The sequence below is a fragment of the Klebsiella sp. 28 genome, from assembly GCF_018223905.1.
GTDB lineage: Bacteria > Pseudomonadota > Gammaproteobacteria > Enterobacterales > Enterobacteriaceae > Klebsiella > Klebsiella pneumoniae.
Genome location: NZ_JAGRQY010000108.1, coordinates 1 through 42,695 on the forward strand (window position 1 = coordinate 1; position 42,695 = coordinate 42,695).

Sequence of the window (42,695 nt, forward strand, 5' to 3'; positions counted from 1 at the left end):
CGCTTTAGCGCTCTGTCGCGAGGTCCCGTATAATACGTTTTCCTCATTCAGAGTCAAGCGCTTATTTTGCTTTTCTCTGTCGGCTTTCAACGTCGATTTCCGTCGTTGAATCCTCCTGGCTCGGCGGCTTGTTTGCCGTTGTTCCGTGTCAGTGGAGGCGCATTATAGGGGGTAATTCTGAAGTGACAAGGATAAATTCAAAAAAAGAATTTAACCGCTCACTTTTCAACCAAATCAGGTGTTGAGCTTTAATTCTTGCCTGGTTTTTAAACAAAAACGAGCCCGCTGGGCCCGTTTTTGTCGTTTTGTGATTTACTGCACTGCCACAATGCGGTCGTCTTTTACTACCAGCTCGATGGTTTTACCCGGAACCAGCTCACCGGAAAGGATCTGCTGGGCTAACGGGTTCTCAATCTGCTGCTGAATAGCACGTTTCAATGGCCGCGCGCCGTATACCGGATCGTAACCATTGGCGCTCAGCAGCTTCAGCGCCTCATCGGACATATGCACTTCATATCCGCGCTCTTCCAGACGTTTATACAGACGCTGCAGCTGGATCTGGGCAATAGAGGCAATATGTTTCTCGCCCAGCGGATGGAAGACCACCACTTCGTCGATACGGTTGATGAACTCCGGACGGAAGTTCTGGCTGACTACCCCCAGCACCAGGTCCTTCATATGTCCGTAGTCCAGCTCGCCGAACCGTTCCTGAATCAGATCGGAACCGAGGTTCGAGGTCATGATGACTACCGTATTACGGAAGTCGACCGTTCTCCCCTGCCCGTCGGTGAGACGCCCGTCGTCGAGTACCTGCAGCAGAATGTTGAACACATCCGGGTGCGCTTTTTCCACTTCATCCAGCAGGATGACGGAATAAGGACGACGGCGCACCGCCTCGGTCAGGTAACCGCCCTCTTCATAGCCGACGTATCCCGGAGGCGCACCGACCAGACGCGAGACGGAATGTTTCTCCATAAACTCGGACATATCGATACGCACCATCGCGTCGTCGCTATCGAACATAAAGTTAGCCAGCGTTTTACACAGCTCGGTTTTACCGACCCCGGTTGGACCGAGGAACAGGAACGAACCAATCGGCCGGTTCGGATCGGACAGCCCGGCGCGGCTGCGGCGAATGGCGTTGGATACCGCTTCAACCGCCTCATCCTGGCCAATCACCCGATGATGCAGCTCCTGTTCCATACGCAGCAGTTTGTCACGCTCGCTTTCCATCATGCGGGAGACCGGGATACCGGTCCAGCGAGCCAGCACTTCGGCGATTTCAGCATCCGTCACTTTATTACGCAGCAGACGCATGGTTTTCCCTTCGGACTGAGTGGCCGCCGCCAGCTGTTTCTCCAGTTCCGGAATTTTGCCGTACTGCAGCTCGGACATCCGCGCCAGATCGCCGACGCGGCGCGCCTGTTCGATGGCGATTTTCGCATGCTCCAGCTCAGCTTTGATGGTCTGGGTGCCGGAGAGCGACGCTTTTTCCGCTTTCCACTCTTCTTCCAGCACCGAGTACTGCCGTTCTTTATCCGCCAGCTCCTCGTTGAGCATATCGAGACGCTTCAGGCTCGCCTCATCAGACTCTTTCTTCAGCGCCTGCTGTTCCAGTTTCAGCTGGATAATACGCCGATCGAGACGGTCCAGCTCTTCCGGTTTGGAGTCAATCTGCATACGGATGCTGGATGCCGCCTCATCGATGAGGTCGATGGCTTTATCCGGCAGCTGACGGTCGGCAATATAGCGATGCGATAAGGTCGCCGCCGCCACGATAGCCGGGTCAGTGATCTGCACGTGGTGGTGCAGCTCATAACGTTCTTTCAGACCGCGCAGAATCGCGATGGTATCTTCTACCGAAGGCTCGGCAACGAACACTTTCTGGAAGCGACGTTCCAGCGCGGCGTCTTTTTCGATGTACTGACGGTATTCATCAAGCGTCGTCGCCCCGACGCAGTGCAGTTCACCACGCGCCAGCGCCGGCTTCAGCATGTTACCCGCATCCATCGCGCCGTCGGCTTTACCAGCGCCAACCATGGTATGCAGTTCGTCGATAAATAGAATGACGTTGCCTTCCTGTTTGGACAGGTCGGTCAGCACGCCTTTCAGACGCTCTTCAAACTCACCGCGGTATTTCGCCCCGGCCACCAGCGCCCCCATATCCAGCGCCAATACCCGACGGCCTTTCAGCCCTTCTGGTACTTCGCCGTTGACGATACGCTGCGCCAGGCCTTCGACGATTGCCGTTTTACCCACCCCGGGTTCACCGATCAGCACCGGGTTGTTTTTGGTACGACGCTGCAGTACCTGAATGGTACGGCGAATCTCTTCATCACGGCCGATCACCGGATCCAGCTTGCCCTGCTCGGCACGCTCGGTGAGATCGACGGTAAATTTCTTCAATGCCTGACGTTGGTCTTCGGCACCCTGATCGTTCACGCTTTCCCCTCCGCGCATTTGTTCAATCGCCTGAGTCATGTTGGCGGTTGTTGCTCCGGCGGATTTTAAAAGGTCGGTCAGCGTACCGCGTGATTCAAGCGCCGCCAGAACGAACAGTTCCGACGAAATAAAGTTGTCCTTTTTCTTTTGCGCCAGCTTGTCGCAAAGGTTGAGGATCCGCACTAAATCCTGAGAAGGTTGCACATCGCCGCCGGTGCCTTCCACCTGCGGTAAACGGCTCAAGGCCTGTTCGATGTCAGTGCGCAGTTTCCCGGCATTCACGCCCGCCGAGGTTAATAAAGGACGTACCGATCCCCCTTCCTGATTCAGCAAGGCGCTCATTAAATGAAGAGGTTCGATGAATTGGTTGTCGTGCCCGAGTGCGAGCGACTGGGCATCGGCAAGAGCAAGCTGGAATTTATTGGTAAGACGATCCAGACGCATAACTCCTCCCATAAACAGGTCAAATTTGCTACTGGAGATTAAATGAGGTCATCCCTCAATTATTCAAGGTTAAAGACCCGAACTATGTGAAAAATAAGTTTGCCTTCTGGATCGTCTTGATTCTCTAGGTTATATCAGCCAAATGAAACTTGCCATACGACCGGTGGTCTTGTCGCGCCGGTAAGAGAAAAAATCATCCTTTTCGCTTAGCGTGCAGCGATCGCCGCCGAAAATCTGCTCAACGCCGACGTTTGCCAGACGCTGCCGCGCCNNATCCCGGACTTCCGGTCCCACCTCAAACGCCTGCGGACCGATGGCGGGCCCCAGCCACGCCATAATATTTTCGGCTTTATCGGCGAAACGAGCAACCGTCGCTTCCAGAACCCCTTCGCATAAGCCGCGCCATCCCGCGTGCGCCGCGGCGACTTCGGTGCCGTCGCGGTTACAGAACAGCACCGGCAGGCAGTCAGCGGTCATCACCGCGCAGACGGTCCCTGGCGTACGACTATAAGAGGCATCCGCGCGTTTCGACGGATAGGGTCCGCCGTCCAGCGTCAGAACCTCGGTGCCATGGACCTGCTCCAGCCAAACCGGGTAAGACGGCAAGCCGCCGGCGGCAAACATCCGCCGCCGGTTTTCTTCGACATCCTGCAGATTGTCGCCGCAATGGGCGCCCAGGTTGAGCGAGTCATAGGGCGGCAGACTCACGCCGCCGATGCGGGTAGAACTACAGGCCGCCACGCTGCCGGGCATTGGCCACTGCGGTACAATCAGTTTCGTCATAACCAGTCAATATCGTCCTTATGGGCTTCAAAATCGGCGCGCATCGCCTCGATGAGCTCGACCATATCCTGCGGGATGGGCGCGTGCCACTCCATTTCAATGCCGGAGATCGGGTGATACAGGCGCAGCATGGTGGCATGCAGCGCCTGGCGGTCGAATTTACGCAGCGCGGTAATGAATTCCTCCGACGCGCCCTTCGGCGGACGCGGCCGACCGCCATAGACCTGGTCACCCACCAGCGGATGGGTGATATGCGACATATGCACGCGGATCTGATGTGTACGACCGGTTTCCAGACGCAGACGCAGGCGGGTATGGATGCGGAAATGTTCCATAATGCGGTAGTGGGTCACCGCCGGTTTGCCCATCGGATGCACCGCCATATGGGTACGCTTGGTCGGGTGACGGCTGATCGGCTCTTCCACTGTGCCACCGGCGGTCATATGACCGATCGCCACCGCTTCGTATTCACGGGTGATCTCGCGCAGCTGCAGCGACTCCACCAGCCGGGTTTGCGCCGGAATGGTTTTCGCCACCACCATCAGACCGGTGGTGTCTTTATCCAGACGATGAACAATACCCGCGCGCGGCACATCGGCAATAGGCGGATAGTAGTGCAGCAGCGCATTCAGCACAGTACCGTCAGGGTTGCCCGCGCCAGGATGTACAACCAGATCGCGCGGTTTATTGATCACGATGATGTCATCATCTTCGTAAACGATATTGAGCGGAATATCCTGCGGCTGGAAGCGCGCCTCTTCTTCGATTTCCACATCGATAGCGATGCGTTCTCCCCCCAGCACTTTTTCTTTCGGTTTATCGCCAATGGTGCCATTGACTAATACGCGTTGGTCGAGGATCCATTCTTTTATCCGCGATCGCGAATAATCAGGGAACAATTCGGCCAAAGCCTGATCTAAGCGTTGACCGAGTTGATTTTCGGTCACCGTTGCGGTGAGTTGTACTCGTTGTGCCATATACAGCTTCTTCGTTTAACGTTGGGTTTTACGGCTTTGCCGTTTAATATAGTGTGCTATTGTAGCTGGTCTTAATCGGGAGCAGGAACAGAGATTCTCCCGCATAAACATTTTGAGGAAGTCAAAACGTCATGACGCGCATGAAATACCTGGTGGCAGCCGCCACACTGAGCCTGGCTTTGGTGGGTTGCTCCGGCTCTAAGGAAGAGGTGCCTGATAATCCGCCGAATGAAATCTACGCGACCGCCCAGCAAAAACTGCAGGACGGTAACTGGAAACAGGCGATAACGCAACTGGAAGCGTTGGATAATCGTTATCCATTCGGCCCTTATTCCCAACAGGTACAGCTGGATCTGATTTATGCGTATTATAAAAACGCCGATCTTCCTCTGGCTCAGGCGGCTATCGATCGCTTCATGCGTTTGAACCCCACCCATCCGAACATCGACTATGTCATCTATATGCGCGGCCTGACCAACATGGCCCTGGATGACAGCGCCCTGCAGGGCTTCTTCGGCGTTGATCGCTCCGACCGCGATCCGCAGCACGCGCGCGATGCCTTCAATGACTTCTCCAAACTGGTGCGTGGTTATCCGAACAGCCAGTACGCCACTGACGCCTATAAACGCATGGTGTTCCTGAAAGATCGTCTGGCCAAATATGAGCTGTCGGTCGTGGATTACTACACCGATCGTGGCGCATGGGTTGCCGTGGTTAACCGTGTGGAAGGGATGATGCGTAATTATCCGGATACCCAGGCCACCCGCGATGCCCTGCCGAAGATGGAAAACGCCTATCGTCAGATGCAAATGAACGCTCAGGCGGACAAAGTCGCGAAGATTATCGCCGCGAACAGCAAGAACACCTGAGCCTGACTCATCGATCGCAAACGGCAGCCACTGGCTGCCGTTTTTTTATACGTTTCCCGACGAGCTGAAGCGGTTTAGCGCCGGGTTAACTCATCAAATATGGCCTGCTTTATCGGGTTCGACAAGTAAAATCTCACTTCTTCCTGCCCTGTCTCACAAAATGAATTTGTTGACAAAAAGTGACAATAAAATGTGATTTAGATCACACATTTTGACATTGGGAAAGGTATGCTGGATTCACCAAGACGGGAAAGACAAGAGGTAAAATTTATGACAATGAACATTACCAGTAAACAAATGGAAATTACTCCGGCAATCCGCCAGCATGTCGCAGACCGTCTCGCCAAACTGGATAAGTGGCAAACTCATTTAATCAACCCGCACATCATTCTGTCTAAGGAGCCGCAGGGTTTTATCGCTGATGCAACCATCAACACGCCAAACGGCCATCTGGTTGCCAGTGCGCGTCATGAAGATATGTACGCCGCCATTAACGAATTGATCAACAAGCTGGAACGGCAGCTCAATAAAGTGCAACACAAAGGGGAAGCCCGCCGCGCCGCGACGTCGGTGAAAGAGGCAGGCTTTGTGGAAGAAGAAGAGTAATCCTTAACTTAAGTTGTGTCATGCCACGCGCCTTCGGGCGCGTTTTTTATTGACAGAGTGAAAACAGTACAGGTACTGTAATCCCCACTACCTAAAGGAATTTACCATGAAACTTGTCCCGTTCTTCTTCGCATTCTTTTTTACCTTCCCCTGACCGGGAGGCAATTCGTCGTATAAGAAAGAATGCGAAGACGAACAATAAGGCCTCCCACCCGGGAGGCCTTTTTTATTTGATAACAACAAAGGCAACATCTATGACCGAGGAAAACCCATTACTGGCGCTGCGCGATAAGATAAGCGCCCTGGACGAGAAGCTGCTTGCTCTGCTGGCGGAGCGCCGCGGACTGGCTGTTGAGGTTGGAAAAGCCAAACTGGCCTCCCATCGTCCGGTGCGTGATATTGACCGCGAACGCGATCTGCTGGAGCGCCTGATGACTATCGGCAAGCGCCATAATCTGGATGCGCACTATATCACCCGCCTGTTCCAGCTGATTATCGAAGACTCTGTTCTTACCCAGCAAACCCTGCTGCAGCAGCATCTGAATAAAATTAACCCGCATTCGGCCCGCGTGGCGTTCCTCGGTCCCAAGGGCTCTTACTCGCATCTGGCGGCGCGTCAGTACGCCGCTCGCCACTTTGAGCAGTTTATTGAGAGCGGCTGCGCGAAGTTCGCCGATATTTTTAATCAGGTAGAAACCGGCCAGGCCGATTACGCGGTGGTGCCGATTGAAAACACCAGCTCCGGCGGGATCAACGACGTCTACGATCTGCTGCAGCACACCAGCCTGTCGATCGTTGGCGAGCTGACGATCCCTATCGATCATTGCGTACTGGTGAGCACCTCGACGGATGCCGATAAAATTCAGACCGTTTACAGCCATCCGCAGCCGTTCCAGCAGTGCAGCCAGTACCTGAGCCGCTACCCGCACTGGAAGATTGAGTATACCGAGAGCACCTCGGCGGCAATGGAAAAAGTGGCGCAGGCGAACTCCCCGGCCGTCGCGGCCCTGGGTAGCGAAGCGGGCGGCGCTCTGTATGGTCTGCAGGTGCTGGAGCACTGCCAGGCCAACCAGACGCAGAACATCACGCGCTTCCTCGTCCTGGCGCGCAAAGCGGTGAACGTCTCCGATCAGGTGCCGGCCAAGACCACGCTGTTAATGGCGACCGGTCAGCAGGCGGGCGCCCTGGTGGAAGCCCTGCTGGTGTTGCGCAACCACAATCTGATCATGACCAAACTGGAATCCCGCCCGATCCACGGCAATCCCTGGGAAGAGATGTTTTATCTCGATATTCAGGCCAACCTGGATTCGCTGCCCATGCGCAAGGCGCTGAAGGAGCTGGCGGATATCACCCGCTCCATGAAGGTCCTCGGCTGCTACCCTAGCGAAAACGTGGTCCCGGTGGATCCGGTTTAACATTCGCGGAACGGGAATTTCTTCATCCCTGCCACCGCTACCGGCAGGGTGAAGATGGCGCCTGACAGCGGATACTGCGCCAGCTCATCGTCCTCCATGTTTTCCCGGGTGGTGGTGATATAGAGCGTTTTCATATCCGCCCCGCCGAAGCAGACCATCGTCGGGCAACGTACCGGCATCGGGTAGGATTCCAGCTCCTCGCCCTGCGGCGAGAAACGGGCGATCCGCCAGCCGTCAAACATTGCGCTCCAGTAACATCCCTCCACGTCGATCGCCGCCCCGTCAGGGATCCCTTCGCCAGGCTGAAAACGGCGAAAGACTTCGCGTCGGCCAGGCTCACCCTGCTCATCCAGCGGCGTACGGTAGATCACGGCGTTCGGCGTATCAGAGGTATACATCCAGCGCCGGTCGGCGCTAAAGGCCAGGCCATTGGCGCCATGGATGTCACACTGGATCACTTTCGGCTGCAGGTCGTTATCCACTCGCATCAGCAGCGCGCCGTTGTAATCCCCTGGCCCCCAGAAGGTACCGGCATAAAAGCGCCCATCGCGATCGGTCCCGCCGTCGTTAAACCGCGCCAGCTCCGGGTTGCTCGGGTTATCGCAGACTTTCCGCCGCAGCAGGCCGTGGGTGTCGGTCAGCCAGATGCCGCTGCGCAATGCCACGATAAACCCGCCCTTCTCGCGCAGGGCAAAACAGCCGACCTCCTCCGGAAACTGCAGCACCTGGTGTTCTCCGCTGCGGATATCGTAGCGGTGAATTTCACATTCCATGATATCAGCCCAGTAGAGGGCCTGTTCTGCCTCGCTCCAGGTCGGGCATTCCGGCAGGTATCCGGTGTAGTCAAACAGCGGTTGTGGTTCAGCCATCGTTGTCATCCCTATAAAAAAAGCCAGCGGTCGCTGGCTTTATTGTATACATCTTTTTCGCTTTACTGCCGATTATCGTTCGCCTGACGCAGCAGCGTGCGGCTCTCGCTCTGGAAACGCTGAGCGTAATCGCCAAACCAGTGTTCGACTTTACGGAAGCTGTCGATAAACGCCTGCTTATCGCCCTGCTCCAGCAGGCCGATCGCTTCGCCGAAACGCTGGTAGTAGCGCTTAATCAGCGCCAGGTTGTTTTCCGATGACATAATAATATCGGCGTACAGCTGCGGATCCTGGGCAAACAGACGGCCTACCATCGCCAGCTCCAGTCGGTAAATGGGTGACGAGAGCGCCAGCAGTTGCTCAAGACGTACATTCTCTTCCGCCAGGTGCAGGCCATAGGCGAAGGTGGCAAAGTGGCGCAGCGCCTGAATAAAGGCCATGTTCTGATCGTGCTCAACGGCGCTGATGCGGTGCAGCCGCGCGCCCCAAACCTGAATTTGTTCGAGGAACCACTGATAGGCCTCCGGCTGGCGACCATCACAATAGACCACCACCTGCTTCGCCAGGCTGCCGCTGTCCGGACCGAACATCGGGTGCAGGCCGAGAACCGGGCCCTGATGCGCCGCCAGCATCGCCTGCAGCGGCTCCGCTTTCACCGAGGCAAGGTCAACCAGAATGCAATCCGCCGGAAGGGGCGGCAGCCTGCCGATCGTCTCCACGGTGGTGTGAATCGGTACGCTGACGATAACCATGCCGGCATCGGCGACGATATCCGCCGCCCGGGCCCAATCGTTTTTTTCCAGAATACGCACCTGGTAGCCGGACAGCGTTAACATCTTCTCAAACAGACGGCCCATCTGCCCACCGCCGCCGACGATCACCACCGGCCGCAGATTCGGCTGCAGGGTTTTGAAGCCTTTGTCGTTTTCGCTGGAATAGGATTCCCGCATCACGCGACGCAGAACGTCCTCGATCAGATCCGGTGGTACGCCGAGCGCAGCCGCCTCTTTACGTCGGGAGGCGAGCATCGCCGACTCGCGCTCCGGGACGTAAATCGGCAGGCCATACTGGCTCTTCACCTCGCCGACTTCGGCCACCAGCTCCAGACGCTTAGCCAGCAGGCTAAGCAACGCTTTATCCACTTCATCAATTTGATCGCGTAACGCGGTCAGTTCAGCAACCATACTTTCCTCTTAAACCAAACGGGCCGCCAGGTGGCCACGGAGATCCTTATCCAGTTCACGCAGCAGCGCCTCGGTAGTCTCCCAGCTGATGCAGGCATCCGTCACCGAGACGCCGTATTTCATCGCCTCACGCGGCTGTTCAGAGGACTGATTGCCTTCGTGGATATTACTTTCGATCATCAGGCCGATAATGGAGCGGTTGCCATCTTTGATCTGCGCGACCACGGATTCAGCCACGGCCGGCTGGCGGCGGAAATCTTTATTGGAGTTCCCATGACTGCAATCTACCATCAGCGACGGCTTCAGTCCCGCCTGCGCCATCTCTTTTTCGCATTTCGCCACATCTTCCGGACCGTAGTTCGGCGCCTTGCCGCCGCGGAGGATCACATGGCCGTTCGGATTACCCTGCGTTTGCAGCAGGCAGACCTGCCCGGCCTGATTGATGCCGACGAAACGGTGCGGCATCGCCGCGGCGCGCATGGCGTTGATGGCCGTGGCCAGGCTACCATCGGTACCGTTTTTAAAGCCGACCGGCATCGACAGGCCAGAGGCCATTTCGCGGTGCGTTTGTGATTCCGTGGTACGCGCGCCGATAGCGGACCAGCTGAACAGATCCCCAAGGTACTGCGGGCTGTTGGGATCCAGCGCTTCCGTCGCCAGCGGCAGTCCCATATTGACGAGCTCAACCAGCAGACGACGCGCAATCTTCAGGCCGCCTTCAACATCAAACGAACCATCCATGTGCGGATCGTTAATCAGCCCCTTCCAGCCGACGGTGGTACGGGGTTTTTCAAAATAGACGCGCATCACCAGGTAGAGGCTATCGCTGACCTCTGCGGCAAGGGCTTTAAACCGACGAGCATATTCAATCGCAGCTTCCGGATCGTGAATGGAGCAAGGACCACATACCACCAGCAGGCGCGGATCGCGACCGGCGATGATATCCGAAATGGTCTGACGGGCGTGCGCGATCTGCGCTTCCTGCTCGACGCTCAGCGGGAATTCCGCCTTCAGTTGCTCCGGGGTCATTAATACATGTTCGTCGGTAATATGTACGTTGTTCAGCGCGTCTTTTTGCATGATTGCGATCCTGTGTAGCTCGTTTGCGATAAGGGTTGCCTCAGAGGGCATGACGTAACGATACCACACAAAGTAAAGAATTCAATCCATATTCCGTAAATTTTAATTTACACCAACGAATTAATTGCCACTTACAATGGCGCGATGCGTATAACAATATTTACACATAGGAAAAACAAGCCAAACTTGCGCACCCACGGTATCGGTACTACGAAAAATCCTGGTGAGAATTGTCCCAAAGCAAAGGGCGCATCTAATGACGGGTTTTATTAACAGTGGTATTCTTCGCCGGGCATCGGCAGCGGCTTTTCCCGCGCTATGGCGACTTTGACGGAAGCGTTAATGACAGTATTACACCGTCTTTTATTGACTGTATTTTTTCTCATCGCGGTATCTCCTGTTTTTGCTGCCGGACCTTCAGAACATGTTCGCGCTATTGTTTCCGGGATCGTGACCTACACCCGTTGGCCGTCATTAACAGGAGCGCCAAAGCTGTGCATTTTTGCCTCATCACGCTTCACCCATAGCCTGGCTCATGAAGATCCGGATGCATTACCCTATCAACCGGTGATAGTACGTAATCGTGAAGAAGCGTTAAAAACGACCTGCGATGGTTTTTATTTTGGCAGCGAATCGCCGACTGAACAGTCAGAACTCACTCGCCGCTATGGCCCGAGGCCGCTGTTACTCATCGCAGAACAAAATACGGATTGTTCAATTGGTAGCGCGTTTTGCCTGATCATCAATGACGACCGGGTCCGCTTCTCCGTTAATCTGGACGTTCTGACGCACAGCGGGGTTCGGGTTAACCCGGACGTCCTGATGCTTGCCCGGAAGAAACCACATGAATAAGGACTTTTCACAGACTCCGCGCCCGACTTTCAAACGCGCGCTCCGTCGCATTAGCGTGATAAGCGTGGTGATCTCCATGACGCTGGTCTGGCTGCTGCTGAGTACAGCCTCAATCTTCACGCTCAAGCAGTACGCGCAGAAAAATCTTGAGCTCACTGCCGCGACCATGGGGCGCAGCCTCGAAGCCGCCCTGGTGTTTGGCGACAGCGCGGCGGCAGAGGAGACCCTCGCGTCGTTGGGCAAGCAAGGGCAGATCTCCCAGGCAATCGTGCTAAACGGCCAGATGCAGCACTTCGCCGCGTGGCGCCATGAACCGCTGGCCAATAAAGAGCAAGTGAGCGGGCTTATCAGTAAATGGCTGTTTCCGGAGCCCACGGTGCAGCCCATCTGGCACCAGGGCAAACAAATCGGCGAGCTGAGATTGACCGCGCTTGATGAACTGATTAGCCACTTTCTCGGTATCTCGATTCTGGTGCTGACCGGCAGCATTCTGCTCGCCTCGTTCATCGCCCTGCTGCTGACCCACTCCCTACACCGGGGGATCGTCGCCGCCCTGCAGAGCATCACTGAGGTCGTGCATGATATACGTGAAAACCTCCACTTCTCCCGGCGGGTGCCGGAGGAGCGTATCGAGGAGTTCCATCTTTTCGCCCAGGACTTTAACAGCCTGCTGGGGGAAATGGAGGACTGGCAGCGCCAGCTGCAGGCCAAAAACGCGCAGCTGTTGCGCAGTTCGTTACACGATCCGTTGACCGGCCTGGCTAACCGCGCCGCCTTTCGTAACGCGCTCGCCGAGCTGATGCAGAATGAAGTCGATCATCAAACCTCGGCATTGCTGTTTCTTGATGGCGATAATTTCAAACTGATTAACGACAACTGGGGGCATGCGGCGGGCGATAAAGTGCTGATGGAGGTCGCCAGCCGCCTGATGACTTTTGCCGGTAAACGCCATCTGGCGTGGCGTCTTGGCGGCGATGAGTTTGCCGTTCTGCTGCGCGAGGTGCGCTCGGAAGCAGAAGTGCAGGCCCTGTGCCAGGCGCTAACGGAACAATTTCTTCCGCCATTCAACCTGCACAACGGTCATAGCGCCACGCTCTCGCTGAGCGTCGGTTATGCCCTGGCGTGGGAACACGCCACCGCGGAATCACTGCAAGAACTTGCCGATCAGAATATGTATCGGATGAAAAACCAACGTATCCAGCAGACGCTGAAATAATAAAGGACTCATTATGATCAGAAAATATTTCGTCCCCGCCCTGATGGCGGCGGCGCTTTTGACAGGTTGCCAGGCTCCTCAGGGAAAATTTACCCCGGAGCAGGTGGCGGCGATGAAATCTTACGGCTTCACTGAAAGCAATGGCGATTGGTCCCTGGGCTTATCCGATAGCATCCTGTTTGACAAGAATGACTACCGACTACGTCCCGACAGCCGCCAGCAGATCACCACGATGGCCTCGCGGCTGGCGGCTACCGGGATCACCCATAGCCGCCTTGAAGGCCATACCGATAATTATGGTGAAGATAGTTACAATGAAGCCCTGTCGCTTAAGCGGGCCAACAGCGTGGCCGATGCCTGGGCGGAAGGCGCTCATGTCCCACGCAGTAATTTAGTCACCCGCGGCCTTGGCAAAAAATACCCGATCGCCAGCAACGACACGGCGGCCGGGCGCGCCGAAAACCGCCGGGTAACGGTGGTCATCAGCACGCCGTAAGTCTTCACTTAGTCGCTGGACTTCATCATCCTCATTGCCGTTGCCGCGCGCCAGCGCAGGTAGTCAACGGCAATGAACAGCAACAGGCTGGCTCCCATTAACGGCATGGCCAATCCAAGGGCAAACGCCAGCCCAAGCACCAGGCTTCGGGCAGGCCAGGCGAGCGACAGCCACGCCTGCAGCAGCGAATGCGCCGGATCCCAGGCGGCCTGAGGCGGACGGCGGATCCACCATAACCGGTACCCCACCCCGATGGTAACGCACAGCGCGCAGCCAAATCCCACCAGCAGCAGCTGATTCGCCAGACCAAAGAGGATCCCCATATGGAAATCGACGCCCCAGCGGGTGAGCTTCGCCATCAGCGGAAAGTCGGCAAAACGCGTGCGATCCACCACCTGCATCGTGGCGCCATCGATCGCCACCGCGTCCACCTGCGTCGGCCAGCGACGGTCGATCTCATTCACCGTCCAGGCGCGGTCGTCTGACACTGGCGGACGGATCTCCAGCCGGCTGGCGTTCAGCCCCGCCTGACGGGCCGCCGCCAGCGCCTGGTCAAACTGGGCCTGCTGCAGCGCCGGCTGATGCTGGGCCATGGCCATCGCATCCATATGATGTCCGGCGTGGGGATCGTGCGTCATCGGCATCTCGCCATGCAGCTGGGTATTGACCTGCGGCGTCAGCCAGCCGAACGCTGCCCGCATTTTGTCCACATTGCCGCCGGCCCATTGCGACCAGGTCAGGCCGGTGGCGGAGAAGAGCAGCATACCCACCAGTAGGCCCCAGCCCAGCGTCACGTGCAGCCGACGATGGTTCTGCAGGGCGTTATTCAGCCGCCGTTTTGGACGCGTCATCGCCCACAGGGCAATGCCTCCGAGCGCGGCCACCCACATCCAGGAGGCGGCCAGTTCGCTGTATAACCTCCCGCTGTCGCCCAGCAGCAGAGAGCGATGCGCATAATCAATCCACTGGCGCAGCGGCAGGATGCCGCTGGTGCCGTAGACCGTCATATCGCCCTTCACCCGCAGCGCGATCGGATCGACAAAAATAGCCCGGGATTCCGACTCTCCGAGACCCGGATCGGCAAACATAATGCGCGTGGTCTCGCCCAACGCAGGCGCCGGACGCACCGCCAGCAGCCGCAGATTGCCCTGGGTCGCTTCTTCGGCCACCGCAATCTGGGCGCTGAGCGGCTGCGGAGTCCCCTCGGCAAGGCCATGCAGCGCGTCGTGATAGAGCCAGTTTTCCAGCTGCGGCGTCGCCACGTACAGCGTGCCGGTCAGGGCAGCGACACAGATAAACGGTCCGATAAACAGACCAATATAGAAATGGAGGCGACGCAGCAGGTTCAGCCATGCCGCGCGCGAGGTGCAGGTTGTCATACTTTTCCTTTTTTAAAGCAAAAGAGGTCGTTGCGCGGTGCGCAGATTGATTTTTATTAAAGGGAAAAAGCAGACAACCGCGGCGGGGCGCGGGTTTCGGGGTAGAGCCAGGGAAAGTAGTGCCAGTGCTTTAATACCGGGCGAGAAACCGGCAGGCGAATGCGCCGCAGGAGCATGGCGACGAACAGCGCCAGCGCGAAAAGGAGCCCCGGGACATGGGCTAACAGCACGCAATAGCCACACGCTTCGGCATGGTCCAGCGGCATTTCGTGTCCGGTATGCTTAGCGCCGTCTGTGCTGTGCATCATTGCCATCTTGTGCCCGGGCATCTGCGCCATGCTCGCGGACGAGCTATCCATCATCATGGCGTGGTGCATGCCGGGCATGGCGCTCATGGGGTCTTTTTGCAGGGAGACGGAGATCAGGGGGGCCACCACGATCAGCAGGATCGCCAACAGCGCCAGCCAGGCGGCTCGCCGTTTAGGTGTCGTTTGCTGAAAACTGTTGCTGACCACCGCCCCTCCGTATAGAGGGCGTATTGTAAATGATTTACATCACGATGGTTACAACAAAGATAAAAAAAGGGCCAGCCATCTGGCCAGCCCTTTCTATCAGGATGTCGCGAAAGCGAATCTTAGTTAAGACGCTCTTTGATACGAGCAGACTTACCAGTGCGCTCACGCAGGTAGTACAGTTTAGCTTTACGTACAGCACCACGACGTTTAACAGCAATGCTGTCAACTACCGGAGAGTGAGTCTGGAAGACACGCTCAACGCCTTCGCCGTTGGAAATTTTGCGAACAGTGAATGCAGAGTGCAGACCGCGGTTACGAATAGCGATAACCACGCCCTCGAATGCCTGCAGACGTTTTTTGGAACCTTCAACAACCCATACTTTCACTTCCACGGTATCACCCGGACGGAAGGAAGGTACGTCCTGCTTCATCTGTTCTTGTTCAAGTTGCTTAATAATGTTGCTCATAATTTAATCTCTTATCCTGGGTAAACTGATATTGGGGGCTCACGCCTGCCCATCATGTTTATGCTGCTGTTGCGCGTGTTCAGTTTTGAACTCCGCCAGCAGCTTTGCTTGCTCTTCAGTCAGAGCCAGGTTTTCCAGAAGTTCAGGTCTTCTAAGCCAGGTGCGGCCCAGCGACTGCTTCAGACGCCAGCGACGTATCTCAGCATGGTTTCCCGACAGCAATACTGGCGGTACTTCCATCTCCTCTAACACTTCAGGACGGGTATAGTGGGGGCAATCCAGCAACCCATCAGCAAAGGAATCTTCCGTTGCCGATGCTTCATGGCCCAGTACTCCCGGAATGAACCGGGAAACGGAGTCAATCAGCGTCATTGCCGGTAACTCACCACCGCTGAGAACGTAATCGCCGATTGACCATTCTTCGTCAATTTCGGTTTGGATTACGCGCTCGTCTATCCCTTCGTAGCGACCGCACACCAGAATCAGTTTCTGATTCGTTGCCAGTTCGCTGACGCCCGCTTGATCAAGCTTGCGTCCCTGAGGTGACAGATAAATCACCTTCGCGCCTTCACCTGCCGCGGCTTTTGCTGCATGAATGGCATCCCGTAAGGGTTGCACCATCATTAGCATCCCCGGTCCGCCGCCGTAAGGACGATCGTCCACGGTACGGTGCCGGTCATGCGTGAAGTCGCGAGGACTCCAGCTTTCGATGCTCAGCAGGCCATTTTTTACTGCCCGGCCAGTTACCCCGTAATCGGTAATTGCGCGGAACATTTCAGGAAACAGGCTAATTATGCCAATCCACATAGCGCCGTCTTTTACCGTTTATCCGGAGAATTTAAAAACCAGGATCCCAATCTACTTCGATAGTACGCGTAGTGAGATCGACTTTCTTGATAACCTGCCCATCGAGGAACGGAACCAACCGCTCCTTGATACCAAATGCATCTTTCAGGTTTGCCTTGATGACGAGCACGTCATTCGACCCGGTTTCCATCATATCGATGACTTTACCGAGGCTATAGCCTTCCGTCGTAACTACCTGGCAGCCCATCAGGTCTTTCCAGTAGTAGTCACCCTCTTCCAGCTCCGGCAACTGCGATGAATCCACGATAATTTCGCAATTAGTCAGTAGATTCGCGGCATCACGATCGTCAACGCCTTTCAGCTTGATGATGATGTCCTGATTGTGGTGGCGCCAGCTTTCCAGCTCAACGACCTGCCACTGACCCGCCTTCTGGATTAACCAGGGCTGATAGTCAAAAATGCTTTCGGCGTCTTCGGTGGAGGAAAACACTCTGAGCCAACCACGGATACCGTAGGAAGAACCCATTTTCCCCAATACGATCGGATCAACAGGTGCTTGCGCGGTGTGTTGCTTGCTCATCATGACCACCGTGACAGATTAAGCTGCTTTGTTAGCGGCTTTGATCAGCGCGGCAACGCGATCGGAAACAGTAGCGCCCTGGCCAACCCAGTGAGCGATACGATCCAGATCCAGGCGAGTTTCTTCTTCCGCACCGTTAGCGATCGGGTTGAAGAAACCAACGCGCTCGATGAAGCGACCGTTGCGTGCATTACGGCTGTCGGTGACAACAACCTGGTAGAACGGACGCTTTTTAGCGCCGTGACGTGCTAAACGAATAGTTACCATAACATCCTCTTGTGTGAATAAAACAACCGGGCCCCATCGAGGAACGGAGCCCGGTGTCATATTAAAAGCCCGAAAATTTTACTGATTTCTGGGGAAAATGCAATCAGCAGTTGATAAGTCTGCTGTAAAAGGCCGTCGGCGGTGCAGCCAGTTTAGTACCAGCGTGTGCGCAACCACTGTAACGTACAGGTAGTACGTGAGGATGGCGAGCACACCCCGGCGCTAAAATGGCAAACAAGATAGCCTTATGCCCTTGTTTTTAACGACCCGGGAAGCCTGGCGGCATCATCCCTTTCATCCCGCGCATCATCTTCATCATGCCGCCTTTCGACTTCATCTTCTTCATCATGCGCTGCATGTCGTCGAACTGCTTGAGCAGACGGTTCACATCCTGCACCTGCATGCCGCAGCCGGCGGCGATACGGCGCTTACGCGAACCTTTGATGATTTCCGGCTTAGCGCGCTCTTTCAGGGTCATCGAGTTGATGATCGCTTCCATACGCACCAGCACTTTGTCGTCCATCTGCGCTTTCACGTTGTCCGGGATCTGCCCCATGCCCGGCAGCTTGCCCATCAGGCTGGCCATGCCGCCCATGTTTTTCATCTGGCGCAGCTGCTCAAGGAAGTCGGTGAGGTCGAAACCGTCGCCTTTCTTCAGCTTGGAGGCCAGCTTCTCGGCCTGCGCGCGGTCAACCTTGCTCTCGATATCTTCGATCAGCGACAGCACGTCGCCCATGCCGAGGATACGGGAAGCGACGCGGTCCGGATGGAACGGCTCCAGCGCTTCGGTTTTCTCGCCGACGCCGAGGAATTTAATCGGCTTGCCGGTAATATGGCGAATCGACAGCGCCGCGCCGCCGCGGGCGTCGCCGTCCACTTTGGTCAGCACCACGCCGGTCAGCGGCAGCGCTTCGTTAAAGGCCTTCGCGGTATTCGCCGCATCCTGACCGGTCATCGCATCGACGACGAACAGGGTTTCAACCGGGTTAATGGCGGCGTGGACGTGCTTGATTTCGTCCATCATCGCTTCGTCAACGTGCAGACGACCGGCGGTATCCACCAGCAGCACGTCGTAGAATTTGAGTTTCGCTTCTTTCAGCGCCGCGTTGACGATATCAACCGGCTTCTGCCCGACATCAGACGGGAAGAAATCGACGCCGACCTGCTCGGCCAGGGTTTCCAGCTGCTTGATCGCCGCCGGGCGGTAAACGTCCGCGGAAACGACCAGCACTTTCTTCTTGTGCTTCTCGCGCAGGAATTTCCCCAGCTTACCGACGCTGGTGGTTTTACCAGCACCTTGCAGGCCCGCCATTAGCACCACGGCCGGCGGCTGCGCGGCCAGGTCGAGCGTCTGGTTCTCTTCGCCCATCGCCGCCACCAGCTCGTTGCGGACGATTTTGACGAACTCCTGACCCGGGGTCAGGCTTTTATTGACTTCATGGCCGACCGCGCTCTCTTTGACGCGGCTGATGAAATCACGGACCACCGGAAGCGCAACGTCCGCTTCCAGCAGCGCCATGCGCACTTCGCGCAGGGTGTCTTTAATATTGTCTTCTGTAAGGCGTCCGCGGCCGCTAATGTTGCGCAGCGTACGCGACAAACGATCGGTTAAATTATCAAACATTGTCTCTCGCCTGAGGTGGAAACGGTCGGTCGCCGCAGCGACACACAAAACGAATGTGGCGGAGTATAACACGACATCAATCTGAATGTGCTGCAACGGTTGGAGCAGAGGCCTGCTAACGTTATACTGCTTCTCTTTCTTATTTAGCCAACAGCCGACACCTATGCCTGTTTTTGCTCTACTCGCCCTTGTCGCCTACTCCGTCAGCCTCGCGCTGATTATCCCCGGCTTGCTGCAAAAAAACAGCAGCTGGCGGCGAATGGCGATTTTATCTGCGACTATCGCCTTGATCTGCCATGCTTTTGCGCTGGAAGCACGGATATTCCCCGGCGGCGAGAGCGGGCAAAATCTCAGCTTACTGAACGTCGGGTCGCTGGTCAGCCTGATGATCTGTACGGTGATGACTATCGTGGCCTCGCGCAATCGCGGCTGGCTGCTGCTGCCTATCGTCTATGCCTTCGCGCTGATCAACCTGGCCTTCGCCACATTCGTGCCTAACGAATATATCACCCACCTGGAAACCACCCCGGGGATGCTGGTGCATATCGGCCTGTCGCTCTTCTCGTACGCCACGCTGATCATTGCCGCGCTGTATGCGCTGCAGCTGGCGTGGATCGACTACCAGCTCAAGAATAAAAAGCTGGCCTTCAGCAGCGAAATGCCGCCGCTGATGAGCATTGAGCGCAAAATGTTCCACATCACCCAGGTCGGCGTGGTGCTGCTGACCCTGACGCTGTGCAGCGGCCTGTTCTACATGCACAATCTGTTCAGCAGCGAAAATATCGATAAAGCGGTGCTGTCGATTATTGCGTGGTTCGTCTATATCGTCCTGCTGTGGGGGCACTATCATGAAGGGTGGCGCGGACGTCGTGTGGTCTGGTTCAGCGTCGCTGGCGCCGGTCTGCTGACGCTGGCCTATTTTGGTAGCCGCGTGCTGCAGCAGTTCGTGAGCTAAGTCTTTTAAGGAATCCTACGTGGAACATATCTCCACCACCACGCTGATCATAACGCTGATCGTCATGGTGATTATCTCTGCCTATTTCTCCGGTTCCGAAACCGGCATGATGACGCTGAACCGCTACCGGTTGCGCCACATGGCGAAACAAGGCAACCGCCCCGCCAAGCGCGTGGAGAAGCTGCTGCGCAAGCCGGACCGCCTGATTAGCCTTGTGCTGATCGGCAATAACCTTGTCAACATTCTCGCCTCGGCGCTGGGCACCATCGTCGGCATGCGCCTGTACGGCGACGCCGGCGTCGCGATCGCCACCGGCGTACTTACCTTTGTGGTGCTGGTATTTGCCGAAGTGCTGCCGAAGACCATCGCCGCCCTCTATCCGGAAAAGGTTGCCTACCCCAGCAGCTTCCTGTTGGCGCCCCTGCAGGTGCTGATGATGCCGCTGGTGTGGCTGCTGAATACCATCACCCGCATACTGATGCGCATGATGGGCATCCGCACCGATACCGTCATCAGCAGCGCCCTGAGCAAAGATGAACTGCGCACGATTGTGAATGAATCCCGTTCACAAATCTCACGACGCAATCAGGATATGCTGCTGTCGGTGCTGGACCTGGAGAAGGTCAGCGTTAACGACATCATGGTGCCGCGCAATGAGATTGTCGGCATCGACATCAATGATGACTGGAAATCTATCGTCCGCCAGCTGACCCACTCCCCGCATGGCCGCATCGTGCTCTACCGCGATTCGCTGGACGATGCCATCAGCATGCTGCGCGTTCGCGAAGCCTACCGTCTGATGACGGAGAAGAAAGAGTTCACAAAAGAGATCATGCTGCGGGCGGCAGATGAGATCTACTTTGTGCCGGAAGGCACGCCGCTCAGCACCCAGCTGGTGAAATTTCAGCGCAATAAAAAGAAAGTCGGTCTGGTGGTCGATGAATACGGCGATATTCAGGGGCTGGTCACCGTCGAAGATATTCTTGAAGAGATTGTCGGCGACTTCACCACCTCCATGTCACCCACCCTGGCGGAGGAAGTGACCCCGCTTAACGACGGCACGGTGATTATCGACGGCAGCGCCAACGTTCGCGAAATCAACAAAGCGTTTAACTGGCACCTGCCGGAAGATGAAGCGCGCACCGTCAACGGTATTATCCTCGAAGCGCTGGAAGAGATCCCGGTCCCGGGCACCCGCGTGCGCATTGAGCAGTACGATATAGATATCCTCGACGTGCAGGACAACATGATCAAACAGGTGAAAGTGATGCCGGTGAAATCATTACGCGAGAGCGTCGCGGAGTAGCGCGAGCGAAGGAATTAATATCACGGTGGGCTGCGGCCCGCCGTTTTTTTTATCTCGCGCCAGCAGCGATGACACAAAAAACGGCCGCCCGCAGGCAGCCGTTGACCAAGGCAGCAAGCGTTATTTCGCTTTCGCTACCGTCACCATCGCGGCGCGAATAGTACGGCCGTTCAGGGTATAACCTTTCTGCATCACGGCCAGCACGTTGCCCGCCGCCACATCTTCAGACTCGACCATCGCAATGGCCTGGTGGACGTTCGGATCCAGCGGAACGTTGGTGTCGGCGATCACTTCCACGCCGAACTTACGCACTACGTCCAGCATAGATTTCAGGGTCAGTTCGATCCCCTCCACCATCGGCGCCAGCTCCGGGTTAGCCTTGTCAGCCACTTCCAGCGCGCGGTCCAGGCTGTCGATCACCGGCAGCAGTTCATTGACGAATTTTTCCAGCGCGAATTTGTGCGCTTTCTCGATATCCTGCTCGGTACGACGACGCAGGTTATCTTCGTCGGCTTTGGCACGCAGCATCACTTCACGTTCACGTTTCTGCGCTTCAGCCAGCTGGGCTTCCAGATTCGCAATTTTTTCATCGCGCGGATCCACCTGCTCAGCCGAAACTTCAGGCTCTACCGCCTCAACGTCGTCGTGCTGCTCCGTGATAATTTCTTCCGGGGCTTGCCCCTCAGGCGTTTTCTGTTCTTTACTACTCATGAATTTCTCCGCGTTTTTTTCGCATTCATCTCGCTAACTTCGCTTATTATGGGGATCAGTTTCCGGGTTTCAAGGGAAGCGGACAGATTGTCACTATTTCATTTAACGCAAGGACATCCAGATCATGAAGAACCATTTCAAGTGTATCGGCATTGTGGGACATCCTCGTCACCCCACCGCCCTGACCACACATGAAATGCTCTGGCGCTGGCTGTGCAGCAAAGGGTATGAAGTGCTGGTTGAACAGCAGATCGCCCATGAACTTCAGCTCAGCAACGTGAAAACCGGCACGCTGGCGGAGATTGGCCAACAGGCCGATCTCGCGGTGGTGGTGGGCGGCGACGGCAATATGCTCGGCGCGGCGCGGACCCTGGCCCGTTACGACATTAACGTCATCGGCATTAACCGCGGCAACCTCGGCTTTCTCACCGACCTTGACCCGGACAACGCCCTGCAGCAGCTCGCCGACGTGCTGGAAGGCCACTACATCGCCGAGAAACGCTTTCTGCTGGAGGCCCAGGTGTGTCAGCAGGATTGCCAGAAACGTATCAGCACCGCCATCAACGAAGTGGTGCTGCACCCCGGCAAAGTGGCGCATATGATTGAGTTCGAAGTCTATATCGACGAAGTCTTTGCGTTCTCTCAGCGATCCGATGGCCTGATTATCTCCACTCCGACCGGCTCCACCGCCTACTCGCTGTCGGCTGGCGGCCCAATCCTTACGCCGTCGCTGGACGCCATCACCCTGGTGCCGATGTTCCCGCACACCCTTTCAGCGCGACCGCTGGTGATCAACGGCGACAGCACCATCCGCCTACGCTTCTCTCACCGCTGCAGCGATCTGGAGATCAGCTGCGACAGCCAGATTGCCCTGCCGATCCAGGATGGCGAAGATGTCCTCATTCGCCGCTGTGATTATCACCTCAATCTGATTCACCCTAAAGATTACAGCTATTTCAATACATTAAGCACCAAGCTCGGCTGGTCAAAAAAATTGTTCTGATTTTCACGGCTGCCTCTTTACTGGATAAAAAACCAGTCTATACTGTACGAAAACACAGTATTGGTTTTTCATACAGGAAGGCAGCTATGTTGGCGCAACTCACCATCAGTAATTTTGCTATCGTTCGTGAACTGGAAATTGATTTCCACAGCGGCATGACCGCCATCACCGGGGAAACCGGCGCCGGGAAATCCATTGCCATCGACGCGCTGGGGCTGTGCCTCGGCGGCAGAGCGGAAGCCGACATGGTGCGTCGCGGCGCCACCCGTGCCGACCTGTGCGCGCGCTTCGCGCTGAAAGATACCCCTGCCGCCCAGCGCTGGCTGGAAGAGAATCAGCTGGAGAGCGGGCGTGAGTGTTTACTTCGCCGGGTGATCAGCGCCGACGGCCGCTCGCGCGGCTTCATCAACGGCACCGCCGTCCCGCTCTCGCAGCTGCGCGAGCTGGGCCAGCTGCTGATCCAGATCCACGGCCAGCATGCCCACCAGCTGCTGACCAAACCCGAACACCAAAAAACGCTGCTCGACGGCTATACCGGTGAGTATGCGCTTACTCAGCGTATGGCCGAGCACTATCGCCAGTGGCACCAGAGCTGCCGCGAGTTGGCCCAGCATCAGCAGCAGAGCCAGGAGCGCGCCGCCCGCGCCGATCTGCTGCAGTATCAGCTTAAAGAGCTGAACGAATTTAACCCGCTGCCGGGAGAATTCGAGCAGATTGACGAAGAGTACAAGCGCCTGGCCAACAGCGGCCAGCTGCTCAGCACCTGCCAGCACGCCCTTACGGTACTGGCGGACGGCGAAGAGGCCAATCTGCAGAGCCAGCTTTATACCGCGAAGCAGCTGGTCAGCGAGCTGGTGGGCATGGACAGCAAGCTTTCCGGCGTCCTGGATATGCTGGAAGAGGCGGCCATTCAGCTCAGCGAGGCCAGCGACGAGTTGCGCCACTACCATGACCGTCTGGATCTCGATCCGAACCGCCTGTTTGAACTTGAGCAACGGATTTCCCGACAAATCGCGCTGGCGCGTAAACATCAGGTGATGCCGGAAGAGCTGCCGGCGGTTTATCAGGCGATGCTGGAAGAGCAGCGCCTGCTGGACGACAGCGCCGGCTCGCTGGAATCCCTCAGCCAGCAGGTGGTCGAACATCATCAGCTGGCGCTGGAGACCGCGCGCCAGCTGCATGCCCTGCGTCAGGCCAGCGCCGACGAGCTGACCCAGCTTATCACTGAGAGTATGCACTCACTTTCGATGCCGCACGGGGTCTTCGCGATTGAGGTCGCGTTCGATGAACGCCATCTCACCGCCGACGGCGCCGACCATATTGAGTTCCGCGTCACCACTAACCCCGGTCAGCCGCTGCAGCCAATCGCCAAAGTGGCCTCCGGCGGCGAACTGTCGCGCATTGCGCTGGCGATTCAGGTGATCACCGCGCGTAAAATGGAAACCCCGGCGCTGATTTTCGACGAAGTGGACGTCGGCATCAGCGGCCCGACCGCCGCCGTGGTCGGCAAGCTGCTGCGCCAGCTGGGCGAGTCCACGCAGGTGATGTGCGTGACCCACCTGCCGCAGGTCGCAGGCTGCGGCCACCATCATTTCTTTGTCTGCAAAGAGACCGATGGCGAGATGACCGAAACCCATATGCAGCCGCTGGATAAACGTGCTCGCTTGCAGGAGCTGGCCCGTCTGCTGGGCGGCAGCGAAGTCACGCGCAACACCCTGGCGAACGCGAAAGAGTTGCTTGCAGCGTAAACTTTTTGATTTTCACAGGGTCATAGTGAACAGCAAATTGCCTGCTGACCTGCAGCCGGAGGTTTCCAACGGCGCGAAGGTCTATTATTATCGGCATATTACAGATGAGCCACGTACTGCTCGGGCCCAAAAAGGAATCAAATCACTATGCGCTGTAAAACGCTGACTGCTGCCGCAGCGGTTCTTCTTATGTTGACCGCAGGCTGTTCCACTCTGGAACGAGTGGTTTACCGTCCTGACATCAACCAGGGTAACTATCTGGCACCAAACGATGTAGCAAAAATTCGTGTCGGTATGACGCAACAGCAGGTAGCTTATGCTCTGGGGACGCCAATGATGACGGATCCGTTCGGCACCAATACCTGGTTCTATGTCTTCCGTCAGGAGCCGGGCCACCAGAAAGTGACTCAGCAGACCCTAACCCTGACCTTCAACAGCGGCGGTGTGTTGACTAACATTGATAACAAGCCTGCGCTGACCAGTCAGTAAGGCCCGGAAAAGCAAAAAGCGCTCGATGAGCGCTTTTTTTATGGCTGATAGTCGGTCTGCTGCAGGTTACTTTGCGGCGCTTTTCTCTGCCCGCTGGCGACGCAGCTCTTTCGGGTCTGCGATCAGCGGACGATAGATTTCCACCCGGTCGCCGTCGTGAACTTCGTCATGCAGCTTTACCGGACGACTATAGATACCCAGCTTGTTTTTCGCCAGATCGATGTCATCACGCAGCGCCAGCAGACCGCTGGCGATAATCGCCTGCTCGACCGTCGCCCCCTCGTCCAGCGTGACCCGCTGCAGATACTGCTTTTCAGGCAGCGCGTAAGCGACCTCAACACGAATATTAGCTGGCACTGTAGACCTCTTTGGCGCGCGAGGTGAACGCCTGCACCATGTTGGCGGCCAGTTCCTTAAAGACCCGGCCAAAGGCCATCTCAATCAGCTTATTGGTAAACTCAAAATCGAGATGGAACTCGATTTTGCACGCCTCCGGGCTCAGCGGAATAAACTTCCAGCCGCCAATCAGCTTCTTGAACGGGCCATCCACCAGGCTCATCAAAATGCTCTGGTTGCTGGTCAGTGTATTCCGGGTCGTGAAGGTCTTACTGATGCCGGCTTTGGACACATCAACCGCCGCCGTCATTTGCGTCGGCCCGAATTCCAGCACGCGGCTACCGGTGCAGCCTGGCAGAAAATCAGGATAGGACTTCACATCGTTTACCAGTTGATACATCTGTTCCGCGCTGAAAGGCACCAGCGCAGTACGGCTAATCTGAGGCATAGCAGGTTCCACATTTAAACACAGTGCAAATAATATCATTTATCTGCTGCTAAAAAAAACGCTGTGCCGCAACTCGTGCTAAGATGCGCAGTACACCTCGCAGGATGCGATCGAGGTAACTGTGTATAAGACGATGACTTCAGGACATTATGACTAAGAAAAAAGCCCACAAACCTGGATCAGCCACCATTGCGCTGAATAAACGCGCCCGTCACGAATACTTTATCGAAGATGAATACGAGGCTGGTCTCGCCCTGCAGGGCTGGGAGGTCAAATCCCTGCGTGCAGGTAAAGCCAACATCGGCGATAGCTATGTCATCCTGAAGGATGGCGAGGCCTTCCTGTTCGGCGCCAACTTTACGCCCATGGCCGTGGCTTCCACCCACTATGTCTGCGACCCGACGCGCACCCGTAAGCTGCTGCTCAACCAGCGTGAGCTGGACACGCTGTACGGCCGCATTAACCGCGAAGGTTACACCGTCGTCGCCCTGTCGCTGTACTGGAAGAACGCCTGGTGCAAAGTGAAAATCGGCGTCGCCAAAGGTAAGAAACAGCACGACAAGCGTACCGACCTGAAGGATCGTGAATGGGCGCTGGATAAGGCGCGTATTATGAAGCACGCCGGACGCTAACCCCCTCCCCTGAGGGCCAGCTCTCGCTGGCCCTTACGCTATATCTTTGTTGATGCTGCTTTTTCGTCCACCCCGTTGAAACAATCCTGCGTAATGGGGCTGGTAACGACATTCACAAATCTGTTATACTTGACCTACACATTGGGGCTGATTCTGGATTCGACGGGATTTGCGAAACCCAAGGTGCATGCCGAGGGGCGGTTGGCCTCGTAAAAAGCCGCAAAAAATAGTCGCAAACGACGAAAACAACGCTTTAGCAGCTTAATAACCTGCTCTGAGCCCTCTCTCCCTAGCTTCCGCTCTTAAGACGGGGATCAAAGAGAGGTCAAACCCAAAAGAGATCGCGTGGATGCCCTGCCTGGGGTTGAAGCGTTAAATCTAATCAGGCTAGTTTGTTAGTGGCGTGTCTGTCCGCAGCTGGCAAGCGAATGTAAAGACTGACTAAGCATGTAGTGCCGAGGATGTAGGAATTTCGGACGCGGGTTCAACTCCCGCCAGCTCCACCAAATAAATCAAGGGGTTACGTGAAAGCGTAGCCCCTTTTTCTTTGGTAGTGGCGGCAAAATGGCGGCAGGCATTCAGTCAAGCCCAGTTCCTACTACATGCGATCGCAATTACAACTTAAAGAGTTTCGCTTGCCCTGGATTAACAGCTTCGACGTAGTTTTTGACCCCTATTCTGTGCGGCTCATAATTGCTTGAATAGAAATCAATCAGGAAGTCATTCATTTTCTGAGATGTGACTTTCATAACTCCCTTACTCAAAGTTAAATTAAACACGCTAATCTTTGACGATGGTACCTGAGTTTTACTCATGTTGGCTTGATAACCAGATTTACGCATTGCCACTAGTGCTTCGTCGTAAGCCGCTTGTAATTGGGCCAAATCGTTTGACGAGATGATCACATCATCCATAAACACACTTAGCTTGAGATCATGATGTTTGTTCAATCGGCGTAGTAAGCTACCAAAATAACTTTTATCTAAGCAGAGGGTTGCAAGTATTGGAGATTGAACAAAACCAAAAGGGAGGACATGCTTATGTGGACTATGGGACAAGTTTCTTACAGTTGAAAATGTTGAGATTTCCCGCGCTTGAGAATAGGTGAAGTAGCTCTTTAGATCACGGGTGATACGACTACGGCTCGTTGACTGAAAAAATTGTTTAATATCAACAACGGCAAAAAAATCACTTTTTAAGTGTAATCTGGCAGCTTTAAGATGCCCACCAGTTCTTAGATGGTAAAAATAGAGTGGCGGAATCCACTTGTTTCTGACAGCCTGAAGTATCTTCCCTCCGACTTTACGTGCCTCAACGCTTGGGACATAAACCCAAACCCCGGGCTTAATCTCAAATTTATCTTCCCACCTTTGAACTTCTATTGTCATGAGTTAAATTGTTGTAGTTGAAGGCCATGTTAAGAACGGCGTAAACCGCACCAACTAAGCCAACAAACGCGGTTGCGCATTTGAGCATAGCGGTGATCAGTTCAACACGCGCCTTAACTAAGCCAAGTTCGTTTGTATCCATAACTTGTTCCTCCATAGATACCTGACGTCTCTTAGCGCAAGCGCATGGCCCTAACTAAATAAAAAATAACAACCAGTTAGCCCAGAAAGCTTAACAAGTCGGCGTCCGATTACATGGCAATCAGGTAATCGGTCCGCAGTCGCAAAGCGACAAACTACATATCTACGGAGTGGGGATAAATCCCCGCTAACGTCAGGCATTGTTAATTTAACCTCAACTTATAGAAAAGTATAGTTTTAAATCATGTAGTTATGTCGCCATTTAAATCGGCAAACCCACCTGTTTAAATTTATGAGGATGCGGCTGAACCGGATTTGACTCTTTTGGTGTTGCAATCGAACGAACAAAAGTTTCATGGGTAACAAAAGTATGGCTGCAGTTAATGTTCTGGCACTGGTTGTAACGCTCTTTGGTCAATGAAGATACCTGAAAACTGCTGCGAGTATGGGCGGCACTTCCACACAGTGGGCAAATCATCATTTTTCGAGTTCTCCCCATTTTTGCTAAATTCACAATAATGATACCGAATTATTCCATTTTGAAAACTTAAAAGTTCTCCATTGCGAAGAATCATTCCATTTCGAAATCATCAATCTTCACGTCAAGCTCCAGACTGGTCGTAAAACCGTTATCCGGGCTGACAGTATGCGTCAGGGTGGTAATAGTCCATTCCGCATCATCTATCGGCTGTTTAAAGCCACTGACTTTCACTGGCATTTCCGTGTAGAGATCTGCCCGCCCTTCCGCCAGTTGTAGCGAGAAGGACGCAACGCCGCGTTGCAGGCGTTCCCACTGCATTTTCGCCGCTCGTTCGGCGTTGCTCCGGTTGGCATAAGTGCGATTAAGTACCAGCACGTTTTCATCCGTACCCACCAGGTAATCGCCCTGCTTCGCTTCCGGCTCTTTCTTCTGCTTCTTAGTTCTGCGCTTACGCTTCACCGTGGTGCTTTCTTTCTTCGCAGGTTCACGGGTATGCAACCAGCTGGCAATTACGCCCGTGTAGGCTCCGCGATCTGCCAAGGTAAAGCGATGACTGTCGCCGTCCTTGCGTGTGATAGTGATCACTGGCAGTGGTTTACCAGTGGCGCTTTTGCCCTGCCCCTGCCGGATGAATAACAGATTGCCATTTTTCACCGACGCGATGGCACCGTACTGTCGCGCCAGTCGCATCAGAAAACTGCCGTCACTCTCATTAGTCTGGTCTATATGCTCCACGGGCTTATCCGACAGCTCTTTACCCAGTGCCATCTTCAGCTTGTGCCGCGCGGCTATTTCCTTCACCACTTCCCCGATGGTGGTGTTATGCCACGATTTTTCACGGCGGGTATTCAGGGTTTCCCGAAAATCAGCACTTCGCGCCCGGATAGTCAGGCGGTCCGGTGCGCCAGTGTGTTCAATCTCGTCCACCGTGAATGCCCCTTTCGGGAAAAGCGGCTGCCCCTTCCAGCCCAGCGCCAGCGTAATGACCGCACCACGGCGCGGCAGCACGATTTTTCCATCGGCGTCGTCCAGCTCCAGATCAAGCTGGTCCGCTTCAAATCCCCGGTTATCCGTCAGCGTCAGCCCCATCAGGCGGTTGTCCAGCACAGTGGTGATATCCCTGCCTTCAATACTGATGCTGAATGCCGGAGTTTTGTTGCCTTTGTTAAGCAGTTCAAAGCTGAAATTCACGACAGCAGCCCTCCCACCGTTTTACTGATATCGCTTAAGGCAGATGTTTCCGTTCCCTGCAGATTATTCAGTTGCGCACTGAGATCACCGAACATATCGGACAGGGATTCATCCACGCGTTTTAGCGACAGGGTGAACTCAATCCTGCGCGGCATACCGTCGCGGAAAAACTCCGTTTTAGTCTGATTCAGTCCCTCAATCACATACATGCCGTAAATCGTGCCGCTGCCTTCAATCAGGGGCCATGCTTTCCCCTGTTCTGCCATCTGCTCCAGTGCCAACAACGACAGCCTGCCGCCTGTTATTTCCGGCATAAGAACGCCAGAAAGCGTCAGCATGTCGTTATCCGGTCCCAGAAACTGCGTTGACGGGCGTCGGTTAACCCGGCTGTTAGCCGCATGTCGCCAGCTGCGCTGATACTGCAGCTCCTGATACGGCACGGTGCGCAGCATAAACACGTATAATCCCAGCACCATCATCATGCGTCGTATCCCCCCTGATCGCTGTAGTTACTCCTGGCTTTTGCCTTCAGCCTGCGTTCACGTTCATCAAGCTGGCGGGCCACCTCCCGCGCAATATCCTGCGCACTTTGTCCTGGCTGCGTCTGAATGATGATCTGCGTCGGTGCCTCAATCCGTTGAACGGGCGGCACAGTGGCTGCACGACTCAACATCGCTTCGCCGCCTTTCGCGGGAAGTGCCAACGGATGCAACGGTGGAAGCTCTGCAGGCGCGGCAGCAACACCCATCATTCCGGCAACAACGGCAGCCAGTGCAGCTGTATTTCTCCGGCTGGTCACATTTGCCGGGCCGTTAACAATTTCCGGCCCGTTTTCACCGACGATGCCAAACTGCCCGCGCGGGATATAGCCGCCGCTGTCATACATCCCCGCAAAGCCATATCCCCATGACGGAAAACCACCCGATGGCATCATCACTTTACCGTCTGCATTCACCGTCGCAGGTTGCTGACGCGTCACTCTTTCCGGCAGTTTCGCCTTTGCAGCCTCTTTACTGACAATGCCGAGTTTCTCCAGCAACCATGAAACGCCAGATTTCAGGGAGTCCAGCGGATGCATGACCATATTCAGCCCTTCCGCCAGTGCCTCCCCGAATCTCCGCCCCATTGCCGCTGCACTCTGCAGTTCGGCAGAGGTCGACTTAACGGGCGTCAGCAGATCAGTAAACCAGCCCCACAGCGCCTGCACTTTGTCGCCAATCCACTGGAACACAGGCTTAAGCGGTTCGAACGCTGCACTGATGGGACCTGCCGCCGCTTTGAATCCTTCCACCACGCCACCGAGAAATGCGGTGATGGGTTGCCAGTATTTCCAGACAACCAGTGCCACACCCGCCAGTGCAGTAACCACAAGACCTATCGGACTGAGCAGAGCACCTAACAGACCAGATACGGCATACAGGGCAACGCGCAACATCGCCAGTGGACCAGATGCCAGTACTCGCAGCACCGTGCCTGTGGCAGCCAGCCCGCCGCGTAGTGCTGCCAGTGGATTCATAAACATCACAGCAACCGCACGTAAACCGGATAATCCAGACCGCAACAGTGCAACCGGCGCACCTGCTACAGTTTTCAGGACATTTCCCGTCAGTGATGCCGTGCGGTGCAAAGACGACAACGGCGCAGTAAGTAAACCCGCTGCGTTGCCCGATGAAGCAAGCCCGCGTCGCAGCAGTGCCAGTGGAGCGCCAGCCAGCCGAGACAACGCGCTGCTGGTTCGAGTTACTGCTGCCGTAACGGAAGGTAACGTTTTGATACCCAGCACAGAGAATCCCAGACGGATCACTGCCAGCGGCCCCAGCACTGCAGCCAGCGCCACCGCTAAGGTGCCGAGGCCTACGGTAACCGCAGCCACAACAGCCGCTACTTTCATCAGTGTGCCTGTCAGTTCCGGGTTAGCTTCCACCCAGCGGCGCAACGCCCCCGTAATGCTTTTCACCGTGTACAGAATATCCATCAGCGGCTGGCGCAGCGTTTCGCCCAGGCTGCTGAAGGTGTTCTGCGCTCCGGTTTTAACCAGCAACCACTGAGCAGAAAGTGAGTCCTTGTTGATGTCGGATTCTTTCTGCATGGAACCGAGCGCATCATTGCCCGCTGTCAGTTTTAGCTGGCGCTGCAGTTCCGGCAGGTTGTTTGCCAGTTTCGCCGCGTCATCACCAAACTCTTTACCAAACAACATGGTCATGGCAGACAGACGCTTGTCCTGCGGCAGTGCGTTCACCTTCTCCAGCACACGCTGGATAGTTCCCATCGCATCCTTCGTCATCTGCTTTTCAATCACTTCAGGATTGAGTTTCAGCAGATTCATCCCTTCAAAGAAACTCTTGCTTTGCATGGTGGCAATGGACAATTCACGCACCATCGCGTTTGCTGCACTGGCTGCAACCTCCGGCGCAGCGCCCAGTGTCAGAAAGGTGGAACCCAGTGCCGCCGCTTTACGATAATCCAGACGGTCAGCCACACCGCCCAGACGTTGCATGACATCAATGATGTCCGCCCCTTTCGACATGGCGTTATCATCCAGATAGTTCAGCGCATCGCCGAGCTGTTCAATATTGCGGGTAGGTATTTTGTAGAGCTGGGCGATTTTCCCCAGACTTTCTGACAGTTCATCCGCTGGCAGCTCAAAGGCTGTTGCCGCCTTTGCCGCCGTACTGGCGAAGGCCAGCAGGTCACGTTTCTGGTCTTCCCAGCTGTCGTCAGGGTTTGCGACGTTCATACGCGCACCACCTTCAACCAGTGCAGCGAAGTCCACCGCACCGTTTTCCATCGGCAACTGTTCGCTGGCAGCCTTGATGGCATCCTGCATTTCATAAAAACGTGCAGTGCGGTTGCCATTATCGTCACGCAGACCATTGACCTGCTTTGCCACACCTTTCATGGCATCTTCCATGCTGGTATAGCTTTTTACTGCCGCCATCACTGGTGTCCCCATTGCCAGCCCTGCAGCCGTGGTGGTGGCTCCGGCTCCTGCAATACGATCACGCACCTCCAGCGAACGGGCATAACTGGCACGCGCCGCATTCATCCTGCGCTGAGCTTCCCCCAGTCGCTTCAGCCGCGCCTCCTGTTTCGACAATTCCTGGTTATAACGTGATGTTTCACGGGCTAAACGGGCAGTTGCTCCCGCATCATCGTTCGCAGAAATTCCCGCCCGATACAGTTCTGCACGCACAAGCGCCGTTTGCTTCTGCAAATATTTTTGTTGTTCTTCCAGGCGTTGGACTGCCAGCGTTTGCCGACCTAAAGCCACAAGGTGCCGTTGTGATGGTTGTTCCATCGCTTCCACCTCAGAACTAAGCAAATTTGCCTTCTGTCTGGCATAGTTCAGCCTGTCGCCTAACCTTTTGTTATCGGCCTGCAGCTTGCGAAATTTTTCCAGGCTGTTACCCGCCTGATTGAGTTGCTTTAATGCGTCACGGGAGTTTCTGATTGCGCCAGCCAGCTCTTTCGAACTGGCCTGTGCAGCACGGAATGGGCGGGTGAGTTTGTCAACCGCATTAAGAATGACCTGCAGGCGCAGGTTATTATCACTCATCGTTGGCCCCGCTTCTCTGAATCGCTTTATACCGCCATTCCAGCACTTCTGTCAGCGGCATAACGTCAGTAACGGATGGCGGCCAGTGAAAAATGGTGGCGATATCTGCCACCAGATCGTCAACCGTCAGGCTGTCGGTAAACCGGCAAGCACCGACTTCTTCAACAAAAAAGTGACAACCTCAACCGACATGGCAGTGAGATCTGCCGGGTCCATCTCTGCAATTTCCTGTGCGGTCAGTGCCGGGCTGGAGATGCGGGGGATCACGGTCATCATCGCGTTCACATCCATATCCATAATGGCCTGCAGGCGTGTACCGCGCAGCGCACCGGACTGCGGTTTACGCAGCACAATTTCGGTGATTTCAGTTTTACCACGCTTGATGGGGGTATCCAGTTGAATGGTCTTTTCAGTCTGCTTATCGCTCATTTTGCTGTCCTGTAAATTGGGTCCTGGCGCGGCATTCCGCGCCGTTCAGATACATCAGAGGCCGAGGGCGTTGCGGTGCGCTTCCATCAGGTCCACACCGTCCACAATTTCCACCATGTTGATAAGGTCCACTTCATAGAGCACCTCACCATTGATGGTCAGCTTCGCGTAGCTGTTGGTACTGGTCACTTTGGTGGTGTTGCTTTCGCCCGTCTTCCACTCGCCGGAATCCACTTCTTTGTGACGCCCACGCACGACAAGCTCCACGGCCTGCACTTCCCCGGTATCGTCACGCTGGATAGAGCCGGTAAAGCGCAGTTGGATGCCATCCACCGTGGATTTGCCCATCTGCTTAAACAGCAGCAGTTCAGTACCACCAATGGAAAATTCTGTGTCCAGAGCACTGTCATCAAGCCCCAGATCCACATCCACCGCCCCCGGCATTCCGCCGCCGCGATACTTCTCATATTTGCGGGTGAATTTCGGCAGCGTCAGCGACTCAACTATCCCCTGCCAGTTGTTCCCGTCGTTAAACAGGTTCAGGTGTTTTAATTTGCGTGGTAAAGCCATGTTATCCCCTTACGCGCTGACCTGGCTGGAGAAATTCACCAGGTACTGATCGGTGATGCGCTGACGCAGCATCAGGTTTTCAAGTGGCGGCACTGGCGTGTAGTCGTAGTCGATGGTGAGCTTCCCGGCTTTCAGAGTATCTTTGTCGTTCACCGACTCATCCAGCCAGCAATCACCACCAATGAGATAGCCCTGACTGACCAGGCTGCGCATTTTGGCGCGGATACCTTCGATAATGTCGCGGGCCAGCGACGGGCTCAGCGGTTTGTCCACCGCCCACATGTGCGCTTCTGCCATTGTGTCCATCAGTACCTGCGCTGTGCGGGTGTAGTTTTCGAAGGCAAAGAGCGGATCATCACTCAGACAGCGGGAACCCCAGAAGCGGAAACCGTCCTTGCGCACAAGCGTGGTGACGTCGTTCTGGTTAAGCAGTCCCGCATCTGTTGCCGGGTCCTGCAGATCCCAGAACACATCAGCAGAAATTCCGGTGACACCGTTAACGCCCACGTTGGACAGGCTTTTGTGCCATCCGGTCTGCTCGTCAATTTTGGCGCGCAGACCAAGCGCACGGGCGGTGGCATATGCCGTTGCTTCGGCATTCAGCACCGTGTCCCAGCCAGTAAAGTCAGGCCAGATCAGCATCCCTTCGCGCTGTCTGAAGTTTTCACGGTAAGTGATCGCCTCCTGTACCGTCTTGCAGCCATACGCTGACAGGTAAGCAAACCCACGCAGGCTTTGCGCCACGCTCAGCAACTCAGTCGCTACCGCCTTGGTGTCGTGGCCTGGCACGCCGAGAATGCGCGGTTTAACGCCGAGCTGTGACTGGGCAGATAACAGGGCTTTCATGCCTGTTTTTTTACCTTCAGCAGTCACTGCGCCGATGATATTGGTCGTGGTTTCTTCTTCCGTTTCACCCTGCGGCACACGCACAACAATGGTCACGGGTTTTGCCTGGTCAGCGATGGCATCCAGCGAACGGGCCAGTGTGCCGGACTCACCCGCTTTACCACTGGCGGTAAGCACATCAGTGATCAGCACGGGTTTATTAAGGGGAAACATTTTTGCATCGGCATCATCGCCCGTGCAGACCATGCCCACGATGGCGGTGCTCACCGTGGTAATGGATCGGGCGCCTTCGTTGACTTCAACAACGCGCACCCCGTGGTGGTAATCCTGAGCCATAGTGGCGAACCTCCTGATTGGATTAGGCTTCGCCCTATGTTGAAGTGATTGTGCCTGACAAACAGCTAAGCGCGGTTGTGTCGTTATTCACACAAAATGACGGTATTTGTCTACTTGCAGGGATAATCAAAATAATGCTGATTCAGGGGGATTCATTGCTCTTATTTGCCGGAAATTTTCTATAAATGGTAGAAACGCCTACATCAAAAATCAGTGCAATACGCTGTCTTGATTCTCCGGCCTCGAGTAAACGCCCAATCTGTGCCCACTGTTCGGTGGTCAACTTAGGACGGCGTCCACCTACTCTGCCTTTGGCACGAGCTGCAGCCAGCCCTGCCATGGTACGTTCAACTATCAGTTCGCGTTCCATTTCAGCCAGGACCCCCGTGACATGAAAAAAGAAACGGCCCATTGGGGTGCTGGTATCAATACTGTCAGTCAGGCTTCGGAAATTCACGCCACGCTGACGCAACTCTTCTATCAGCGTAACAAGATGCCGCATACTGCGCCCCAACCTGTCCAGCTTCCAGACAACCAGAGTGTCTCCTGCCGATAGTGTCCTGAGCAGTTTTTTAAGCCCCGGTCTGTCGGACTTTGTGCCACTGATTTTATCCTCAAAAATCCGCTCACATCCCGCGCAGTTCAGTGCATTACGTTGCAAATCGGTGTTCTGGTCATTTGTTGACACGCGTACATAGCCAATAAGCATGATCAATCCCCTGAATAAAAACCGTGGATGATGCCAGTTAGCCATTATCTCTGCATTTTCATAAACGTTGGTTTGGGAGGGATGGTGCAAACCTATAGCGCATCGCAAGATAACTCCTCAGAACCCTCCCCATGTTGCCCATCATCCACAGGCGGTTTTCGCTATTGTCGGTGGTTTTGTCGATGAAATAACTCCAAGCCGCAGTCGGTAAACTCACGCATACAACCGGGCAGTGACGTCATTGTTTGCGCGGAAATGGACGAACAGTGGGGTTACGTCGGCGCTAAATCACGCCAGCGCTGGTTGTTTTACGCGTATGACAGGATACGGAGGACAGTTGTGGTGCACGTATTCGGTGAACGCACGATGGCCACGCTGGAGCGTCATCTGGGCCTGCTGTCGGCCTTTGAGGTCGTGGTATGGATGAGGGATGGCTGGCCGCTTTATGAACCACGCCTGAAGGGAGAACTGCACGTTATCAGCAAGCGATATACGCAGCGCATTGAGCGGCATAACCTGAATCTGAGGCAGGAAGTCACTGTCGTTCTCAAAATCGGTGGAGCTGCATGACAAAGTCATCGGGCATTATCTGAACATAAAACACTATCAGAAAGTTGGAGTCATTACCAGAAATCGACCTTAAAATCAGCTGCTGATGATGAAATATCGTGGAGACAGGATGCTGTTGATGCGGGGATAGCGACGACGGAAGAAGCCGCCGCCTTATCTGAATGGAAAAAATACCGGGTGCTGCTGATGCGGATTGATACATCAAAAGCTCCCGATATTGAGTGGCCTACACCCCCTGCGGAGTAATTTCTGGCGGAGGGGCAAATGCCTCTCCGTCATATGTCCAGTCGATACCAGCCGATATGCCGTCAATATTCACAGTAATATAATCATCGAAAATGCCTCCAGTGCCATCCCATACAACAACATTTTCAACGACGCCATTTTTAACTAGCGCATAATTACTCATTATGCCAGCTCCTCAATGATTACGATTCCCGGGCGTCCCGCTGCGCCTGATTTAGCTGATTGGGATGGGCCATTCGAACAGCCGGATGCTCCAGAACCATAGCCCCCACCGGGATTTGCCGGGCTATTAATTGCAGGAATCGATCCGCCTACCCCAAATATACTATTTGAACCACGCGAGCCAGCGGCATAGCTATTTGCAACAGCTACGGCTGGTTCTGCCCCTGCTCCAGATGAGCCGACAATATTCCACCCAGTCGGGCTATCGCTGTTATTATTGGCCACGGGCTGAAATGGTGGGGTTGCCGGGCCGGCGGGTAATCCAGCTTTCCCGCCGGGCGATGAAATAAACGAACCAACTGAGCTAGCTCCGCCGTCAGCGCCGTATATTGAACCCGCCGTTCCTCCTGCACCGCCGGAACCGATGACGACTGACGCCGTTGTTATTGACGATACGTCATAAATGCCCTCAGCATATGCCCCTGCGCCGCCCCCGTTACTCACGGAAACCTCGTTACTACCCGTTGCCGGTGCAGCTGAACTACCGGCCCCCGCCCCGAGACATTTAATTCGCCATTTTTTTGCGCCTGGCGTTTTTGTCACTGTCCCGCTGGCAGTGAATACCTGTATTTTTAGCAGCCTACCAACGTATCCGCTCGCATCTCCCAAACCAAGGTATGTGAGAAGACCAGTTACATCCTTTCCACTCAAATTAGTCAGCGTATTGTCCAGCGGTTGTTTACCTGCCAGTGCATTAAGCATTGTCGTGGCAAAGTTCGGGTCATTCCCCAGCGCCGCCGCCAGTTCGTTCAGTGTATCCAGTGCCGCAGGTGCAGAACCCACCATTGCCGCAATCGCCGATTTCACAAATGCCGTTGTGGCAATTTGTGTATTGTTGACCGACTGTGCCGCAGTAGGTGCGGTTGGCGTTCCGGTGAGTGTCGGACTCGACAGCGGCGCTTTCAGTGCCAGCGCATTGTTAATGGTGGTACTGAATTTCGGATCATTGTTAATGGCTGCGGCTATTTCTTTCAGCGTGTCCAGCGTGGCTGGCGCACCATTAATAAGAGCCGTCAGAGCCGCCTGAACAAACTCGGTGGTCGCAATCTGCGTGGTGTTATTCCCTGCTGCTGGCGTTGGCGCTTTGGGTGTCCCGGTAAACGTCGGACTTTCTTTGGGTGCATACTGTGAATGCGGGTCCGGTGCGGCAAGATGTTTTGCCATCTGATCATCCGCGTATACCTTCAGCTCAAGTGCCTTGTCATCCACATACTTGCGGGTTGCCAGCACTACAGCAGGGTCGATTTTCAGGGTGATATTGTCCGTGCTGCTGGTAATCAGCACCATGCGCACGGTCTGAGTGCGCCCGCTACCTTCAGCCAGTTGCGGCTTATAGCTTTCCGGGCAGTTGCCCACGGCAATCAATGCCCCGGACTCATCAAACAAGCCCACTTCACGTATCCACCAACCGCCCTCGTTTTCAGGGATCACCTGTTCGGCAATAATCTGACTGCTGTTCTGCGGGTCGATATAGAGCATATTCAGCGCAGCCCGGCGTTTCTCATTTACCAGTGCAGTCTGCTTTGAGTCTGGCGTTGGCAATACTCCGCCGCCATCGCCGACCGCCATATGGGTAATTTTTAGCGGCACACCGAGCGCGGCGGCGCTGGCAAGTTTCGCCGCGCCAATATCCGTCAGCAGGGTATAAAATTTTGTGCTCATGGATTCACTCTCATTGTGTCAATAACATGGACCGCCCCGCCTTCATGCGCGGTGCCGCCAGAAATAATTGTTTCGTTGATATACGGATAGATCGTGATTTCTTCGCCAAGATAGCTGGCGGCCCCCACCCAATGCGGACCGCTGGTCTGCAGATTGATGGACATGCCGATCATGTGACGGCTACATGGTTTGGCATCGCTTATCAGCCGCTCAAGTTCCAGATAGGTATCTTCAGTGATGCCCTGGTCCTGCACGCCGATATCCAGGCGAAACGTGCCTGGTGTTTCTCCGGTCTGCCACCACTCAATAATACGGATCAGAAAGCCGAACGGCTCCACCACCCGCCGCACGGCACTGGTGGTCCCTTTATGCTGATGAATATAAAAAGCATCCTTCACCACCTGGCGCTTGACGCTTTCTGTCCAGCCCTCATCCCAGCGATCCACAGAGAACGCCCAGGCGAGATAAGGCAGGAAACTGACCGGACAGGTTGCCGGATTCCACAAGTCACGCAGCGGCACCTGCAGATCAGAAATCCCACTGCAGGTTTGCGCCAGTCGTCGCTCCAGTGAAGTTGAACCCGGTGGCAGCAGACTATTCATCCGTTCCTCCGTTGGTCACGCTCCACTGCGTACATGATGCCGCCTGCGTTTTGTTCAGAACCACATCCGCCAGCGGAGAAGCCAGTTCCACACGTTGAACACCCTCAACATGCAGCGCGGCAAAAATAGCACTACGGCGAATATCCCGACCGAGCCGCGTCTGACTGGCGATGTACCTCTGCAGGCTGACTTTTGCCGCTGCCATTACCGGCTCTGCTTCCGGTCCCGGATAAAGAAAAATGGTGGCTTCCACACGGTACGGGATGATTTCTGCGCTGCGAACCGTCAGACGGTCAGCCACCGGGCGGACGTTCTCACTGTTCAGGGCTTTCTCCACCACATCCAGCAAGTCTTTTTCTGCTGTTCCGTCGCCTTCACGGCTCAGGACAGTCAGTACCACCTCTGCAGGTGCCGGACTGGTTGCACTGGCATCCGCCACCCGACCGTCGGCGCTTCGGGCATGAAATTCATAAGCTGCAGTTGGCCCCGCAACTGAAAGCCCTTCAAAGGCTGCAGGCACACGCAGGCGTAACGCTTCATCGCTTTCCATCACAGCTGCAACGGGCGGCACAGCGTCATTATCAGCAGGCGTCACCGTCAGGCGTTTCACATTGTAATTGGCAGCGAGCTGGTCCAGATCACTCCCTATGGCATAAGCCGCCATCACCGCCTGCGCGGCTTCGTTAATGCGCTGGCGCAGAAGCAACTCACGATAAGCGTTCTCCTGCAGCAATTTGGTGACGGGTTCAGATTCCAGTTCCAGCGTGCGGATCACTGCTTCCTGCTCATCTTTCGGATGAAGCGCAACAAATTCGGCCTTGCGTTCGGCAAGCAGCGTCTCAAAGTCCGGCACATCCACAATCTGCGGCGCAGGCAACTGCGAAAGGTCAATCACTGCCATTCTCTGCTCCTGTTGATACGGAAAGGGAAACAGGCACACCGTTATTACGCCGCCCGGTCAGCTCCACCACCATTGAACCGTCAAAATTGCTGTTGATGGTGATGGAATCCAGCGTCAGCCGTGGCTCCCAGCGACTCAGCGCCACATACACTGCCGACATGACCTGCAGGCGTAATGCCGGATTTTGTGGCTGGTCTATCAGTGTCGACAGCAGGGAACCATATTCACGACGGGCAATACGGCTACCCTGCGGTGTCAGCAGAATGTCCCGCACCGACTGGCGCAGATGGTCAATATCAGTAATGGCTTTGCCGCTGGTATTGTTCATCCCGCTATAAAGCGTCATACCGGACCTCCGGTTGTGTCGCCGCCTTTCAGGACGCCTGTATGCTGATGCGCATCAACCACAATCCCGTTAGAACTCATCGCTCCGCCGCCCTGGGTAACGCCACCATTGATCACCACTTCGCTGTTAATGCGCGTGCGGTCAGCCTCCAGTACAAACTCACTGGTTTTCATGGTGATGTTGTCGACAGCCTCAATGACCATGGATTTGATGCCCCTGACATACCAGCGCCCGGTGGCGGGTTCGTATTCAAACCAGCCACCGTCAGGATGTTCTGTCACGCAGGCGTCCGCCGACTTCGACGGTGGTGCGAACTGATTCGAATAGATGGCGGGCAGCGCAAACGCGGTTTCAAGATTTCCGCCCAGACTCAGCAGCACCACCTGCTCACCTTCCGATGGTTTCCACCATGTGCGGGCATTCCCGGCACGCAGCGTCAGCCAGTTAATCCAGTTGGTTTCAAGGTCGCCCGTTTTCACCCGGCAAAGCCAGTTTTCCCGGTCCACTTCGGTGACTACACCAGTGCGGATCAGATTGGTGATAAGGCGCATGATTTCGGTCAGTTGTGTATTCATTTCCAAATTATCAAACAGAACAAAGACTAATTCATCTATTTAGAATTGTAAGAGATTTGGCACAATGATAATTTAAAGAAAGAATGACAACTTTAAATAAAAACGCCCTATTAAAGGGCGTTTTTATTATTGCCTAAGTTTAGGCTTGATAATTCCTAGTGCATCCCACAAACCACAGTGTATTTCAAAATTCAACGTTGGGTCCATTTCTAAATCTTCATCATTAAATGACCACAAATAAACATCTCCGCCATCTGTTTTAGATCTCCTGAGTACATTCCCGATAGCACCGACTTTAAATAAACAACTCAGTATTTTATTAAGCGTTAATGTACCATCTCCTAACTTCAATTCTTCAAATTTTTCCTTGATTAAATGTGGAGTGAAACCTCTTTTTTTTACTGAACGTAAAAGAGAAAAACTGTCATCTATTTCTGAATCACTTAAATGTCCCGCAAGCTCAGATCTAATTTCACGTAAAAGATAAGATGAGTATTTTTTAGAAATCTTTGTAAACATGGAACTTTCAAATCTTTCAGTATTTTCTCCATATTCATCTTGAATATAAGTTAGCATCCTAACGGCATCTCTTGGGCGACCTAGAGTTCTATGTAAAATATAAATAGAGCTATGCTCACCTGCAACTCTCTCAGTGAAAATTTTCCCGAACAAATTAGAACCATTTAAATCATTATAATAATCAGTGGAGTTTTTGATCTTAAAAGCAATCATATCAAAAATCTCAGAATCACTTGCTCGCTCTCCAGCAGAACACCAATCAAGTGTAACAGAGTTATCTTCAATGATTTTATTAATATTCGGCGATGAAAAAGTATTTATTATATCATGACGAATAACTGCACCAATTTTAGCATCTATTTTATTTTGCATTAGAGTTTTATTAATTGACACAACAGCATTTAAAAAACTTATCATTGCATTTTTATATTCAACTGTTGCATCAAACTTATCATCTAACTCATCATAAAATACATATATTTTTTTATTACTCTCTTTTAGCATGTCAACAATAAAACACTGCAAAGATTCCATACATTCCAAATAATTCTTTTTTGTTTCTTTTGTTTTCTCGACCTCACCACCTTTTGCTTTGGCTTCACCACGTAATACTGGGAATCTAAATCCGATACCAACCTCACCCGACGTTTGGTACTCCCTAGTTATTTCAACTGTTTGCTCAGGCCTTAACTCGCCCGCGACATGGCCAAAAGAACGTAAAAAACTTTCCAAATGAACTATTTTATCCTCACTAAATCCTTTTTTATTACTTACAATATTCTTAGCAAGATTGACCAATATCATCCACTTGAAAATTGGTACATATTTTGTGGAAGACACATCCTGCCCCTGAAAGTGAGTAAGTTCATGAAAAACAAAATCTTTTAATGATTCCACAACTGCAA

Annotated in this window: 47 protein-coding genes, 1 other RNA gene, 2 pseudogenes and 1 other annotated feature; of the genes and pseudogenes, 16 read left to right on the forward strand and 34 right to left on the reverse strand. The window is 54.6% G+C overall.

Annotated features, from left to right (window positions below; translation table 11 throughout):
• Nucleotides 1–312: 312 nt before the first annotated feature.
• The 3 genes from clpB to rluD form a co-directional block, all read right to left on the reverse strand.
• A complete protein-coding gene (gene clpB / locus KHQ28_RS18630; protein WP_032418481.1) occupies nt 313–2,886 on the reverse strand; it encodes an ATP-dependent chaperone ClpB in 2,574 nt (857 codons plus the stop codon).
• A 129-nt stretch (nt 2,887–3,015) separates the two neighbouring features.
• Nucleotides 3,016–3,669, reverse strand: coding sequence for a peptidoglycan editing factor PgeF (gene pgeF / locus KHQ28_RS18635; RefSeq protein ID WP_211777646.1), 654 nt, complete (start codon nt 3,667–3,669; stop codon nt 3,016–3,018).
• The gene (rluD, locus tag KHQ28_RS18640; protein WP_002914110.1) at nt 3,666–4,646 is read right to left on the reverse strand and encodes a 23S rRNA pseudouridine(1911/1915/1917) synthase RluD; all 981 of its coding nucleotides are present in this window, start codon (nt 4,644–4,646) and stop codon (nt 3,666–3,668) included. The genes pgeF and rluD overlap by 4 nt, the downstream gene beginning before the upstream one ends.
• Nucleotides 4,647–4,777: 131 nt before the next feature.
• On the opposite strand from rluD, the gene bamD reads away from it, so the two are divergent.
• The 4 genes from bamD to pheA all read left to right on the forward strand — a co-directional run bounded on the left by bamD (nt 4,778) and on the right by pheA (nt 7,536).
• On the forward strand, nt 4,778–5,515 hold the full coding sequence (gene bamD / locus KHQ28_RS18645) for an outer membrane protein assembly factor BamD (RefSeq protein WP_004145664.1): 738 nt from the start codon (nt 4,778–4,780) through the stop codon (nt 5,513–5,515).
• Nucleotides 5,516–5,785: 270 nt separating this feature from the next.
• The gene (raiA, locus tag KHQ28_RS18650; RefSeq protein WP_002914111.1) at nt 5,786–6,121 is read left to right on the forward strand and encodes a ribosome-associated translation inhibitor RaiA; all 336 of its coding nucleotides are present in this window, start codon (nt 5,786–5,788) and stop codon (nt 6,119–6,121) included.
• Between the two features lie 105 nt (nt 6,122–6,226).
• Nucleotides 6,227–6,351 (forward strand) — a sequence feature (Phe leader region).
• Entirely contained in the window at nt 6,228–6,275 is a 48-nt protein-coding gene (gene pheL / locus KHQ28_RS18655) for a pheA operon leader peptide PheL (protein ID WP_100250063.1), read from the forward strand. (Overlaps the previous feature by 48 nt.)
• Nucleotides 6,352–6,375: 24 nt before the next feature.
• A complete protein-coding gene (pheA, locus tag KHQ28_RS18660; RefSeq protein ID WP_004150975.1) occupies nt 6,376–7,536 on the forward strand; it encodes a bifunctional chorismate mutase/prephenate dehydratase in 1,161 nt (386 codons plus the stop codon).
• On the opposite strand, the gene KHQ28_RS18665 is transcribed toward pheA, so the two are convergent.
• From KHQ28_RS18665 to aroF, 3 genes are all read right to left on the reverse strand, one after another.
• Nucleotides 7,533–8,405 carry an SMP-30/gluconolactonase/LRE family protein gene (locus KHQ28_RS18665; protein ID WP_032418478.1) on the reverse strand — a complete coding sequence of 291 codons (873 nt, stop codon included), beginning with the start codon at nt 8,403–8,405 and terminating at the stop codon, nt 7,533–7,535. The genes pheA and KHQ28_RS18665 overlap by 4 nt on opposite strands.
• A 62-nt stretch (nt 8,406–8,467) precedes the next feature.
• Entirely contained in the window at nt 8,468–9,589 is a 1,122-nt protein-coding gene (gene tyrA / locus KHQ28_RS18670; RefSeq protein WP_004212948.1) for a bifunctional chorismate mutase/prephenate dehydrogenase, read from the reverse strand.
• 9 nt (nt 9,590–9,598) lie between these two features.
• Entirely contained in the window at nt 9,599–10,669 is a 1,071-nt protein-coding gene (aroF, locus tag KHQ28_RS18675) for a 3-deoxy-7-phosphoheptulonate synthase AroF (RefSeq protein WP_002914114.1), read from the reverse strand.
• Between the two features lie 342 nt (nt 10,670–11,011).
• Here aroF and KHQ28_RS18680 point away from each other — a divergent pair, with 342 nt between their 5' ends.
• From KHQ28_RS18680 to KHQ28_RS18690, 3 genes are read left to right on the forward strand one after another with little or no spacing between them, the layout of a single operon-like run.
• Nucleotides 11,012–11,521 carry a YfiR family protein gene (locus KHQ28_RS18680; protein ID WP_004174804.1) on the forward strand — a complete coding sequence of 170 codons (510 nt, stop codon included), beginning with the start codon at nt 11,012–11,014 and terminating at the stop codon, nt 11,519–11,521.
• The gene (gene dgcN / locus KHQ28_RS18685) at nt 11,514–12,737 is read left to right on the forward strand and encodes a diguanylate cyclase DgcN (RefSeq protein ID WP_116286235.1); all 1,224 of its coding nucleotides are present in this window, start codon (nt 11,514–11,516) and stop codon (nt 12,735–12,737) included. The genes KHQ28_RS18680 and dgcN overlap by 8 nt, the downstream gene beginning before the upstream one ends.
• A gap of 13 nt (nt 12,738–12,750) precedes the next feature.
• On the forward strand, nt 12,751–13,233 hold the full coding sequence (locus tag KHQ28_RS18690; RefSeq protein WP_004145671.1) for an OmpA family protein: 483 nt from the start codon (nt 12,751–12,753) through the stop codon (nt 13,231–13,233).
• 8 nt (nt 13,234–13,241) lie between these two features.
• On the opposite strand, the gene KHQ28_RS18695 is transcribed toward KHQ28_RS18690, so the two are convergent.
• From KHQ28_RS18695 to ffh, 7 genes are all read right to left on the reverse strand, one after another.
• Entirely contained in the window at nt 13,242–14,612 is a 1,371-nt protein-coding gene (locus KHQ28_RS18695) for a PepSY domain-containing protein (protein ID WP_032418476.1), read from the reverse strand.
• Between the two features lie 56 nt (nt 14,613–14,668).
• Nucleotides 14,669–15,127, reverse strand: coding sequence for a DUF2946 domain-containing protein (locus KHQ28_RS18700; RefSeq protein ID WP_032418474.1), 459 nt, complete (start codon nt 15,125–15,127; stop codon nt 14,669–14,671).
• Nucleotides 15,128–15,246: 119 nt separating this feature from the next.
• Nucleotides 15,247–15,594, reverse strand: a complete 348-nt coding sequence (gene rplS / locus KHQ28_RS18705) for a 50S ribosomal protein L19 (protein WP_002914145.1) — start codon at nt 15,592–15,594, stop codon at nt 15,247–15,249.
• Nucleotides 15,595–15,633: 39 nt separating this feature from the next.
• On the reverse strand, nt 15,634–16,401 hold the full coding sequence (gene trmD / locus KHQ28_RS18710; protein WP_002914147.1) for a tRNA (guanosine(37)-N1)-methyltransferase TrmD: 768 nt from the start codon (nt 16,399–16,401) through the stop codon (nt 15,634–15,636).
• Nucleotides 16,402–16,432: 31 nt separating this feature from the next.
• Nucleotides 16,433–16,981: a ribosome maturation factor RimM gene (gene rimM, locus KHQ28_RS18715; protein WP_004150977.1), complete on the reverse strand. Its 549-nt coding sequence runs from the start codon at nt 16,979–16,981 to the stop codon at nt 16,433–16,435.
• An 18-nt stretch (nt 16,982–16,999) separates the two neighbouring features.
• A complete protein-coding gene (rpsP, locus tag KHQ28_RS18720; protein WP_002914149.1) occupies nt 17,000–17,248 on the reverse strand; it encodes a 30S ribosomal protein S16 in 249 nt (82 codons plus the stop codon).
• 259 nt (nt 17,249–17,507) lie between these two features.
• Nucleotides 17,508–18,872, reverse strand: coding sequence for a signal recognition particle protein (ffh, locus tag KHQ28_RS18725; protein ID WP_002914152.1), 1,365 nt, complete (start codon nt 18,870–18,872; stop codon nt 17,508–17,510).
• Nucleotides 18,873–19,035: 163 nt separating this feature from the next.
• Between ffh and KHQ28_RS18730 the strand changes: the two genes are divergently transcribed.
• The gene (locus tag KHQ28_RS18730; protein WP_002914153.1) at nt 19,036–19,827 is read left to right on the forward strand and encodes an inner membrane protein YpjD; all 792 of its coding nucleotides are present in this window, start codon (nt 19,036–19,038) and stop codon (nt 19,825–19,827) included.
• Between the two features lie 19 nt (nt 19,828–19,846).
• Nucleotides 19,847–21,133 (forward strand): HlyC/CorC family transporter, encoded by a 1,287-nt coding sequence (locus tag KHQ28_RS18735; RefSeq protein ID WP_004149392.1) that lies wholly within the window; start codon nt 19,847–19,849, stop codon nt 21,131–21,133.
• Between the two features lie 120 nt (nt 21,134–21,253).
• Here KHQ28_RS18735 and grpE read toward each other — a convergent pair whose 3' ends face one another.
• Nucleotides 21,254–21,844, reverse strand: a complete 591-nt coding sequence (gene grpE, locus KHQ28_RS18740) for a nucleotide exchange factor GrpE (protein ID WP_004174800.1) — start codon at nt 21,842–21,844, stop codon at nt 21,254–21,256.
• Between the two features lie 124 nt (nt 21,845–21,968).
• Between grpE and nadK the strand changes: the two genes are divergently transcribed.
• From nadK to bamE, 3 genes are all read left to right on the forward strand, one after another.
• Nucleotides 21,969–22,847: an NAD(+) kinase gene (nadK, locus tag KHQ28_RS18745; protein WP_002914158.1), complete on the forward strand. Its 879-nt coding sequence runs from the start codon at nt 21,969–21,971 to the stop codon at nt 22,845–22,847.
• Nucleotides 22,848–22,933: 86 nt separating this feature from the next.
• Complete coding sequence (gene recN / locus KHQ28_RS18750) at nt 22,934–24,595, forward strand: DNA repair protein RecN (RefSeq protein WP_004174799.1); 1,662 nt, start codon at nt 22,934–22,936, stop codon at nt 24,593–24,595.
• Between the two features lie 147 nt (nt 24,596–24,742).
• A complete protein-coding gene (gene bamE, locus KHQ28_RS18755; RefSeq protein WP_002914160.1) occupies nt 24,743–25,084 on the forward strand; it encodes an outer membrane protein assembly factor BamE in 342 nt (113 codons plus the stop codon).
• Between the two features lie 66 nt (nt 25,085–25,150).
• On the opposite strand, the gene KHQ28_RS18760 is transcribed toward bamE, so the two are convergent.
• Together KHQ28_RS18760 and KHQ28_RS18765 are read right to left on the reverse strand one after the other, a co-directional pair.
• Nucleotides 25,151–25,441, reverse strand: a complete 291-nt coding sequence (locus tag KHQ28_RS18760) for an RnfH family protein (protein ID WP_004145682.1) — start codon at nt 25,439–25,441, stop codon at nt 25,151–25,153.
• Nucleotides 25,431–25,868 (reverse strand): type II toxin-antitoxin system RatA family toxin, encoded by a 438-nt coding sequence (locus KHQ28_RS18765; RefSeq protein WP_008806099.1) that lies wholly within the window; start codon nt 25,866–25,868, stop codon nt 25,431–25,433. Before KHQ28_RS18765 ends, KHQ28_RS18760 begins: the two co-directional genes overlap by 11 nt.
• A 149-nt stretch (nt 25,869–26,017) precedes the next feature.
• Between KHQ28_RS18765 and smpB the strand changes: the two genes are divergently transcribed.
• Both smpB and ssrA read left to right on the forward strand, forming a co-directional pair.
• Nucleotides 26,018–26,500: an SsrA-binding protein SmpB gene (gene smpB / locus KHQ28_RS18770; RefSeq protein WP_002914164.1), complete on the forward strand. Its 483-nt coding sequence runs from the start codon at nt 26,018–26,020 to the stop codon at nt 26,498–26,500.
• Between the two features lie 143 nt (nt 26,501–26,643).
• Nucleotides 26,644–27,006, forward strand: a transfer-messenger RNA (tmRNA) gene (gene ssrA / locus KHQ28_RS18775).
• A 108-nt stretch (nt 27,007–27,114) separates the two neighbouring features.
• Here the strand turns inward: ssrA and KHQ28_RS18780 are convergent.
• The 11 genes from KHQ28_RS18780 to KHQ28_RS18830 all read right to left on the reverse strand — a co-directional run bounded on the left by KHQ28_RS18780 (nt 27,115) and on the right by KHQ28_RS18830 (nt 36,147).
• The gene (locus KHQ28_RS18780) at nt 27,115–27,888 is read right to left on the reverse strand and encodes a reverse transcriptase family protein (RefSeq protein WP_031591352.1); all 774 of its coding nucleotides are present in this window, start codon (nt 27,886–27,888) and stop codon (nt 27,115–27,117) included.
• Nucleotides 27,857–28,030, reverse strand: coding sequence for a hypothetical protein (locus tag KHQ28_RS18785; protein ID WP_000380485.1), 174 nt, complete (start codon nt 28,028–28,030; stop codon nt 27,857–27,859). The genes KHQ28_RS18780 and KHQ28_RS18785 overlap by 32 nt, the downstream gene beginning before the upstream one ends.
• 261 nt (nt 28,031–28,291) lie before the next feature.
• The gene (locus KHQ28_RS18790; RefSeq protein WP_000972389.1) at nt 28,292–28,510 is read right to left on the reverse strand and encodes an ogr/Delta-like zinc finger family protein; all 219 of its coding nucleotides are present in this window, start codon (nt 28,508–28,510) and stop codon (nt 28,292–28,294) included.
• Nucleotides 28,511–28,600: 90 nt separating this feature from the next.
• The gene (locus KHQ28_RS18795; RefSeq protein WP_032418471.1) at nt 28,601–29,701 is read right to left on the reverse strand and encodes a phage late control D family protein; all 1,101 of its coding nucleotides are present in this window, start codon (nt 29,699–29,701) and stop codon (nt 28,601–28,603) included.
• Complete coding sequence (locus tag KHQ28_RS18800; protein ID WP_016529761.1) at nt 29,698–30,183, reverse strand: phage tail protein; 486 nt, start codon at nt 30,181–30,183, stop codon at nt 29,698–29,700. Before KHQ28_RS18800 ends, KHQ28_RS18795 begins: the two co-directional genes overlap by 4 nt.
• On the reverse strand, nt 30,180–33,257 hold the full coding sequence (locus KHQ28_RS18805) for a phage tail tape measure protein (RefSeq protein WP_032418469.1): 3,078 nt from the start codon (nt 33,255–33,257) through the stop codon (nt 30,180–30,182). Before KHQ28_RS18805 ends, KHQ28_RS18800 begins: the two co-directional genes overlap by 4 nt.
• Entirely contained in the window at nt 33,250–33,369 is a 120-nt protein-coding gene (locus KHQ28_RS18810) for a GpE family phage tail protein (RefSeq protein WP_000763311.1), read from the reverse strand. Before KHQ28_RS18810 ends, KHQ28_RS18805 begins: the two co-directional genes overlap by 8 nt.
• 14 nt (nt 33,370–33,383) lie before the next feature.
• Complete coding sequence (locus KHQ28_RS18815; protein WP_001281009.1) at nt 33,384–33,686, reverse strand: phage tail assembly protein; 303 nt, start codon at nt 33,684–33,686, stop codon at nt 33,384–33,386.
• Nucleotides 33,687–33,740: 54 nt separating this feature from the next.
• Nucleotides 33,741–34,256: a phage major tail tube protein gene (locus KHQ28_RS18820; protein WP_001504081.1), complete on the reverse strand. Its 516-nt coding sequence runs from the start codon at nt 34,254–34,256 to the stop codon at nt 33,741–33,743.
• A 9-nt stretch (nt 34,257–34,265) separates the two neighbouring features.
• The gene (locus KHQ28_RS18825) at nt 34,266–35,438 is read right to left on the reverse strand and encodes a phage tail sheath protein (RefSeq protein ID WP_031591343.1); all 1,173 of its coding nucleotides are present in this window, start codon (nt 35,436–35,438) and stop codon (nt 34,266–34,268) included.
• A 142-nt stretch (nt 35,439–35,580) separates the two neighbouring features.
• Nucleotides 35,581–36,147, reverse strand: coding sequence for a recombinase family protein (locus KHQ28_RS18830; protein ID WP_032418466.1), 567 nt, complete (start codon nt 36,145–36,147; stop codon nt 35,581–35,583).
• A 195-nt stretch (nt 36,148–36,342) separates the two neighbouring features.
• Here KHQ28_RS18830 and KHQ28_RS18835 point away from each other — a divergent pair.
• Together KHQ28_RS18835 and KHQ28_RS18840 are read left to right on the forward strand one after the other, a co-directional pair.
• A pseudogene (locus KHQ28_RS18835) lies at nt 36,343–36,790 on the forward strand (IS1 family transposase); the annotation flags it as partial.
• Nucleotides 36,778–36,963: pseudogene (locus KHQ28_RS18840) on the forward strand (tail fiber assembly protein); the annotation flags it as partial. The pseudogenes KHQ28_RS18835 and KHQ28_RS18840, both read left to right, overlap by 13 nt.
• Here the strand turns inward: KHQ28_RS18840 and KHQ28_RS18845 are convergent.
• From KHQ28_RS18845 to KHQ28_RS18875, 7 genes are all read right to left on the reverse strand, one after another.
• Complete coding sequence (locus tag KHQ28_RS18845) at nt 36,944–37,126, reverse strand: hypothetical protein (protein WP_050486392.1); 183 nt, start codon at nt 37,124–37,126, stop codon at nt 36,944–36,946. The pseudogene KHQ28_RS18840 and the gene KHQ28_RS18845 sit on opposite strands and share 20 nt — an antisense overlap.
• The gene (locus KHQ28_RS18850) at nt 37,126–38,847 is read right to left on the reverse strand and encodes a phage tail protein (protein ID WP_031591609.1); all 1,722 of its coding nucleotides are present in this window, start codon (nt 38,845–38,847) and stop codon (nt 37,126–37,128) included. Before KHQ28_RS18850 ends, KHQ28_RS18845 begins: the two co-directional genes overlap by 1 nt.
• Nucleotides 38,844–39,449, reverse strand: coding sequence for a phage tail protein I (locus KHQ28_RS18855; RefSeq protein ID WP_001086836.1), 606 nt, complete (start codon nt 39,447–39,449; stop codon nt 38,844–38,846). Before KHQ28_RS18855 ends, KHQ28_RS18850 begins: the two co-directional genes overlap by 4 nt.
• A complete protein-coding gene (locus KHQ28_RS18860; RefSeq protein ID WP_031591606.1) occupies nt 39,442–40,350 on the reverse strand; it encodes a baseplate assembly protein in 909 nt (302 codons plus the stop codon). The genes KHQ28_RS18855 and KHQ28_RS18860 overlap by 8 nt, the downstream gene beginning before the upstream one ends.
• Nucleotides 40,337–40,696, reverse strand: a complete 360-nt coding sequence (locus KHQ28_RS18865) for a GPW/gp25 family protein (protein WP_031591604.1) — start codon at nt 40,694–40,696, stop codon at nt 40,337–40,339. Before KHQ28_RS18865 ends, KHQ28_RS18860 begins: the two co-directional genes overlap by 14 nt.
• Nucleotides 40,693–41,271, reverse strand: coding sequence for a phage baseplate assembly protein V (locus KHQ28_RS18870; RefSeq protein ID WP_031591602.1), 579 nt, complete (start codon nt 41,269–41,271; stop codon nt 40,693–40,695). Before KHQ28_RS18870 ends, KHQ28_RS18865 begins: the two co-directional genes overlap by 4 nt.
• 126 nt (nt 41,272–41,397) lie before the next feature.
• Nucleotides 41,398–42,695 (reverse strand): P-loop ATPase, Sll1717 family (locus tag KHQ28_RS18875; RefSeq protein ID WP_211777647.1); only part of this gene is annotated, 1,298 nt, incomplete at its 5' end.

Coding starts and splice junctions, on each gene's coding strand:
- clpB (WP_032418481.1), bottom strand. CDS start 2,886: ATGCGTCTGGATCGTCTTACCAATAAATTCCAGCTTGCTCTTGCCGAT.
- rluD (WP_002914110.1), bottom strand. CDS start 4,646: ATGGCACAACGAGTACAACTCACCGCAACGGTGACCGAAAATCAACTC.
- bamD (WP_004145664.1), top strand. CDS start 4,778: ATGACGCGCATGAAATACCTGGTGGCAGCCGCCACACTGAGCCTGGCT.
- raiA (WP_002914111.1), top strand. CDS start 5,786: ATGACAATGAACATTACCAGTAAACAAATGGAAATTACTCCGGCAATC.
- pheA (WP_004150975.1), top strand. CDS start 6,376: ATGACCGAGGAAAACCCATTACTGGCGCTGCGCGATAAGATAAGCGCC.
- KHQ28_RS18665 (WP_032418478.1), bottom strand. CDS start 8,405: ATGGCTGAACCACAACCGCTGTTTGACTACACCGGATACCTGCCGGAA.
- tyrA (WP_004212948.1), bottom strand. CDS start 9,589: ATGGTTGCTGAACTGACCGCGTTACGCGATCAAATTGATGAAGTGGAT.
- aroF (WP_002914114.1), bottom strand. CDS start 10,669: ATGCAAAAAGACGCGCTGAACAACGTACATATTACCGACGAACATGTA.
- KHQ28_RS18680 (WP_004174804.1), top strand. CDS start 11,012: ATGACAGTATTACACCGTCTTTTATTGACTGTATTTTTTCTCATCGCG.
- dgcN (WP_116286235.1), top strand. CDS start 11,514: ATGAATAAGGACTTTTCACAGACTCCGCGCCCGACTTTCAAACGCGCG.
- KHQ28_RS18690 (WP_004145671.1), top strand. CDS start 12,751: ATGATCAGAAAATATTTCGTCCCCGCCCTGATGGCGGCGGCGCTTTTG.
- KHQ28_RS18695 (WP_032418476.1), bottom strand. CDS start 14,612: ATGACAACCTGCACCTCGCGCGCGGCATGGCTGAACCTGCTGCGTCGC.
- rplS (WP_002914145.1), bottom strand. CDS start 15,594: ATGAGCAACATTATTAAGCAACTTGAACAAGAACAGATGAAGCAGGAC.
- trmD (WP_002914147.1), bottom strand. CDS start 16,401: ATGTGGATTGGCATAATTAGCCTGTTTCCTGAAATGTTCCGCGCAATT.
- rimM (WP_004150977.1), bottom strand. CDS start 16,981: ATGAGCAAGCAACACACCGCGCAAGCACCTGTTGATCCGATCGTATTG.
- rpsP (WP_002914149.1), bottom strand. CDS start 17,248: ATGGTAACTATTCGTTTAGCACGTCACGGCGCTAAAAAGCGTCCGTTC.
- ffh (WP_002914152.1), bottom strand. CDS start 18,872: ATGTTTGATAATTTAACCGATCGTTTGTCGCGTACGCTGCGCAACATT.
- KHQ28_RS18730 (WP_002914153.1), top strand. CDS start 19,036: ATGCCTGTTTTTGCTCTACTCGCCCTTGTCGCCTACTCCGTCAGCCTC.
- grpE (WP_004174800.1), bottom strand. CDS start 21,844: ATGAGTAGTAAAGAACAGAAAACGCCTGAGGGGCAAGCCCCGGAAGAA.
- nadK (WP_002914158.1), top strand. CDS start 21,969: ATGAAGAACCATTTCAAGTGTATCGGCATTGTGGGACATCCTCGTCAC.
- recN (WP_004174799.1), top strand. CDS start 22,934: ATGTTGGCGCAACTCACCATCAGTAATTTTGCTATCGTTCGTGAACTG.
- bamE (WP_002914160.1), top strand. CDS start 24,743: ATGCGCTGTAAAACGCTGACTGCTGCCGCAGCGGTTCTTCTTATGTTG.
- KHQ28_RS18765 (WP_008806099.1), bottom strand. CDS start 25,868: ATGCCTCAGATTAGCCGTACTGCGCTGGTGCCTTTCAGCGCGGAACAG.
- smpB (WP_002914164.1), top strand. CDS start 26,018: ATGACTAAGAAAAAAGCCCACAAACCTGGATCAGCCACCATTGCGCTG.
- KHQ28_RS18780 (WP_031591352.1), bottom strand. CDS start 27,888: ATGACAATAGAAGTTCAAAGGTGGGAAGATAAATTTGAGATTAAGCCC.
- KHQ28_RS18785 (WP_000380485.1), bottom strand. CDS start 28,030: ATGGATACAAACGAACTTGGCTTAGTTAAGGCGCGTGTTGAACTGATC.
- KHQ28_RS18790 (WP_000972389.1), bottom strand. CDS start 28,510: ATGATGATTTGCCCACTGTGTGGAAGTGCCGCCCATACTCGCAGCAGT.
- KHQ28_RS18800 (WP_016529761.1), bottom strand. CDS start 30,183: ATGATGATGGTGCTGGGATTATACGTGTTTATGCTGCGCACCGTGCCG.
- KHQ28_RS18805 (WP_032418469.1), bottom strand. CDS start 33,257: ATGAGTGATAATAACCTGCGCCTGCAGGTCATTCTTAATGCGGTTGAC.
- KHQ28_RS18815 (WP_001281009.1), bottom strand. CDS start 33,686: ATGAGCGATAAGCAGACTGAAAAGACCATTCAACTGGATACCCCCATC.
- KHQ28_RS18820 (WP_001504081.1), bottom strand. CDS start 34,256: ATGGCTTTACCACGCAAATTAAAACACCTGAACCTGTTTAACGACGGG.
- KHQ28_RS18825 (WP_031591343.1), bottom strand. CDS start 35,438: ATGGCTCAGGATTACCACCACGGGGTGCGCGTTGTTGAAGTCAACGAA.
- KHQ28_RS18830 (WP_032418466.1), bottom strand. CDS start 36,147: ATGCTTATTGGCTATGTACGCGTGTCAACAAATGACCAGAACACCGAT.
- KHQ28_RS18845 (WP_050486392.1), bottom strand. CDS start 37,126: ATGAGTAATTATGCGCTAGTTAAAAATGGCGTCGTTGAAAATGTTGTT.
- KHQ28_RS18850 (WP_031591609.1), bottom strand. CDS start 38,847: ATGAGCACAAAATTTTATACCCTGCTGACGGATATTGGCGCGGCGAAA.
- KHQ28_RS18855 (WP_001086836.1), bottom strand. CDS start 39,449: ATGAATAGTCTGCTGCCACCGGGTTCAACTTCACTGGAGCGACGACTG.
- KHQ28_RS18860 (WP_031591606.1), bottom strand. CDS start 40,350: ATGGCAGTGATTGACCTTTCGCAGTTGCCTGCGCCGCAGATTGTGGAT.
- KHQ28_RS18865 (WP_031591604.1), bottom strand. CDS start 40,696: ATGACGCTTTATAGCGGGATGAACAATACCAGCGGCAAAGCCATTACT.
- KHQ28_RS18870 (WP_031591602.1), bottom strand. CDS start 41,271: ATGAATACACAACTGACCGAAATCATGCGCCTTATCACCAATCTGATC.